The sequence below is a fragment of the Qipengyuania nanhaisediminis genome (genome assembly GCF_900115585.1).
In the GTDB taxonomy this organism is placed as follows: domain Bacteria; phylum Pseudomonadota; class Alphaproteobacteria; order Sphingomonadales; family Sphingomonadaceae; genus Qipengyuania; species Qipengyuania nanhaisediminis.
The window spans coordinates 1-57,671 of the sequence record NZ_FOWZ01000002.1 but is presented as its reverse complement, the minus strand read 5'-3'; the positions used below and the strand labels follow the sequence as shown (position 1 = coordinate 57,671).

The 57,671-nt window shown below is 61.7% G+C and carries 50 protein-coding genes (1 of these 50 running past the window's edge); 26 read left to right on the top strand and 24 right to left on the bottom strand.

The window, feature by feature from the left end:
• The 5 genes in view from BM173_RS05900 to BM173_RS05880 are tightly spaced (at most 17 nt apart) and all read left to right on the top strand, a layout consistent with a single transcriptional unit that may run on beyond the window.
• Positions 1-603, top strand: the 3' end of a protein-coding gene (locus BM173_RS05900; RefSeq protein ID WP_245755794.1) for a TonB-dependent receptor plug domain-containing protein. Its footprint begins 1,344 nt before the window's first position; the window shows 603 of its 1,947 coding nt (coding positions 1,345-1,947); its start codon lies off the left edge, out of view; its stop codon occupies positions 601-603.
• Positions 600-1,412, top strand: a complete 813-nt coding sequence (locus BM173_RS05895; protein WP_090478715.1) for an ABC transporter substrate-binding protein — start codon at positions 600-602, stop codon at positions 1,410-1,412. The genes BM173_RS05900 and BM173_RS05895 overlap by 4 nt, the downstream gene beginning before the upstream one ends.
• A 17-nt stretch (positions 1,413-1,429) precedes the next feature.
• Positions 1,430-2,362 (top strand): FecCD family ABC transporter permease, encoded by a 933-nt coding sequence (locus BM173_RS05890; RefSeq protein ID WP_090480172.1) that lies wholly within the window; start codon positions 1,430-1,432, stop codon positions 2,360-2,362.
• Positions 2,359-3,087 (top strand): ABC transporter ATP-binding protein, encoded by a 729-nt coding sequence (locus tag BM173_RS05885; RefSeq protein ID WP_342741970.1) that lies wholly within the window; start codon positions 2,359-2,361, stop codon positions 3,085-3,087. Before BM173_RS05890 ends, BM173_RS05885 begins: the two co-directional genes overlap by 4 nt.
• A gap of 14 nt (positions 3,088-3,101) precedes the next feature.
• Positions 3,102-3,422: a GCN5-related N-acetyltransferase gene (locus BM173_RS05880; RefSeq protein ID WP_090478712.1), complete on the top strand. Its 321-nt coding sequence runs from the start codon at positions 3,102-3,104 to the stop codon at positions 3,420-3,422.
• Between the two features lie 19 nt (positions 3,423-3,441).
• Here the strand turns inward: BM173_RS05880 and BM173_RS05875 are convergent, their stop codons facing one another.
• From BM173_RS05875 to BM173_RS05850, 6 genes are all read right to left on the bottom strand, one after another.
• The gene (locus BM173_RS05875) at positions 3,442-5,694 is read right to left on the bottom strand and encodes a M3 family metallopeptidase (protein WP_090478708.1); all 2,253 of its coding nucleotides are present in this window, start codon (positions 5,692-5,694) and stop codon (positions 3,442-3,444) included.
• Positions 5,695-5,839: 145 nt separating this feature from the next.
• Positions 5,840-6,487, bottom strand: coding sequence for a hypothetical protein (locus BM173_RS05870; protein WP_245755793.1), 648 nt, complete (start codon positions 6,485-6,487; stop codon positions 5,840-5,842).
• Positions 6,484-7,023 carry an RNA 2',3'-cyclic phosphodiesterase gene (gene thpR, locus BM173_RS05865; RefSeq protein ID WP_090478705.1) on the bottom strand — a complete coding sequence of 180 codons (540 nt, stop codon included), beginning with the start codon at positions 7,021-7,023 and terminating at the stop codon, positions 6,484-6,486. Before thpR ends, BM173_RS05870 begins: the two co-directional genes overlap by 4 nt.
• A gap of 24 nt (positions 7,024-7,047) precedes the next feature.
• Positions 7,048-8,217 carry a GGDEF domain-containing protein gene (locus BM173_RS05860; protein WP_143089577.1) on the bottom strand — a complete coding sequence of 390 codons (1,170 nt, stop codon included), beginning with the start codon at positions 8,215-8,217 and terminating at the stop codon, positions 7,048-7,050.
• A 126-nt stretch (positions 8,218-8,343) separates the two neighbouring features.
• Complete coding sequence (locus BM173_RS05855; protein ID WP_245755792.1) at positions 8,344-9,258, bottom strand: lysozyme; 915 nt, start codon at positions 9,256-9,258, stop codon at positions 8,344-8,346.
• 187 nt (positions 9,259-9,445) lie between these two features.
• The gene (locus BM173_RS05850) at positions 9,446-10,426 is read right to left on the bottom strand and encodes a hypothetical protein (RefSeq protein ID WP_090478700.1); all 981 of its coding nucleotides are present in this window, start codon (positions 10,424-10,426) and stop codon (positions 9,446-9,448) included.
• Between the two features lie 172 nt (positions 10,427-10,598).
• Between BM173_RS05850 and uvrA the strand changes: the two genes are divergently transcribed.
• The gene (uvrA, locus tag BM173_RS05845; RefSeq protein ID WP_090478697.1) at positions 10,599-13,523 is read left to right on the top strand and encodes an excinuclease ABC subunit UvrA; all 2,925 of its coding nucleotides are present in this window, start codon (positions 10,599-10,601) and stop codon (positions 13,521-13,523) included.
• 275 nt (positions 13,524-13,798) lie between these two features.
• A complete protein-coding gene (locus BM173_RS05840) occupies positions 13,799-14,092 on the top strand; it encodes a hypothetical protein (protein WP_090478694.1) in 294 nt (97 codons plus the stop codon).
• A 168-nt stretch (positions 14,093-14,260) separates the two neighbouring features.
• Here BM173_RS05840 and BM173_RS05835 read toward each other — a convergent pair whose 3' ends face one another.
• Positions 14,261-14,971, bottom strand: a complete 711-nt coding sequence (locus tag BM173_RS05835; protein ID WP_090478691.1) for a helix-turn-helix transcriptional regulator — start codon at positions 14,969-14,971, stop codon at positions 14,261-14,263.
• Positions 14,972-15,275: 304 nt separating this feature from the next.
• Between BM173_RS05835 and BM173_RS05830 the strand changes: the two genes are divergently transcribed.
• Together BM173_RS05830 and BM173_RS05825 are read left to right on the top strand one after the other, a co-directional pair.
• Positions 15,276-15,824 (top strand): response regulator transcription factor, encoded by a 549-nt coding sequence (locus BM173_RS05830; RefSeq protein WP_177201823.1) that lies wholly within the window; start codon positions 15,276-15,278, stop codon positions 15,822-15,824.
• A gap of 203 nt (positions 15,825-16,027) precedes the next feature.
• Entirely contained in the window at positions 16,028-16,789 is a 762-nt protein-coding gene (locus BM173_RS05825; protein ID WP_090478686.1) for a hypothetical protein, read from the top strand.
• A gap of 30 nt (positions 16,790-16,819) precedes the next feature.
• On the opposite strand, the gene BM173_RS05820 is transcribed toward BM173_RS05825, so the two are convergent.
• Both BM173_RS05820 and BM173_RS05815 read right to left on the bottom strand, forming a co-directional pair.
• A complete protein-coding gene (locus BM173_RS05820) occupies positions 16,820-17,332 on the bottom strand; it encodes a septal ring lytic transglycosylase RlpA family protein (RefSeq protein WP_090478684.1) in 513 nt (170 codons plus the stop codon).
• 944 nt (positions 17,333-18,276) lie between these two features.
• Entirely contained in the window at positions 18,277-19,491 is a 1,215-nt protein-coding gene (locus BM173_RS05815; protein WP_090478681.1) for an argininosuccinate synthase, read from the bottom strand.
• Between the two features lie 155 nt (positions 19,492-19,646).
• Between BM173_RS05815 and BM173_RS05810 the strand changes: the two genes are divergently transcribed.
• Positions 19,647-20,084, top strand: coding sequence for a DUF1801 domain-containing protein (locus tag BM173_RS05810; RefSeq protein ID WP_090478677.1), 438 nt, complete (start codon positions 19,647-19,649; stop codon positions 20,082-20,084).
• Here BM173_RS05810 and BM173_RS05805 read toward each other — a convergent pair whose 3' ends face one another.
• The 7 genes from BM173_RS05805 to rlmN form a co-directional block, all read right to left on the bottom strand.
• Positions 20,085-20,825, bottom strand: coding sequence for a molybdopterin-binding protein (locus BM173_RS05805; protein WP_090478674.1), 741 nt, complete (start codon positions 20,823-20,825; stop codon positions 20,085-20,087).
• Positions 20,815-21,486, bottom strand: a complete 672-nt coding sequence (locus tag BM173_RS05800; protein WP_090478670.1) for a cytochrome b/b6 domain-containing protein — start codon at positions 21,484-21,486, stop codon at positions 20,815-20,817. Before BM173_RS05800 ends, BM173_RS05805 begins: the two co-directional genes overlap by 11 nt.
• Positions 21,483-22,250 carry an SDR family oxidoreductase gene (locus BM173_RS05795; protein ID WP_090478668.1) on the bottom strand — a complete coding sequence of 256 codons (768 nt, stop codon included), beginning with the start codon at positions 22,248-22,250 and terminating at the stop codon, positions 21,483-21,485. The genes BM173_RS05800 and BM173_RS05795 overlap by 4 nt, the downstream gene beginning before the upstream one ends.
• Positions 22,251-22,393: 143 nt before the next feature.
• Positions 22,394-22,777 (bottom strand): glycine zipper 2TM domain-containing protein, encoded by a 384-nt coding sequence (locus BM173_RS05790; protein ID WP_090478665.1) that lies wholly within the window; start codon positions 22,775-22,777, stop codon positions 22,394-22,396.
• Positions 22,778-22,895: 118 nt separating this feature from the next.
• Positions 22,896-23,543 carry an MOSC domain-containing protein gene (locus BM173_RS05785; RefSeq protein ID WP_090478662.1) on the bottom strand — a complete coding sequence of 216 codons (648 nt, stop codon included), beginning with the start codon at positions 23,541-23,543 and terminating at the stop codon, positions 22,896-22,898.
• A gap of 169 nt (positions 23,544-23,712) precedes the next feature.
• The gene (locus BM173_RS05780) at positions 23,713-24,324 is read right to left on the bottom strand and encodes a class I SAM-dependent methyltransferase (protein WP_090478659.1); all 612 of its coding nucleotides are present in this window, start codon (positions 24,322-24,324) and stop codon (positions 23,713-23,715) included.
• Entirely contained in the window at positions 24,321-25,565 is a 1,245-nt protein-coding gene (gene rlmN, locus BM173_RS05775) for a dual-specificity RNA methyltransferase RlmN (RefSeq protein ID WP_090478657.1), read from the bottom strand. The genes BM173_RS05780 and rlmN overlap by 4 nt, the downstream gene beginning before the upstream one ends.
• 281 nt (positions 25,566-25,846) lie before the next feature.
• Between rlmN and BM173_RS05770 the strand changes: the two genes are divergently transcribed.
• Positions 25,847-26,509 (top strand): outer membrane protein, encoded by a 663-nt coding sequence (locus tag BM173_RS05770; protein ID WP_090478655.1) that lies wholly within the window; start codon positions 25,847-25,849, stop codon positions 26,507-26,509.
• Positions 26,510-26,562: 53 nt separating this feature from the next.
• Here BM173_RS05770 and BM173_RS05765 read toward each other — a convergent pair whose 3' ends face one another.
• Genes BM173_RS05765 through BM173_RS05755 form a run of 3 tightly spaced genes read right to left on the bottom strand, consistent with a single transcriptional unit; the run spans position 26,563 to position 29,487 of the window.
• A complete protein-coding gene (locus BM173_RS05765; RefSeq protein WP_090478652.1) occupies positions 26,563-27,051 on the bottom strand; it encodes an invasion associated locus B family protein in 489 nt (162 codons plus the stop codon).
• On the bottom strand, positions 27,044-27,523 hold the full coding sequence (locus BM173_RS05760; RefSeq protein WP_090478649.1) for a GreA/GreB family elongation factor: 480 nt from the start codon (positions 27,521-27,523) through the stop codon (positions 27,044-27,046). The genes BM173_RS05765 and BM173_RS05760 overlap by 8 nt, the downstream gene beginning before the upstream one ends.
• A 23-nt stretch (positions 27,524-27,546) precedes the next feature.
• On the bottom strand, positions 27,547-29,487 hold the full coding sequence (locus BM173_RS05755; RefSeq protein ID WP_245755791.1) for a lytic transglycosylase domain-containing protein: 1,941 nt from the start codon (positions 29,485-29,487) through the stop codon (positions 27,547-27,549).
• Positions 29,488-29,592: 105 nt separating this feature from the next.
• Here BM173_RS05755 and dapA point away from each other — a divergent pair, with 105 nt between their 5' ends.
• The 12 genes from dapA to alaS all read left to right on the top strand — a co-directional run bounded on the left by dapA (position 29,593) and on the right by alaS (position 45,272).
• Positions 29,593-30,474, top strand: a complete 882-nt coding sequence (dapA, locus tag BM173_RS05750; protein ID WP_090478643.1) for a 4-hydroxy-tetrahydrodipicolinate synthase — start codon at positions 29,593-29,595, stop codon at positions 30,472-30,474.
• Between the two features lie 72 nt (positions 30,475-30,546).
• A complete protein-coding gene (gene smpB, locus BM173_RS05745; RefSeq protein ID WP_090478640.1) occupies positions 30,547-31,029 on the top strand; it encodes an SsrA-binding protein SmpB in 483 nt (160 codons plus the stop codon).
• A gap of 124 nt (positions 31,030-31,153) precedes the next feature.
• Complete coding sequence (locus tag BM173_RS05740; protein ID WP_090480160.1) at positions 31,154-31,738, top strand: DUF2062 domain-containing protein; 585 nt, start codon at positions 31,154-31,156, stop codon at positions 31,736-31,738.
• Positions 31,735-34,218 (top strand): hybrid sensor histidine kinase/response regulator, encoded by a 2,484-nt coding sequence (locus BM173_RS05735; protein ID WP_090478638.1) that lies wholly within the window; start codon positions 31,735-31,737, stop codon positions 34,216-34,218. The genes BM173_RS05740 and BM173_RS05735 overlap by 4 nt, the downstream gene beginning before the upstream one ends.
• 37 nt (positions 34,219-34,255) lie before the next feature.
• On the top strand, positions 34,256-35,779 hold the full coding sequence (locus BM173_RS05730) for a DUF4139 domain-containing protein (RefSeq protein ID WP_090478634.1): 1,524 nt from the start codon (positions 34,256-34,258) through the stop codon (positions 35,777-35,779).
• Between the two features lie 13 nt (positions 35,780-35,792).
• Complete coding sequence (locus BM173_RS05725) at positions 35,793-37,418, top strand: DUF4139 domain-containing protein (protein ID WP_090478631.1); 1,626 nt, start codon at positions 35,793-35,795, stop codon at positions 37,416-37,418.
• 110 nt (positions 37,419-37,528) lie between these two features.
• On the top strand, positions 37,529-38,590 hold the full coding sequence (gene recA / locus BM173_RS05720; protein WP_090478629.1) for a recombinase RecA: 1,062 nt from the start codon (positions 37,529-37,531) through the stop codon (positions 38,588-38,590).
• Positions 38,591-38,794: 204 nt separating this feature from the next.
• Complete coding sequence (locus tag BM173_RS05715; protein ID WP_090478625.1) at positions 38,795-39,421, top strand: glutathione S-transferase family protein; 627 nt, start codon at positions 38,795-38,797, stop codon at positions 39,419-39,421.
• 96 nt (positions 39,422-39,517) lie between these two features.
• A complete protein-coding gene (locus tag BM173_RS05710) occupies positions 39,518-40,684 on the top strand; it encodes a nucleotide sugar dehydrogenase (protein ID WP_090478622.1) in 1,167 nt (388 codons plus the stop codon).
• Complete coding sequence (locus tag BM173_RS05705; RefSeq protein ID WP_090478619.1) at positions 40,684-41,706, top strand: NAD-dependent epimerase/dehydratase family protein; 1,023 nt, start codon at positions 40,684-40,686, stop codon at positions 41,704-41,706. The genes BM173_RS05710 and BM173_RS05705 overlap by 1 nt, the downstream gene beginning before the upstream one ends.
• Positions 41,699-42,535 (top strand): class I SAM-dependent methyltransferase, encoded by an 837-nt coding sequence (locus tag BM173_RS05700; RefSeq protein WP_177201822.1) that lies wholly within the window; start codon positions 41,699-41,701, stop codon positions 42,533-42,535. Before BM173_RS05705 ends, BM173_RS05700 begins: the two co-directional genes overlap by 8 nt.
• Before the next feature lie 73 nt (positions 42,536-42,608).
• On the top strand, positions 42,609-45,272 hold the full coding sequence (gene alaS, locus BM173_RS05695) for an alanine--tRNA ligase (RefSeq protein ID WP_090478614.1): 2,664 nt from the start codon (positions 42,609-42,611) through the stop codon (positions 45,270-45,272).
• Between the two features lie 41 nt (positions 45,273-45,313).
• Here alaS and BM173_RS05690 read toward each other — a convergent pair whose 3' ends face one another.
• Positions 45,314-45,493: a hypothetical protein gene (locus BM173_RS05690; RefSeq protein ID WP_090478612.1), complete on the bottom strand. Its 180-nt coding sequence runs from the start codon at positions 45,491-45,493 to the stop codon at positions 45,314-45,316.
• Between the two features lie 53 nt (positions 45,494-45,546).
• Positions 45,547-47,307 carry a cation:proton antiporter domain-containing protein gene (locus BM173_RS05685; RefSeq protein ID WP_090478609.1) on the bottom strand — a complete coding sequence of 587 codons (1,761 nt, stop codon included), beginning with the start codon at positions 47,305-47,307 and terminating at the stop codon, positions 45,547-45,549.
• A 106-nt stretch (positions 47,308-47,413) separates the two neighbouring features.
• On the opposite strand from BM173_RS05685, the gene BM173_RS05680 reads away from it, so the two are divergent.
• Positions 47,414-49,843, top strand: coding sequence for a S8 family serine peptidase (locus BM173_RS05680; protein ID WP_090478606.1), 2,430 nt, complete (start codon positions 47,414-47,416; stop codon positions 49,841-49,843).
• A gap of 3 nt (positions 49,844-49,846) precedes the next feature.
• Here the strand turns inward: BM173_RS05680 and BM173_RS05675 are convergent, their stop codons facing one another.
• Positions 49,847-51,502 carry a bifunctional GNAT family N-acetyltransferase/carbon-nitrogen hydrolase family protein gene (locus BM173_RS05675; RefSeq protein ID WP_090480159.1) on the bottom strand — a complete coding sequence of 552 codons (1,656 nt, stop codon included), beginning with the start codon at positions 51,500-51,502 and terminating at the stop codon, positions 49,847-49,849.
• A 430-nt stretch (positions 51,503-51,932) separates the two neighbouring features.
• Here BM173_RS05675 and BM173_RS05670 point away from each other — a divergent pair, with 430 nt between their 5' ends.
• Positions 51,933-53,156 carry a sugar transferase gene (locus BM173_RS05670; RefSeq protein WP_218152630.1) on the top strand — a complete coding sequence of 408 codons (1,224 nt, stop codon included), beginning with the start codon at positions 51,933-51,935 and terminating at the stop codon, positions 53,154-53,156.
• 59 nt (positions 53,157-53,215) lie between these two features.
• Here BM173_RS05670 and BM173_RS05665 read toward each other — a convergent pair whose 3' ends face one another.
• Complete coding sequence (locus tag BM173_RS05665; RefSeq protein ID WP_090478600.1) at positions 53,216-54,436, bottom strand: NADP-dependent isocitrate dehydrogenase; 1,221 nt, start codon at positions 54,434-54,436, stop codon at positions 53,216-53,218.
• A gap of 442 nt (positions 54,437-54,878) precedes the next feature.
• On the opposite strand from BM173_RS05665, the gene BM173_RS05660 reads away from it, so the two are divergent.
• A complete protein-coding gene (locus BM173_RS05660) occupies positions 54,879-56,078 on the top strand; it encodes a sugar transferase (RefSeq protein WP_177201819.1) in 1,200 nt (399 codons plus the stop codon).
• A gap of 543 nt (positions 56,079-56,621) precedes the next feature.
• Here BM173_RS05660 and BM173_RS05655 read toward each other — a convergent pair.
• A complete protein-coding gene (locus BM173_RS05655; protein WP_090478593.1) occupies positions 56,622-57,449 on the bottom strand; it encodes an O-methyltransferase in 828 nt (275 codons plus the stop codon).
• Between the last annotated feature and the right edge of the window lie 222 nt (positions 57,450-57,671).

Genomic DNA, 57,671 nt, shown 5'->3' with positions numbered 1-57,671 from the left:
CTCTACCAATTGCTGTCCTTCTACGGGAATACCGGGCTCGAACCGGAGGAAAGCACCAGTTTCGACATCGGCCTCGAGCGCGGGCGCCGCGATCGCGGCCTGTACTTCGCGCTGACGGGCTTTCGGCGCGACAGCGATAATCTGATCGGCTTTGCCTTCACTCCCGACCGGCCCTTCGGCGTCTATCAGAACACCGATCGCGCCCGCGCGCAGGGCGTAGAGGCGGAAGCGGGTTTCGATGTGACGAACTCGCTCCGCCTGTCGGGTGTGTACGCGCTGGTGGATGCGGAGGATCGCTCAAGCGGTCTCGATCTCGCGCGCAGGCCGCAGCATTTCGGCACCCTGTTCGCCGATTGGGAAAGCGGTTTCGGGCTGAAGCTGGGCGCCGACCTGCGATTCTCCGGCTCGTCCTTTGACAACGCGGCGAATACCGTGGAACTCGACGGGTACGAAATGCTGGATATCAGGGCTGCGTTCGACGTGGGCGATAGCCTGGAAGTGTTCGGGCGGGTCGAGAACGTGTTCGATACCGATTACCGCCTCGTATCCGGATATCGGACGCCCGGCAGAGGAGCCTTCGTCGGGCTGAGGGCGCAGATGTGAAGCGCCTTGCGCCCGCCTTGCTCCTGTTCCTGGCCGCCTGTTCGGGTGGCCGGGAGCTATCGGGTGAGGGCGGCGAAAGGCCCACGATCGTCAGTCTCAATCCCTGCACGGACGCGATCCTTGCGGAGGTCGCCGATCCGGGGCAGCTGCTGGCGATCTCTCACTATAGCAAGGACCCGCGCGCCAGCTCCATGGAGCCGGAGGTCGCGGCGCGATATGCCTCGACGGGCGGCACGGTTGAGGAGATCCTCGCGCTTGAGCCTGACATCGTCGTCGCCTCGACTTTCATCGCCCCTGCAACGCGGGCGGCGCTCGAGGATCTCGGAGTGAGGGTCGAAACTTTCGGCAGCGTTGCGAGCGTGGAGGACAGCAAGGAACAGGTGCGCCAGATCGCGCGCCTGACGGGCGATCCCGCGAGCGGTGAAGCCCTGGTCGCTTCGATCGAGCGCGCGCTTGCGGATGCAGGAGCTGTCGGCAGGCCGGTCGAAGCCGCCCTGTGGCAACCCTCGGGGATTGTCCCGGGGCAAGGCGCACTCATCAGCGACCTGCTGCGGCGGACGGGCTTTGAAAGCTATAGCGCTGTCAGGGGAATGGCGCAGGCGGACTACCTCGCGCTGGAACAAGTCGTCGCCGATCCTCCCCAAGTCTTGCTGATAGCTGGAAGCGAGGCGGGGCAGCGTCATCCTGTCCTGTCCGACCTGCCGGAGATGCGCCGCGAGAGTTTCGACACTAGCCTCCTCTATTGCGGCGGGCCGACGATCATCCGTGCGGCAGAACGGCTGGCGCAAATCCGGCAGGACGTGTCGTGAACCGCGCCGTCCTCGTCATGGCCGCTCTTCTGGCGATTGCCTTGCCGCTATCGCTGCTTGCGGGAAGGGTGTGGATCGACCCTGCCACAACACCCAATGCCGCGCTCATCCTTGGCGAGCTCCGCCTGCCGCGTGCCGTGCTGGCAATCGTCGTTGGAGCGGGTCTAGGGGCGGCCGGGGCGGCCATGCAGGGCTACCTTCGCAACCCGCTGGCCGATCCGGGGCTATTCGGCATCGCGCCGGGCGCCGCGCTGGGTGCGGTCACCGCTCTCTTCTTCGGCTTCACCGCGAGCGCATGGCTGCTGCCGCTCTTCGCGCTGGTCGGTGCTGGCGGGGCTATGGCGCTTCTCGCCGTGATTGCCGGGCGCACCGGGGGCATCGCCCTGTTCACGCTGGCTGGCCTCATGGTGGCGAGCCTCGCGGGCGCGCTGACTGCACTGGCCATTTCCATGGCGCCCAATGCCTTTGCGATGAGCGAGATCGTGCTGTGGCTGAACGGCGCGCTGACCGACCGCAGCTGGCGCGAGGTGTGGCTTGCCGGGCCGATGGTCTTGCTAGGCATAGTATTCCTGATGCGCGCAGGTGCGGGCCTCGATGCGCTGACTTTGGGAGAGCCGGTCGCACGCTCGCTTGGTGTCGATACGAACCGGCTACTCTGGTTGCTGATCCTTGGCGTTGGCCTGACTATAGGAGCGGGTGTCGCCGTTGCCGGCATCATCGGCTTCGTCGGGCTGATCGTCCCGCACCTGGTGCGCCCCCTGACCGATCGGCGGCCGTCGCAGCTGATTGTGCCGAGCGCGCTGGCGGGCGCCTTGCTGGTGCTTGTCGCGGATAGCGTGGTGCGCATCCTGCCGCTGGTCACCGAACTGCGGCTGGGCATTGCATTGAGCCTGCTCGGTGCGCCCTTCTTCCTGTGGCTGTTGCTGCGCATGCGGAAGGGGCTGGCATGATGCTGGAAGCACGCGACCTCGTGCTCGAGGACAGGCTCGCCCATGTCGGCCTGAGCCTGCGCCCCGGGGCAATCACCGCGATCTGCGGTCCCAACGGGGCGGGCAAATCGAGCCTCCTGGAAGCGCTGGCGGGACTTCTCGACGTCGATTCCGGCTCTATCGTGCTCGGCGACAGGGACCTTGCGTCCTACCAGCCGCGCGAGCGTGCACAGGCAATCGGCTATCTGCCGCAGGAGCATACCGTATCCTGGGACGTGCCGGTCCGCCGTCTCGTCGAACTGGGCCGGATGCCGCATGGCGACAAGCGCACCGAGCCCGTGGAGGCCGCGTTGCAGGCACTCGACGTAGAGCATCTGGCCGACCGGCGCGCGCAATCGCTGTCCGGCGGCGAGACGGCGCGTGTCCTCTTGGCCCGAGTACTTGCGGGAGAGCCGCAGTGGATCCTCGCCGACGAACCGCTGGCTGCGCTCGACATCGGGCACCAGCTGGCCCTGCTCAAGCACCTTCGCCGGGCCGCCGATAGCGGCATCGGCGTGGTTCTGGTGCTGCACGACCTGTCCCATGCCATGAACCATGCGGACCGCGTTGTCGTGCTCGACGGAGGGACACTGGCAGCGGACGATGAGCCGCACCGCGCGCTGGCCGCCGAGGTGGTAGAGCGCGTATGGCAAACGCAGGTCGAATGGATCGAGCGCGGCGACCGCATGGCACTCATGCCGCTGTGATCCGTTGACCGGCCATGGCTGCCGATCATCTAGTCCAGCGCTGGTTCGCCCTGACGAGGGAGGAACTGCCTGCACTTGCCGGCGCGCGCGGGTGGCCGGTACATCTCGACCACTGCTTCCAGCGCATCCTGCTAGACCATGCCACGGGCGGCCCCTGGCGTGATACCATCGCTTCGCCTGCCTATCGCAACGCAAGCGACGAACAATTGCAGCAGGCGATTGCCCTTGGCGAACAGGCCATTGCCGGGGAGCAGGACATGGACCGGCTCAACGACAAGTCACTCGCATGGCGGGGCAAAAGAAAAGGCCGGACCAAACGGCCCGGCCTTTCCTGATTTGCGCTGACTGGCAGCCTTAGTTGACGGCAGTATCCGGGAGCTTGCCGTCCGACACTTCACTGTCTGCCGCTTCGTCACCGGCGACAAGGCCGCGCGCTTCGAGCATCGGGGTCACATCGGGTGCCCGGCCAGCGAAGTTCTGGAACATCTGGAAGTAATCCATCGTCCCGCCACGGCTAAGCACGGTTGCGCGATAGTGATCGCCGTTCTCACGCGTGAGGCCGCCGTTCTCGATGAACCACTTGCGGCTGTCGCGGTCGAGCATTTCGGTCCACAGGTAGCTGTAATAGCCGGCGGAATAACCCGCGGGCGAGCTAAAGATGTGGCTGAAATAGGTGCTGCGATAACGCGGCGGCACGAGGTCGATCTCGAGGCCGAGTTCTTCGAGCGAGCGACGCTCGAACGCGTCGACCTTTTCCGGCGTATCGATAGCGGCTGCTTCGGCAGGCGACAGCGCGCTCCACTTCATGTCGAGCAGGGCGGCTTCGACGACTTCGCCGAAATCATAGCCCTGGTTGAACTTCGCCGCGGCTTCGATCTTCTCGATCATCTCGTCGGGAATGGTCTCGCCGGTTTCGTAGTGCTTGGCGTAGTTCGACAGCACGCTCGGCCAGGTGGCCCACATTTCGTGGACCTGGCTGGGATATTCCACGAAGTCGCGCGCCGTGGCGGTGCCCGACAGGCTTTCATAGCGCTGGTCGGCGAAGAAGCCGTGCAGCGCGTGGCCGAATTCGTGGAAGGTGGTGTTCACCCAGTCGAAGCTGACCAGCTGGACTTCGCCTGCCGGTGCCTTCGGGATGTTGAGCACGTTGTAGATCACCGGCTTGGTGCCATACAGATGGCTCTGCTCCACGAAGTTGCTCATCCATGCACCGCCACGCTTGGACGGGCGCTGGAACGGGTCGAAATAGAAGATGCCCAGTTCGCTGCCGTCGCGGTCGAAGACGGTGTAGGTCGTCACATCCGGGTGATAGACCGGCAGGTCCGTGCGCTTCTGGAAGGTAAGGCCGTAAAGCTTTTCGGCCATGTAGAACACGCCGTCCTCGAGCACCTTGTCGAGCACGAAATATTCCATCACCGCATCTTCATCGAGGTCGAACTGTTCGGCCTTGATGCGGTTGGCATAGCGATACCAGTCCCACGGTTTCACTTCGTAGTCGCCGCCATCGGCAGCGATTGCGGCGGTCAGCAGGGCAGCTTCACGGCGCTGGGTCGCGGCGAGGGCAGGAACCATCTGTTCCATGAAATCGAGCGCGGTCTTGGGCTTTTCGGCCATGCGATCCCACATGGCGTAGCTGGCCCAGTCGGCTTCACCGAACAGCGCCGCCTTGTCGGCGCGCAGCTTGGCGATCTTGGCGATCAGCATGCGCGTGTCGACATCGGTCGTGCCGTCGGCACGGTGATAGCTAGCCATGAACAGCTTTTCGCGGGCAGCGCGGTTTTCCATGCTCGGCAGCAACGGCTGCTGCGTCGTGTTCTGGAGCGCGATGGCATACTTGCCGTCGAAGCCCTTTTCGGTCGCCAGATCGGCAGCGGACTTGATATCGTTGTCCGACAGACCGGCCAGCTCTTCGCGAGTGTCGAAGATAACCGGCTGGTCGCTCATCGCGGCGCGGGCGGCCTGGCTGAATTCGGTCGTCAACGTCGAGAGCTGCGAGTTGATCGCCTTGACCTGCTCGCGTTCGGCATCGCTCAGCAGCGCGCCGGCATGGACCATGGCGTCGTAGGTGGTTTCGAGCAGCTTGGCGTCTTCCACCGTCATCGTCATCGCGGCGCGGTTGTCATAGACCGCCTTGACGCGGGCGAAGAGCGCGGGGTCGAGCGTGATCGAGTCATAATGCTCGGTCAGCTTGGGGCTGATCTCGGTGTTGATCTCGTCGAGGCGATCGGTCGTGTTCGAACCGGTGAGGGCGAAGAAGACCGTGTTGATGCGGCCCAGCATGCTGCCGGCCTTTTCGATCGCGACGATGGTGTTTTCGAAATTCGGGGCGGCCGGATTGTTCTTGATCGCCTCGATCTCGGCCTTGTGGATCATCATCGCCTGCTCGTAAGCGGGCAGGTAATCGTCTTCGGAAATCTTGGTGAAGTCCGGCGCGTAAAGGGGCAGGTCGCTGCGCTCGGCGAAATAGCCGGTGCCAGCGGGAATATCGGGATTGTATGCCTGGGCTTCTTGCAGGTCTGCCAAGGGGTCACCTTCTTCGGTGTTGATGGTTGCGCACCCGCCAAGCAGGGCTGCGGCGGCGGTGGTGGCCAAAATCTGGGCCTTCATGGTCTCTCCAATAATTGGCGAAAAGCGAATGGACGGTTGTGCATCCGCAATATGGTTTCGTTTGCGACAATGGAGCATGAACAGGAATTGCAGGCGAAGTGCAAGTTTCGCGCGTCGAACCGTCGACGGTGGTCTGCAAAGGCGATCAGTCGAGCGTTTTGCCCTGACCGCGTTCGGCCTGCTCCTTCGCAGCCTCTGCCGCTTCGTCCAGCGCCTGGCGGTTTACCGTGACGATCCGCGGCTTGCCCCCGGTATCGTCGACTACCAGCCATAGCGAGCCGAGTTTGAAATAGGCGCCCTGGTCCTTGTCGACCGTCATTTGCGACAGATCGAGATCGCGCAGGACCGCGACCATGCGCTGGTCGAACACCTCATCGAACAGCGCGTCGATCTGGTCTTCGGTCAGCTCGCGCCGCTCGCCCTCGGCGTCGATATAGAGAAGGGGCAGGCCTACCTGTTCGAGCAGGCGCGCCTTGTCGCCGCTTTGCGCGGCTTCGCGAAGGGTCTCGATGGCAGCCTCGAACTGGCTCGGACTGGTGCCGGTGGCGCAGGAAATCGCACCGCCGTTGACGGCATCGTGAGCGCGGTCGAATTCGACATCGGGATCTTCCTGCTCGGACCATACCAGCAGGAGGCAGTTTTCTGCTGGGTCGTTACGGGCTTCCTCTTGGACGACCTGCATCAGCGGCTCGCGCTGGTCGTCCGGCACCAGGATGTCGGAAGGCGCGGGGGAGCAGGCTGCCAGGGCCGTCGTCAGGCCGAGAGCGGGCAAGAAGTGGGCTTTCAGGTTCATTTGCGTGCAGGATAGCGGACAATGGGGGTGTAGATCGACCCCTCCGGGTGCAATTCGCTCTCGTACAGGACGAATTCCTGCACGGTCCACGGCTCGAGCCGTAGGCGGCTGGTGGCGGAGAGGAATGCCTCGGCAGGACCACTCGCGCTATTCAGGCGGGCGAGGGTGATGTGGGGAAGGAACTTGCGCCCTTCCGCTTCAAGGCCGACTGCCTGGCAGGCCCTCTCGACCCTGCGCTGCAGACGGATGAGCGCCTCGCACTGTTCGACTCCTGCCCACAGGGCGCGGATGTGGCCTTTTCTTTCGAAAAAACCTGTACTTGCGATCACAATATCGAAAGGCTCGAAGTCGATAGAGCCCAGCCTGTCGGCAAGGTCGTCGGCCTGGTGGGTCTCGACATCGCCAACATAGCGGAGCGTCAGGTGCAGTTGGTCGTCATCTTGCCAGCGCGCGTCATCCACGCCCTGCATAAGGTCGATGAGGTGATCCCGCTGTGCGGGCGGCGGACGCAATCCGACGAACAGGCGATGGCTCATAAGGCAGTCCTGTTTCGCGCGATCTCAGCGATCAACCTGGCGCACGCGGTTACGGCCTTCGGTCTTGGCATCGTACATCGCGGCATCGGCGCGCCTGAGGCTTTCATCGATGGTGCTGCCGCGATCATGCGGGCCCATTCCGATCGAGGCGCTGGTCGCACCGCTGGGCAATCCGATGACCTCGTGAAGCATCGCGAGGCCTTCGCGCAAATCCTCTGCAAAGACCAAGGCGCGCTCCGCATCGGGTTCGTCGAGGAAGACGCAGAACTCTTCGCCACCCAGGCGGGCGGCGAAATGATAGCCCTCGCCATAGGCCCGCAAGGCATCGCGCATAAGCTTGCTCGCCTCGATCAGAGCCTTGTCGCCCATGTCGTGGCCATAGGTGTCGTTGATATTCTTGAAGTGATCGAGATCGACAAGAAGCAGATGCGCTATGTCCTGCGTCTGCCCATCCACGAGCCCGTATTCGAAAAGCGCGCGGCGGTTGTAGAGACCCGTGAGCGGATCGTGCTTGGCAAGAAATTCCGCCTGTGCGAGCGCGTCGGCCAGGTCCTCATTAAGACGGCGGTTCTCCACCAGCATATCGGCGGAGACACTGCGCTGCTGGGCGGTGGCGAAGGCGAACATCGATACGCCGATCACCAGTGCAGTTGTCCCGATGGCATAGGGCAGCAGCGCATCCCCGGCGTAGAGGTACAGGGCTACGAAAAGCGTGAGCAGGAAACCGATCATGAAGGCGAAGGTCTGCTCGCGCAAAGGCGCGGTCATCGTCACGATGAGGCCGACACCGGTTATCGTCCCGGCGGCAATGAGCAGGCGTAACGGCTCATTCAGAGGCTGGGCAAGTGAGGGAAGCAGGAGGTAGGCCCAGCTCATCCCGCCGAAAAACAGCATGATCGACAGGATCCGCAGCGCCGGTTCGAGCGATCGTCCCGTGTCGATCTGTCGGCGCAGGTGGTTGTAGGACATGTGAGCGCCGACAAGCGCAAGCACGCGCATGATCAACGGGAGGACGTAAGCTTCCGGATTGGCGAGAAAGAGTACCGCTGCCGCTATCGCGAGGACGCTGAGTACATTCGCAGAGAATGCACGTTGTTCGGTAATGAGAACGGAACGGACCGTCTCACGCCAGCTTGCGCGTAGCCAGTCTGCGTCCCGTTCGGGTGCGACCGAAAACCCATTGGCCGTCTTCACGCGGCTTTCCCCTTCTTGCCCCACCGACAACCTCCCGAGGGTGAGGCTCAATTATGCCCTATGAGATTTGGCAGAGACTTACAATCTTGCGCGGAAGCACATGACCTTTGTCATGATTGGAAAGGTTTAGGTCTCTCTGGGATCTTCGTAACTCGCGTCCATGAACATCATGGCCCTTCGCTCCGACCTGAATTCCAGCCCGCGCGCAACCTGACCGGCTGCATGCGTGTAGTCGAGTTCCGCCGCGATTTTCTCGTAATCGCCGGCCTTGATCGCCGCGTTCAGGCGAGGACTTTCCGCTTCCGAAACGTTTCCGAGCCCGACGTTGTAGACCAGGTCCAGAAGTGCATCGAACTCATGCTGGTACAACGGCAAATCGCCAACCAGAATGCGGACGCCGCGTTCCGCAGTCGCCAGGTCCCCTTCCAGGAAGGACAGTACCTGTTCTTCGGAAATGCGGTCTCCTACGCGCAGATTATCTCCCGGCGTTATCAGGTGACCGACGCCGACAGTCGGATAGCCTGCGACGTCGCGATAGACGGTATAACGGACGCCCTCTTCCTCGATGAGCGCCTGCTTGAACTGTTCGCTGGCCTTCATGAGCGCTGCAGGTTTACGGATGTCCTGTTCTTCCGCACTCATTATGTAAGTAGCTGCCGATTGCTGTTCGGCGCGGTTCTTTTGCGTCGGGGGGCCGGTAAAGGCAGCAAGTCCCACAGCGCCAGCGCCCATCATCAACGTAGCCCTCTTTCGCGTAGAGAACTTCGGTTTGACATTGAACACTTGCTGGGCGGCCATGCGGGCCCGCTTGAGGTCACTTCGGTGGCGGCGATGCTGCTTTATGCGCTTGAGTAGCTTGCGTGCGCGCTTCTGCTCACCCGCATGGGGCGTAGCGGTCCAGTTTTCGCTGTCGAGGGGGCGATCGAGTTCGCGCATGATCGCACGAATGCGTTCGTCCTGGAGCGAACCGGATATAGGCGCAGGTCGCAAGCGGTCGGGTGACGGAGCGACCCGATCCTTTTGCTCGACTTCCTGCTTCATTTTTATTTCTATTCCCGTGAATTCTGTATATGAAATCCTCTGCCCGAAGGCTGAGGGTATGGCCGATCTTCGGCCTGTCTTACCCAATCAACGGATCGACCCGCCGATTGGGTCCACGCTTCACCGCGCCTGGCACTCGCTTGGAAGAGTGGCACCTGTTGGGCAGGCGAAAGGCAATTGCCATTTTTCAGTTAGTTACGGACAAAGGCGGTGGGGGAGGTGGTTCGACTTCTCCGGGCGGGGGTGGGGGCAGTTCAGGCGGGTTCATGACGCTTTCCAGCGTCTGCAAGTCCAGCCTACGGCCCTTTTGCCCTGTCCCGACGAGCAAGGTCATGTGGTCTTTCCCGGTTCTGATCACCGCGGGGCTGGCCGACAGAAGACCCATGACGAGGCTTCTGCCGTTGTCGGTGTTGCGAGTCAGGGTCTCGCATCGGATGCTTGAGCCATTCCTGTTTTCCAGGCGACCGTCTTGGGTCCATTCGATGTCGATTGAGGTGCCAGGGCATTCCGACCAATCGATGCTGCTCGCACCGATGGTAATAACACCTGCATTCTCGCCGATGCCGAAACCCGAATGACCCCATCCTTCGTAGTTGGAGGCCATCCTCGGCACCCATTTGCCGGTCACGAAGTCGCGCTCCGGGATGTTGGCGAGGCGCCAGGCTTCGGGTTCGACAAGGACGAGTTCGGTCTCCCCGCTCTTCAAAACCAAGCGGGCGTCGCCAAGCCGGTTTACCGTCGGGTTCGAACCGAAGAAGCCGAAGAACCTGCCGTCACGGCCTTCCCAGTCCGGGGGGCACCCGATCAGTGTCTGCATGCGCGACCCATTGCCGGTATCGCGCAGGGTTCCATCTCTATCCAGCGAGGCCGGATTGCCGGAATGGTTGCAACCGATAGAGTAGGCAAGCCCATCGCTCCCCACCTGTACATAGGCGCGCCGCCAACTGATGTTTTCGCGCCAGCTCGGGGAAAACTCGTTGAACCGCTCGACCAGCCAGAAGCCCTCGATCTCGTCGAGCGAGGTCACGGCAGGCCCGATTTCGAGGGTTGGCGTAGCAGTTTCGGATGCGACAACTTCGCTTTTCGAAGACGACGGATCGCTACACCCGGTGAGGCAAGTGACTGAAAGCAAAGCGCCGATTGCGATGAGCGGGTTGGTTGTGACCATGCAAAGCAAACTCGCTTGGCGGCAATCCGGGTCCCCGCTTGTATTCGCCGAGGGCAAAACCCACATTCGCGGAACCCCCGCGCTTCTCGTCCGCTGCCCTCAGTGAAGGGCTGGACCTCCCATAATCGCGGCCCCTTGACCAAAGCGAACAATTCGGGAACACGCTTCCTTCATGGCACTTACGAAAATCTCCGTACGCGGCGCGCGCGAACACAATTTGAAGGGCGTGGATATCGACCTGCCGCGCGACAGCCTGATCGTGATCACGGGCCTGTCCGGCTCGGGCAAATCGAGCCTGGCGTTCGATACGATCTACGCTGAAGGGCAGCGGCGTTATGTTGAATCGCTGAGCGCCTATGCGCGCCAGTTCCTGGAGATGATGCAGAAGCCGGACGTCGAGCACATCGACGGGCTTTCGCCTGCCATCTCGATCGAGCAGAAGACCACCAGCCGCAACCCGCGCTCGACCGTGGCGACGGTTACCGAGATATACGACTACATGCGCCTGCTGTGGGCGAGGGTGGGCGTGCCTTACTCTCCGACCACCGGCCTGCCGATCGAGGCGCAGACCGTCTCCAACATGGTCGACCGGGTAATGGAATTGCCCGAAGGCACGCGGCTCTACCTGCTCGCGCCGGTGGTGCGCGGGCGCAAGGGCGAATACCGCAAGGAACTTGCCGAATGGCAGAAGGCGGGCTTCACCCGCGTGCGCATCGATGGCGAGATGTATGCGATCGAGGAAGCGCCCGCGCTCGATAAGAAGTTCAAGCACGACATCGAAGTGGTGGTCGATCGCCTTGCGGTGAAGGAGGGGCTGGAAACGCGCCTCGCCGACAGTTTCGAGACTGCGCTCAAGCTCGCCGATGGGCTTGCCTATGTCGACCTTGCCGATGGCGTCGTGCCGGGGCGCGAGGGCGAGGCCGAGGGTGGCGGCGCGATGAAGGGCGCTGGCCTGCCTGCTAACCGCATCGTGTTCTCCGAGCGTTTCTCCTGCCCGGTTTCGGGCTTCACCATCGAGGAAGTCGAGCCGCGCCTGTTCTCCTTCAACGCCCCCCAGGGCGCCTGCCCGACCTGTGACGGCATCGGCGAGAAGCAGCTGTTCGACCCGCAGCTAGTCGTGCCGAACGAGGCTCTGAGCCTCAAGAAGGGCGCTGTGGTGCCGTGGGCGAAGAGCAACCCGCCGAGCCCCTATTACATGCAGGTGCTGGCCAGCCTCGCGAAGGAATACGAGTTCGATCTCACCACCCCGTGGGAGGAGTTCGACAAGGAAATCCGCGACATCATCCTCTACGGCACCCGCGGCCGGGCCATCCCGCTGACCTTCAAGGACGGGCGCAAGCAGTACACGGTGAAGAAGCCGTTCGAGGGTGTCATCGGCAACCTCAACCGTCGCATGCTCCAGACAGAGAGCGCGTGGATGCGCGAGGAGCTGTCCAAGTTCCAGACCGCGCAGCCGTGCGAGACCTGCCACGGCAAGCGTCTCAACGAGAAGGCGCTGGCGGTGAAGATCGCAGGGACCGACATCGCCACCCCCACCAAGATGAGCGTGGCGGATGCGAAGGACTATTTCCTCAAGCTGCCCGAGGATCTCAACGACACGCAAAGCCAGATCGCCAAAGCCATCCTCAAGGAAATCAACGAGCGGCTGGGCTTCCTCGACAATGTCGGCCTCGACTATCTCAACCTCGACCGCACCTCTGGAACACTGAGCGGCGGGGAGAGCCAGCGCATCCGCCTCGCATCGCAGATCGGCTCGGGCCTTTCGGGCGTGCTCTACGTGCTGGACGAGCCCAGCATCGGCCTCCACCAGCGCGACAACGACCGGCTGCTCGAAACCCTCAAGCGCCTGCGCGATCTCGGCAACACGGTGATCGTGGTCGAGCATGACGAGGACGCCATCCGCCAGGCGGACCATGTGGTCGACCTCGGCCCCGGCGCCGGTGTGCGCGGGGGCGAAGTCGTCGCGCAGGGCACGCTGAAGCAGGTGCTGCGGAGCAAGAAGTCGCTCACCGCAGACTATCTCACCGGGCGCCGCGAGATCAGCGTCCCGGCCACCCGCCGCAATGGCAACGGGCACGAGCTTACCGTCCATGGCGCGCGGGCGAACAACCTCAACGACGTGACCGCCTCCATCCCGCTCGGCACCTTTACCTGCATCACCGGCGTATCGGGCTCTGGCAAGTCGTCCTTCACCATCGACACGCTCTACGCCTCCGCTGCGCGCCAGCTCAATGGCGCACGGGTGGTCGCGGGCGCGCACGACAAGGTCACCGGCCTCGAATATTGCGACAAGGTGATCGAGATCGACCAGTCGCCCATCGGCCGCACCCCGCGCTCCAACCCGGCAACCTACACCGGCGCCTTCACCCAGATCCGCGACTGGTTCGCGGGCCTCCCCGAAGCGCAGGCGCGCGGCTACAAGCCCGGCCGCTTCAGCTTTAACGTCAAGGGCGGCCGCTGCGAGGCGTGCCAAGGCGACGGCCTGATCAAGATCGAGATGCACTTCCTGCCCGACGTCTACGTCACCTGCGAGGAATGCGGCGGCAAGCGCTACAACCGCGAAACGCTGGAGGTGAAGTTCAAGGGCCACTCCATCGCCGACGTGCTCGACATGACGATCGAGGATGCGGAGGTCTTCTTTAAGGCCGTCCCACCGATCCGCGACAAGATGCACATGCTGAACGAGGTGGGGCTGGGCTACGTCAAGGTCGGCCAGCAGGCGACCACGCTTTCCGGAGGGGAGGCGCAGCGCGTGAAGCTGGCCAAGGAACTGTCGAAGCGCAGCACCGGCCAGACGCTCTACATCCTCGACGAGCCCACCACGGGCCTCCATTTCGAGGATGTGAGGAAGCTTCTCGAAGTGCTCCACCGGCTGGTGGACCAGGGCAATTCGGTAGTGGTGATCGAGCACAATCTCGACGTCATCAAGACCGCCGACCACATCCTGGACCTGGGCCCGGGCGGCGGCGTACGCGGCGGCGAGATCGTCGCGCAAGGCACCCCGGAAGACGTGGCCGAGGTGCCGGAGAGCTATACGGGCCAGTACCTCAAGCCGATGCTGGAGCGGCAGGCAGCCGCGAAGGAGGCGGCGGAGTAGTCCCAAAGCGCAAACCGCTCGGTATAGTACCCGCGACGCGCTAGCGTCGCCAAAGCGCGGAAGCGTAGTCGAAGACGCAGCTGGCCAAAGGCCACCTGCAAGCGCGTCGCGGCTTATGCCGCGAAGCCAAGCGGCCCGGACGGGCCGCGCCCGGCGTTTGAGGGCGCAAACAAAAAACTCCGCGCCCGAACGAGCCACCTCGCTCGAGGCAGTGTCCTTATCCACCCTGTGCTATAGCCAAGCCTTCACACCCGTCAGCTCAGGGAGTGTGGGTTATGAAATGGCTTGCCTTTCTCGTCGCCGCAGTGGTCGGCTTCCTGATCGCCTTCGGCTGGTCGAACAGCGAGGAGATCGGGGCGGAGGTGGACCGCAAGCTGGACGAGGACTTCGTCGAGCAATGCGTCGCCCGCGCGCGCTTCCCGGCAGAATTCCAGTCCAAGGCCCCGCAAATCTGCGGCTGCATGCAACGCGAATTCGACCGCCGCGGCTTCAAACTGACCGACGCTTTTGGCGAGGACAATGCGGAGATGCGGACCGTCGTGCAGGGCTGCGCGCGAAACGCTATGTAGCGGGGTGCGGAATTTGTCGCCTGATGAGCCAAACAAGTAGTGGCGAATTTGCAGAAGATTGGATTGGTCAGCGCTTCAAAGCTGACGGTCACCAGCAGCGCCTTGTGTCAGTCTGGCGCCAGGTGAGCCGTCGAGTAGCCGGAATGCTATTCTTTCATGCCGGTCGCATCACGCGTCCGTGAGGAAGCCGAGCTTATATCCCTTAAGAGCGGCCGACACGCGGTCGTTTACTTCGAGCTTTGCAAATAATCGCTTGAGGTGAGTGGCAACGGTTGGAGCGCTGATCCCGAGGATCACTGCTATCTCGGGATTTGACTTGCCGGCGCCGATCCATCGAAGGATCTCGATCTCCCTCGGGGAAAGCTTTTTGCTTGGCTCTTCTCGACCGATACTGAAATGATCGAACCTCCAATGCGTATGTTGCGCAATAGCATGCATCAACGACCTGTCAGCAGCCGCTAGATCTTCGTCGCTCACTTGGGTTGCACCGAAGAAACCTTGCACACGTTTTCTTCCCACTGTGGGCATGAGAAGGCCATCTGTAACCGGGGAATCGGCAAACTCGACTAAATAGGCCGCTTCCTCTTTAGTGGGTTCGAGCTCAGCTAAAGCTTCTCTTATCGACATGACCTTTTCTTGGGACATTACATGTGCCGGGAGTGGGTCGATGTCTCGGTATTTCAAAGCCGTATAGCGATCCATCCATCGGCGCGGCATTCCGCGCTCGAATAGCTGATAGTCGTTAAGATCGTTCGTTTTGGGAAGGACATAGCAGACGGCCTGAAATCCACACGACCGGAAGAATTGACTCACGACCTCAAGCAGCTCGTCAGCATCAGAGGCATGGTCGATTGACTTGAATATTTGGAAACCTGGCATCGGTTCTCCAGATATGATGAACTGTTTCCTGAAAACGCTCAATATCGATGGTTGGCGTAGAAACACGGTTAAAATATTCCAACCTATATGTTTAGTATCATTCAGTTAGATGACATTAGGTTGTGTGACTACTCAGAGTACAAGTAAATACGTACGTAGTTCCCACTTAGGGATCGCTTTCCAACATGAATTTCAAACGGAAAATCTGCGATCCGACTGTCAAATGAGGGGCTGCGAGATGTCAAAATCTCAGTATATTGTAGTAGACCGAGACCCATTGACCGCGAATGCTCTCGTTAGGGCATTGGGCGAGTTCGGCTATGCCTACCCCGTAGCCACGTTAAGTGAAGTGGGTGCGGAGTGGCCGGAATTTTGCATGATTTTCGTGGCGGATCGGGCCGATCAACTGAACGACGCGATCGAGTTTGTTCGGGAACGAGGGGTCTTTTACCCGATAATCCCTTATAGCGATGAGGTCGTACCGCAGCGTGTCGTCGAAACGATCCGATGCGGAGCGATGAGTTATTTGAGTTGGCCATCTCCCAAAGCCCAGTTGGTTGAAGTGCTATCCTCGATTGAAGAGAGTTCTGAAGCCTTGCTGCGTGAGAAAGCGGCGCGTGAACGGGCATTCTTCCTCCTGAAAACCCTGACACGCAAAGAGACGGAGGTCCTCAATGAAATTGCCACCGGGGCGTCTTCGCGACAGATATCCAAGGTCCTTGGCATCAGTCACCGGACAGTAGAAGCTCACCGTTCGAACATAATCGCCAAACTCAAGGTGCCTAATGCGATCGCTGCGGTACGAATGGCACTAGAACCGCGATTGCCAAGGATGACCCCCAGTCGTCGTTAAGGCCAATGGACACTGGAATCTTAATCAGCGCCACATAGCTATCTCCTGGGCAGGACTTGAAGTTCCGTCCAATATCGAGGGGTCCGAGCCGGCAGGTTCGGACCCCTACTTTTTCACAGTCGCGTAGCGCAGTATCTACTGCTGTCCTACTCCCCAATCCCAGTATAACTAAACCGGTTCACTCCACTCCACACAGGTGAACCATGAACGCCATCGTCCCAATCGAACCCGCTCCCACTCACGGTCCGCATGGGGAGGGGCGGACGGTGTTGACGCCTTCGCTCCAGGCGGAGTTTCTCAAGAGCCTCCAGCTGTTCGGCAATGTCCGGCTCGCGTGCCGGGCGGCCTCGTGCTCGGCGCAGACGGCCTATCGGGCGCGGCGGCGCTCCTCCGGCTTTGCGCGGGCGTGGGATGCGGCGCTGCTCGCGGCGCGGGCCTCGGCAGAGGCCACGCTCGCCGATCGCGCGATCAACGGGGTGGAGGAGGCGGTCTTCTATCACGGCGAGGAGGTGGCGCGGCGCAGGCGCTATTCCGACCGCCTGCTGCTCGCGCACCTGGCGCGGCTCGACCGGCTCGAGGAAAAGCCCGAAGTCGCGGCCGAGCTGGATGTGCTCGACGAGCGGATCGAAGCGCTGGAGCGGGGCGAGGAACTGGCGGCGGCGCGCTCGCCCGGAGAATTGGCCCAGGAGTGTGTTCCACCCGTTCCACTCTGTAGGGAATGCGGGGAGCAATCCGACACGCTGGACGAGGAGGACTTGTGCGCGTGCTGCGTCACCTGGGTCGAGCGGGTGCTGGCGATGCACGATGCGCGGCCTGCCGATGCGCCGAGCATCGAGGAACAGGCACAGGCGATGGGGATGGAGCCTCTCGCGCTGGAGGAGCTGCAGCTATCCGCCTACGAGGGGCGCAGGCAGGAGTGGTGGCTCTTCACCGGAGAGGACGGGAAGGGCGCGTTCGTCTGGTAGCCGTGCCGGGGCGGCGCGGAGGCGTGGTGCCTACTTCAGCAGTTCCAGTTCTACCGAGCCGTGACCGCGCTGGACCAGCCCGATCTGCTGGGCGGCGGCGCGGCTGAGGTCGATGGTGCGGCCGTGTGCGTAGGGGCCGCGGTCGTTGATGCGAACGATGACCGAAGCCCCCGTGCGCGGGTTGGTGACCTGGACCAGGCTTCCGAAGGGCAGCGTCTTGTGCGCAGCTGTCATGGCGTTCATGTCGAACCGCTCGCCATTGGCGGTGCGGCGGCCGTGGAACCGGCGGCCGTAATAGGAGGCTACCCCGCTGCCGAGCGAGGTCGTGGCAGGCTCCACCTCGATCGGGGGATCGAAGGTGTCGAGATCCACCGCTTCCGGACCCGGCGCAGGTGCATCGGGCAGGGGGGCGTACTCGGCGAAGCTCGCCTGGAAATGGGTGTCGGTTACTGGGGTAAGCTCGCGCTCTTCCGAATGACCGGCAGTGCCGGGCAGCACCAGTGCTGCAACGAAGAGTGCGCTGCGTAGCGCGCGTTTGGCCATGAATGGACCTCCCGTTCGGTTCGGGAGGATATAGGCGATGCGCTGCGCGGAGTCGTTAACGTGGACGGAAACTGCCTCGTTTTGGCCACGTTTCGGCGCGCGGATACGGAGGTGGCCGTGCTTTCCTACTGCATCTGGGGTGTGCCAGGTGGCGTGCATACCACAGAGCGATTCGGTGGATTTGAAGGCTGTGGCTGCCGCATCGCGAAGGAAGGGTGCCGCATAGCAAATGGGGCCGGCATTGCTGCCGACCCCACTCTCACCGATGCGTGGCCGTGTTCCTTCAACCGAAGTTCAAGGGACGCAGACTTGGCATCCGATGTTTTCCCTTCCGTTCCGTCCGAAGACTTCCCTTCCGGTTCTGTCACCGGCGCTCGCACCGGCATCCGGCTCCACCCTCCAATCAGCCCGGTCCAGTCGCGTCGCGGCCGAAGCCGTTCGCTTACTTTCCCCAGCCGACCTTCAACAGGCAGCTCCGCAGCCCGACCTTCCGTTGATGGCCGGAGCCTCAAACGGTTGCATCGCCATCCGGTCCGAAGACCTTGTTGCGACGCCTCCTTCGGCATCCGACCGGGTTGGCCCGGCTCGTAATGGAACGTTACGCGTCTTCGTCATCGACCCGCCTTGCGCCCGGCGTGAGCCTTCGGCACGAGGGTCTCTTAAGTCGCGCGGACAGGTTCCGCTACGTCTTTCCGGTTCCGAATTTCCTAAGTCTTTCAGGTCGTTAGACCGTCGAGACCGGAAGCTTTCTTCGCCGTTCCGATGACTTGAAGCTGCGCCCGATCGCCTGATTCTTCAAGCGCACAAGAGGCGAGTTATCCACTTTCCACACAATTCGCTGTGGAGGGAGGTGGATAAGTCAACCGTTCGTCGCAAAGATTCGAACCCTACCGCCGCTATGAGCGCAATTTTACGCGCCTACGGAATAGCTGTCCGGTAATTCTCTACCGGTCACGCTTGGCCAGCAGGCGAAGTCGCAAGGCGTTCAACTTGATGAAGCCCTCGGCATCCTTCTGATCATAAGCGCCTGCGTCATCTTCGAATGTGACATGGGCTTCGGAATAGAGCGACTGATCGGACTTCCGCCCGACGACCATCGCGTTGCCCTTGTAGAGCTTCAGCCTGACGGTCCCGCTGACCTTTTCCTGGCTGAGATCGATGGCCGCCTGCAGCATTTCGCGCTCGGGGCTGAACCACAGGCCGTTGTAAACCAGTTCCGCATAGCGCGGCATGAGCTCGTCCTTGAGATGCGCCGCGCCCCGGTCGAGCGTGATCTGCTCGATACCGCGGTGCGCACGGGCGTAAATCTCGCCGCCCGGAGTTTCATACATCCCGCGGCTCTTCATCCCGACGAAGCGGTTTTCGACCAGGTCGAGGCGCCCGATGCCGTGCTTGCGTCCCAATTCGTTGAGGGCGGTCAGCAGGGTCGCGGGGCTCATCGTCTCGCCGTTCAGCGAAACACCGTCGCCCTTCTCGAAGCCGATCTCGATGTATTCAGGCGTGTCCGGCGCGTCTTCCGGGTGATTGGTGCGAGAATAGACGTAGTCGGGTGTCTCTTGCCACGGATCTTCCAGCACCTTGCCCTCACTGGAGGTGTGCAGGAGGTTGGCATCGGTCGAGAAGGGGCTTTCCCCGCGCTTGTCTTTCGGAACGGCGATCTGGTGCTCCTCGGCCCATGCGATGAGTGCCGTGCGGCTCGTGAGGTCCCATTCCCGCCAGGGGGCGATGACCTTGATATCGGGATCAAGCGCATAGGCGGACAATTCGAAGCGCACCTGGTCGTTGCCCTTGCCGGTCGCTCCGTGCGCGATCGCATCTGCGCCGGTTTCGTGAGCGATCTCCACAAGGCGTTTGGAAATGAGCGGCCGGGCAATCGAGGTGCCAAGGAGATAATCGCCTTCGTACCGCGCGTTGGCCCGCATCATCGGGAAGACGAAATCGCGCACGAATTCCTCGCGCAGATCTTCGATGAAGATGTGCTTGTCGGGAATGCCCATCGCACGCGCTTTCTCGCGAGCAGGCTCGATCTCCTCGCCCTGACCAAGGTCGGCCGTAAAGGTGACGACTTCCAGCCCACGCTCGACTTCGAGCCATTTGGCGATGACGGAGGTATCGAGACCACCGGAATAGGCGAGGACGACGCGTTTGATTTCGGACATGGAGTGCACCTTGGTTATCTTGGCGCGCGGCTAGCAGGAGCGCGAGGCAGTAGGCAATCAAGAAGCGCTAAGTGGGCCGAAAGCGGCGGGTTCTAGTGAAAGGCCGAAGTCGCCCGAATTTTGGTCGGAAAGGTCAGGCGTGTTAATCGTCAGCCATGGCAGAAGCTAAGACGCAAATCACCGATCGCGATCCCGCCGACTTCATTGCTGCAGTCGAGCCGCAAAGCAAACGCGAGGAAGCCGGACGTCTCGACGAGCTGTTCCGCAAGGTGACAGGTGAAGCACCGAAGATGTGGGGGCCATCCATTATCGGCTACGGCGAATACCGCACGACCTACGAAAGTGGGCGGGAGGTACACTGGATGCGCAGCGGCTTTAGCCCCCGTAAGGCCAAGCATTCGCTCTATCTCATGGGTGGATATTGCGACCCGGAAGCCGGCAAGCGGCGTGACAAATTGCTGGCCAAACTCGGCAAGTATGCGACGGGGAAGAGCTGCCTCTACATAAACAAGCTTGGCGACGTCGACATGGACGTGCTCGAGCAATTGGTGCGCAACGACTGGGACGCAATGGCGCGCAAATACCCCGATTGATCAGATACCGGCGTACCACTGGTAGCCGGCGCGATCTTCCCAATAGCCGCCTTTACCGCCTTCAATATCATCGAGGCTCGCGACCGCTTCGATGGCAGTGAGATACTTGGCGTGCTTGTAGCCCAGCTGGCGTTCGATGCGCATTCGTAGCGGGGCACCGTTGCGAATGGGGAGCGGTTCGCCGTTCAGCTCGTGCGCGACGATCGTTTGGGGGTGATAAGCGTCGATTAGGTCGACGCTCTCGTAATAGTCCTGCCCGTTGAGGTTATCTGCGCAGCGGAATACGATGTACTTCGCCTCGGGCCTCAGCTTTGCCGCGTCGAGCAGCAGGGAAAGCTGCGGACCGGTCCATTCGCCGATCGCACTCCAGCCCTCGACGCAGTCATGGCGCGTCACTTGCGTGCGCTGGGGCAGCTTGCGGATATTCTCGAGACTGAGCGAGAGCGGGTGTTCGACGAGGCCGCGGACTTCCAGCCGCCAGTCGGCAAACCCTGCGTCGGCCTGGGCCGGGTAGTCGCCGTTTTGCGGATCGACCGAACCGTTGCCCCGAAAGAAGGGGGAGATGGCGCTGCGCGGGAACTCGGGGGCGAGCGCTTTCCTGTCCATCAGCAAGTCGTGCGCATTCTTGTGCCACTTTTCCGCGGCGCCCAGCAGTTTCGAGCCAGCGTCACTGTCGGCAAACTTGTTGCACCCGGCGACGAAGCCGGCCCCGAGCACTGCGAGAAAACCCCTACGCTTCATCGATGCGTCCTCCGGTGATCATGTCCCGGATTTGCCGGTAGGGGCCTGCGAGAATGACCAGGGCCAGATGCACGATGAAGAAGCCTAAGATAGCGAAAGCGAAGATGAAGTGCAGGCTGCGTGCCGATTGCCTGCCGCCAAGGAGGTCGACCATCCATCCGAGCAGCGGCTCAAGCCCCGGGCTGATCGCCATTCCGGTGAAGACCATCATAGGCAGGAGTACTCCCAGCACCAGCCCGTACGCCAGCTTCTGGAGGAAGTTGTACTTGCCGTCCCCGTGGTCGAAATCGAGCTTCAGGTGCTGGATGATATCGCGCTTGATGTTGGACCAGCTCCATTCGCGCTTGCTGGTGGCGATGTCGCGCTTGAAATGCCTGTTGAGGAGCATCGCAGCCCACATGAAAAGCAGGCCTAGCGCAAACGGCCAGGCGACGAGGATATGCCAGTCGCGTGCGACCGCTAGGCTGTAATAGCCGGGGATCGTCATCCAGTCGGGGAAACGGGGAACTTCGAGCCAGGCCTGCTGGCGCGAGAAACCCCAGTCGCCCCAGTAGAGCAGGCGGTGGGCGTTGGAGATTGTCAGCCCCGACATGAACAGGATGACTACGCAGAACAGGTTCAGCCAGTGCCACAAGCGCGTAGAAAGGGCGTGACGTTTCAAGCCCCGGCTCCCTCTTCCCGGGCCAGATAAATGACATCCCTGTCCTGTTGCAGCAGGTGCTGGCCGCTGTCGATGAAGAGCGTCTGGCCGCTGGCGAGGTCGCCTTGCGCCAAGAACACGGCGGCGTCGGCAATCTCGTCCACCCCGGTGCGACGCCGGAGCAAGTTCATCCGGTGCGAGCGCTCGGCCTCCTCTTCCGTCTGATCGTGGCTCGGCAGTATCGCTCCGGGAGCGAGGCCGTAGACCCGGTCGCCATCGCGGGTTGCGCCCATGGAAAGCATTGCGATGGTGGCGTCGAGCGCGTGCTTGCTCATCGTGTAGCTGAAGAAGTCGGGATTGGGGTTCCGCAGCTTCTGGTCGGTGACCTGGATGACGCAGCGCCCGTCCTCTGACTTGGCGCCCTTAAGGAAGGCCTGTGCCATGCGGGCGGGGGAGCGGGCGTTGATCTGCATCGCCCTCTGGTTCGTATCGGGATCGAGCCCGGTTACATCGTCGGGCGAGAAAGCGGAGGCGGAGTTTACCAGCACCCGCCAATCCTCGTGGCGCTGCGCAAGCTCTTCGATCATTTGAACCGCTGCCTCGCCATCGCGCAGATCGCAGCAGACCGTCTCCGCGCTCGGCAGGCTGCCGGCCAGTTCCTGCGCCGCGCCATCGGAGCTGTGGTAGTGGATGATGGCGTGCCAGCCCTTCGCGGCGAAGGCCTTCACGATAGCGGCCCCGAGCCGCTTTGCGCCACCGGTCACCAGTACGGCGGGCCGGGTCATCGGGAAAGCTCGTCGGATCGATCCATGGCGCCGGTCTGGACCAGCAATGCGTGTGCGATCAAGCCCTTTGCGCCGATGAGGTGCGGACAAGCAAAACGCCGCAGGCCCATCGGCCCGCGGCGCTTGCTGTCATCTCAGGTCTATCAGCGGCAGCGCAGGCTGCCCCGGTCAATCTCGCGTCCGACGATTGCGCCCACGGCGCCGCCGAGGATAGCGCCAAGCGTGCGGTCGCCGCGACCGGCCAGCTCGTGGCCTGCCAAAGCACCGACACCTGCACCGATGACGAGACCGGTCGTGCCGTTGTCACGCTTGCAGTAATAACGGCCGTCGCGGCCACGCCACATGTAGCTGTCGCGCGTGATGCGGCGCGGCGTGACGTAATAGCCCTGGTTGTTGTACATCCGGTCCTTGGCGCGCTTGCCGTGAGCCGGAGCCCAGCTGGGCGGGTCGGCGGCTGCCGGAGCGGCGGTTCCAATGCCGGTCACGGCCATGGTGCCGGCGGCGAATGCGAGTGCGATCTTCTTCATTGTGCGTCCCCTAATGAGTGATTTGTCGCCAGTTTGCGGCGGGGATTACAACCGCGGATGAACAAACGCCTTTAACTCGAAATTAGCGATAAACCGACCGGCGGCCTGCGACGAAATGCTATGATTTCAATCTGCCACGTGCCTTCTCGCGCCATTTTCCGGTGAGCCGGTCGAGCCCGGCAATCGCACGCAACTCGTCCTGATTCGGGTTTGCCGCCGGGTCGTAGAGAGCCGCGAAAACGCGGGCGACGCTCCAGTCAGCATGGCCGTCCTCGACCTTGCGCAATTCGTCGCCCGCCTCGGCCTCGCCTTCCTCGACGACGCGGTAGTACCAGCCGCAATTGTGCGCGCCGAGGATGTGCGCCACCATGCCCTTGCGGCCGAAGCGATGCTCTATCTTCCAGCATGGCTGGCGAGGCTGGCTGACTTCCAGCAAGGCAGTCCCGAGACGGAAACGATCGCCGATAAGGACCCCGTCCTCTCTCAGGCCCGCGACCATCAGGTTCTCGCCGAAAGGGGCAGGGCCTGTCAGAAGGGGATGTCCTCCCAGCACCTCGTACCACTTGCGATAATGGTCGGTCGGATACTGGTGCACCGCCATGTCGATCCCGCCGTGGTGCTTCGTATCGGCGACCATATCCCCTTCGATGCCGAAACTGCGAAAGGTCGCCTTTCCTTCAAGCGGGCGTTTGTCGATGGCGCTGAGTTCCGCGCCGTTGAAGGGCTTTGGCAGGCCGATGCAGATGGCGTCGATGCGAATGGTCATGACAGGCCTGGCAATCCTACAGAATGGAACGGGTGGAACACGGTCCAGGGGAGTAAATCCTGCCAACCTTGCAAGTGGCGGCTTCCGGTCGTTCTACAGGGCGTCAGCACAGTCATCCGCCCCTTTCCAGCACAAGGCGCCAAAGTAGGAAAGGGTTGGGCCGCCGCGGTCAATCGCCAGCGCGCCCGACAGTCAGGGCATACCAGTCGCGCTGCACGCCGTCGGCCCCTTCTCCGCGATAGCGTATGGCATCGAGGATGGTGAATCCCGCTTCGCAGTACCGCTCCTCCAGCCATTCGGGCGAGGGGAGATTGGTCCAGCGTCCCAGCGGATCGCGGCCTTCGTCCGGATGCACCTCGTCGCCGAGTTTGTAATTGGCAAAGTGCAGGCCGCCGGGACGCAGGGCGGCGTGGATGGATCGCAGGACGGGGGGAAGAGCGACGCGGGGCAGGTGCAGCAGGCATGCGTGTGCCCAGATCGCATCATAGGCACTTTGCGCGTCGAGCTCGGAGAACAGCAGCTTGCGTGCCGGCAGGTCGAAGCGTTCGCGGGCCTTGCGGGCCATGGCCTCGGTCCCGTCGGTCGGATCGACCGCAAACCCGCGTTCGACCATGCGCGCGGAATCCCGGCCACTCCCGCAGCCGAGTTCAAGGATTTCCGCACCGGCATCAAGCCGGTCGAGGAATGCGTCGAGAAAGCGGCTCGGCCCTTGGCCGAATGACAGGGTGTAGCGCGGCGCGTTCGCCTCGTAATAGGCGATCGTGTCCGCGTCCGCGCTCACTCCTGCGCGGCTCCGGCCTCTGCCGCTTCGCGATCACGCTGGGCGCGCGATTTCTTTTCGGCAGTGGTCTTCAGCTGGCCGCAAGCCGCATCGATATCGCGGCCGCGCGGGGTACGAACCGGCGCGGAAATGCCGTTTTCGAAGACGATGTTCGAAAAAGCGCGCACGCGCTCGGGCGTGGAGCATTCATAGGGTGCGCCGGGCCAGGGGTTGAACGGGATCAGGTTCACCTTGGCGGGAAGGTCGTATTCCTTGATGAGGCGCACCAGTTCGCGCGCATCGTCGTCGGAATCGTTCTTGTCCTTCAGCATCACGTATTCGAAGGTGATGCGACGGGCGTTGCTGGCACCCGGATAGGCGGCGCACGCCGCAAGCAGTTCCTCGATGCCGTACTTCTTGTTGATCGGGACGATCTCGTCGCGGACTTCCTTGGTCACCGCGTGGAGCGACACGGCGAGGTTCACGCCGATTTCTTCGCCGCAGCGTTCCATTGCCGGTACCACGCCGCTGGTCGACAGCGTGATGCGGCGCTTGGAGAGGGCCAGGCCTTCGCCATCCATCACCAGCTTCAGTGCGTCGCGCACGTTCTCGAAATTGTAGAGCGGTTCGCCCATGCCCATCATGACGATATTCGTCAGCAGGCGGCCGTCTGCGCGGTATTCGGTTTCGTCCGCTTCCTCGGCGAAATCCATCTTGCCCTTGGGCCATTCGCCCAGCGCATCGCGCGCCAGCATGACCTGACCCACGATTTCGCCCGGCGTCAGGTTACGCACGAGGCGCATGGTGCCGGTGTGGCAGAAGCGGCAGTTGAGTGTGCAGCCCACCTGGCTCGACACGCACAGCGTTCCGCGATCGGCATCGGGGATGAAGACCATTTCGAACTCGTGCCCGTCAGCGGTCTTCAACAGCCATTTGCGGGTGCCGTCGTTCGAATGCTGGGCCTCTACCACCTCGGGACGGCCGATGACAAAACGCTCGGTCAGCCAGGGGCGCATCGTCTTGGCGATGTCCGTCATCGCTTCGAAATCGGTGACGCCGCGATGATAGAGCCAGTGAAACACCTGCTTGGAGCGCAGCTTCGCCTGCTTCGCTTCCAGTCCTGCGGTTTCGAACAGTTCGCGGATACGCGCCTTGGGCAGGCCCATCAGATCCACGCGCCCGTCGGGACGCGGCGTGATGTCACGCGCGACAGGAACCGGGTCAACCTGCCCGGGGATGCTCATCAAAGTCGTATCGGCCATGGGAGCGGCGCATATAGGCGCGCGAAGGGCGAAAGGAAAGGGGCGTGCACAATGCGGGACCATGCATTCGGTTTCCGGCAATTCGCCGGTTTCCCGCACCGTTCGTCGAAATTCTCGCCTGCTGCATTTGGTCGACGGCAGGATGCATTTCGTCGCTAATTTTGTTGCGCACCTGCAACACTTTCTTGTTGTGCGAGGTTAATGAAACGCAAGTGGGAAACTGCCGTTGATTGGGTCCACGCGCCGCACATGGCGCGTCGAAAACAACAATGGAGTTTACTATGAAAAAGGTCGCAACACTTCTGGTCGCCGGTTCGGCAATCGCCATGGCAGCCCCTGCCGCCGCCCAGGACAACTCGCCGTTCACCGGCCCGCGCGTCGAAGTCGTCGGCGGTTACGACGTCAGCAAGGCGGGCAGCTCGATCGATGACGATGTGAACGAAGACAACGACCAGTCGATCGAAGGCGTCGTTTATGGCGTCGGCCTCGGTTACGATTTCAATGCCGGCGGCGTGGTCCTCGGCCTTGAAGGTGAACTGACCGATTCCACCGCAGACGTCGAATTCGATAACGGCGATTTTGAAGGCTTCGGTCTCGGCGATGTGAACGCTGGCCGCGACATCTATGTCGGCGCCCGTGTCGGTGTGCTCGCACAGCCGGACCTGCTCATCTACGCCAAGGGCGGCTACACGAACGGTCGTTACAACATCAACAGCTCGTTCGACGGTGAAGAATACGCCGCCAAGCTCGACACCGATGGCTATCGCCTGGGTGCCGGCGTCGAATACGCGCTGGATGCGAACACCTTCGCCAAGGTCGAGTATCGCTATTCGAACTACAGCGATGCGGAACTCGACTTCGAAGGCGACATTGCCGACGTCGATGTCGGTGAAATCGACACCGACCGTCACCAGGTCATGGTCGGCTTCGGCTACCGTTTCTAATCGAACCTGAGTGAAGTGAAGGGCCGGTGGCAGCGATGCCATCGGCCCTTTCTTTATCTGAAGCGTCGACAGCCCAGGGTGGCCGCGTCGATCGCCGTTGCGGCGCCTGCAAGTTCGTAAGTGTCGGTGAAGCGGCGGCCATTCGTACCGATCGCCGTGATGCGCATCGACGGTGCCGACCGCATGGCGGCGACGATCGCGGCGTCCATGGCCTTGTCCCGCGCCCAGGCCTTGTTCCCGTCGACTGTGACGGAAAAGCTCTGGCGGCCGATGCGCAAACTGGCCTGTTTGGCGCGCAGGGGTTGCGACAGGCGCAGGTGGACCTGACCGCGAATGCTCCGTTTCGGCCAGTGTCCTATCGTAGCGTAGCCGCTCGATGCGGTGCCGTCGCGCGTAGGTTCGGCAGCGGCGATTGCATAGCAACGTGGCACATTGGCGTCGCGAAAGGCGGCCCAGCCGGAAAACACGCCGAGGCTATCCTTGGCCGCAAGCGGAGTGGCTGCGGCGATCATCACGGCGAGGGCGGCGGCGATCCTAGTCATAGTCGATGGCGACGACTTCCCATTCCTTCACGCCGGATGGAAGCCTGACCGTGCGCAAATCCCCGACGCTTGCACCCCTCAATGCGCGGGCGAGGGGGCTGGACCAGCCGATCCGGCCCTTGCCTGCGTCCTGCTCATCGTCGCCGACGAGAGTGACGGTTTTCTCGTTGTCGTTCTCGTCGGCCATCGTGACGCGCGCGCCGAAGAAGGCCTTGCTCTTGTCCGGCTGGTCGGTCGGGGCGATGACCTGTGCGGCCTTCATGCGCCGGGCGAGATGGGCGAGCTCGCGGTCGATCTCGCGCATTTTCTTGCGGCCATACAGGTAATCGCCGTTCTCGCTCCGGTCGCCATTGCCCGCAGCCCAGCTCACGATTTCGACGATCTCCGGGCGTTCCTTGCCCAGGAGATGGTCGTATCGCGCTTTCATGGCGGCATAGCCTGCCGGTGTAATCGGGTTGCTGCGGGTCTGCATAAGGCGGCGAGCCCTAGCGCAGATCAGCGCCCGACGTAATGGCGGATATCTCGCTCGTAAGAGGCGGATTTGTCAGGGTGCAGATTGGCATAGGTCACCGCATTCCCGATCACGCGCATGACGTAATAGCGCGTTTCGAAATTGGCGGGGATCTGCTCGATCCAGGACACCCAGTCGACCGCGCCGGTGCGCGGGTCGCCGTTCAGGCGCAGCCACTGGTTCACCCGGCCCGGGCCCGCGTTATAGGCCGCAATGGCCAGCGGATAGGCGCCGTTATAGCGATCCATGAGGCGTGCGAAATGCGCGTCGCCGAGGCGGATGTTGTAGCCGGGATCGCCCGTCAGGCTGGCGGACATGTACTGGACGCCGATCTTGCCGGCTTCCTCGCGCGCGGTGCCGGGCATCAGCTGCATCATGCCGCGGGCCCCTGCATGGCTGACGCGTGTGCGGTCGAACTCGCTTTCCTGCCGCGCGATGGCATGGACCATGGTCCAGTTCGCGCCCGAATGCGTCGGCACGGTCGGGAAGCCCAGCCATTCGAAGTCCGCGAAATCGCGCTCTCCGGCGACCATTCCGGCAACGACCGCCATTTCCTCGAGCCCGGTGTCGCGGGCTAGTTCGGCGACAAGAGCCATTTCGGCAGGCGTTTCGGCATTCTCGGCGATAGCTTCGAAGAAGGCACGCTCGGTCTGCCACGCGCGGCGATTGCGAGCCATTTCGCGCAGGGCGAGCGTCAGCGGCTCGGCATTGAATGCGGCGCGCTGTTCAGCGGTGGGCTGTACGGGAGCGGCCTTGGCGAAATTCTTCACCGGACGGCCAAGCTCGCTGAGCGCCAGCTGGCCATAATAATACTCGGGGTGGCTCGAGGCCATTTCCCAGTAACGGCGCGCTTCATCGCGGTCGCCCGCCTTTGCCGCTGCTCGACCCGCCCAGTAAAAGCCCTTCGCGCGGGTGAGCTGCGTCTTGGCAGCAGCGCCATAGCGATAGAACAGCGGGGCGGCTTTCGCCCCGTCACCCATCGACCAAAGCGCCTTCGTCCCGCCAAGCCACATCAGGTCGGTGTACTTGTCGCGCAGCTGGAAGGAGCCTTCGGAGATATCAGTCCCGGGCGCGAAGAGGTCGTCTACCTTGCTGGCGATGGCGACCGCCTGGGCAGTTCCGGCGCCCTGCGCGACGCGCAATGCCTCGGTAACGAAGTCGGCCCCGTCGAACGCCGGGCTGGATGCGGGTGCACGCGTTGCCAGCAGGTTGATCGCCTGCGGCAGGCGGCCATTGCTGCGGTAATAGCGCGCGAGATTATATACGTAGCCGCTATCGTTCATCGCGCCAGACGGCACGGTGAGGCCGATGCTGACCGGATCGGTGCCCTGGAGAAGCGCAAGCCGCGCCTGGGCCATGTCGCGATAGGCGGGCGAGACGCGCACGATCTGGCGTGCAGCCGCTTCCTGCTGGCCCTGCCACAGGAGCGCGTCCATGCGCGCATCGTGATCTTCGGGCGACAGGCGCTGGCCGAACAGTCCCTGCATATAGGCTTCTGCCGGTCCGCTCATCGAACCGCCACGCCATGCTTCACGCGCAAGGTCGAATGCCTCGGGACGGTTCATCGCCGCCAGCGCCAATGCATAACGCGCCTTGGCACCATTGGAGAGGGGAGGGTTCTTCTCGAAAAAGGCGACCAGCGATTGCGGCGAGATCGCCTCGTTATCGAGAGCGGCCTCGGCCCTGCGCTGGATCAGCGCGGCCTTGGGAAATTCCGGATAGGTCGAGAGGAAGCCCGCGTATTGCGAGAAGGAGAGATCGTCTTCCTTCGTCAGATATTCCCACTGCGACAGCGCCTGCGTCATGCGGGTGGGTTGCTGTGCCACCATGCTGCGTTCGGGTACGGCGATCGTCTGTGCGATTGCGGGGCTCGCCAGTGCAGTACCGGAGAGAAATGCGAACGAAGCGAAAGTTTTAATGGCCATGCTGGACATAGTGCCCGGCCCCTCCTTATCAGGCGTTGAATGAATTGCGGCACGGGTCGCCACAAAGCGTCCCGTTTTCATACCTCTAACGCAGGACTCGCGTAAATGTTCTCTGGCTCAATTCCCGCTCTTGCGACTCCTTTTCGCGACGGATCGTTCGATGAGGCTGCGTTTCGCAAGCTGGTCGACTGGCAGATCGAGAATGGCAGCAAGGGGCTGGTCCCCTGCGGCACGACCGGAGAAGCCTCGACGATCTCCAATGCAGAGCACCACCGCGTCATCGAAGTCTGCATCGAACAGGCCGCCGGACGCGTGCCCGTGATCGCCGGTTGCGGGTCGAACGACACGCGCAACGCTTTGCTCCACATGCAATTTGCCAAGAAGGCAGGGGCTGCAGCGGGCCTGTGCGTCGCGCCCTATTACAACCGGCCGAGCCAGGCGGGCCTGATCGCCCATTTCAGCTTCCTTGCGGAGAACAGCGACCTGCCGATCGTGCTCTACAACGTGCCCGGTCGAACGGTTACGGATATCGAGGATGATACGGTCTGCGAACTGGTGAACAAATATCCCGATCGCATCGTCGCCATCAAGGATGCGAGCGGCGATTTGTCGCGCGTGGCCGATCACCGCATGGGTATCGGTCGCGATTTCTGCCAGCTTTCCGGAAACGACGAACTGTGGCTTCCGCATAGCGCCGCGGGCGGATCGGGCTGCATTTCGGTAACGGCGAATGTCGCGCCTGCCCTATGCGCCGAGTTCCACGAGGCCATTGCCGCAGCCGACCTGATCAAGGCGCGCGAGATCAACGACCGCCTCTTCCCGTTGCACTACGCGATGTTCTCGGACGCCAGCCCGGCACCGGTGAAATATGCCCTCAGCCGCGTGCACGACTGGTTCCCCGACGATGTGCGCCTGCCGATCTGCAAGGCCAGCGATGCCAGCCGCAAGGCGGTCGACGAAGCCCTGGAGCACGCCGGGCTAATCTAAGTTAGATGGGACAGCCAAAGGCCGAGCTTTCCCTTCACCTTTCGATCCCAAGCGCCTACATGCACCGCCGATATGGCACGACCCAAACCCGCTACCTTCGACAAGCAGAAAACCGTCGCCGACAACCGGCGTGTGCGGTTCGACTATCATGTCGAGGAAACTTTCGAGGCCGGACTTGCGCTGCAGGGGACCGAGGTAAAGGCGTTGCGCGCGGGCGAGGCCAGCATCAAGGAAAGCTATGCCGAGGTGCGCGACGGGCAGGTCTGGCTCATCAACGCCAATATCCCGGAATATTCGCACGGCAATCGCCTGAATCACGAACCGCGCCGCCCACGCAAGCTGCTGCTGCATGAGCGCGAGATCGAGAAGCTGTTCGGTGCGGTGGAGCGCAAGGGCATGACGCTTGTTCCCCTGTCGATCTATTTCAACTCTACCGGGCGGGCGAAGGTCGAGTTGGCGCTGGCCAAGGGCAAGCAGGCGCATGACAAGCGCCAGACCATCAAGGACCGCGATTGGAAGCGCGACAAGGCTCGCCTGATGCGCGAGAAGGGATGACGCTTCACAGGACGGAAACGTCGAATGTGCTAGGCATATCTCTCGTCATGGCCTCTTCATCGCAGAAAACTGGTTCCAGCCGCTTGTGCAGTGCACGGGCCGACGCCATGTCGGGTGGATGGCGATGAGCGATAAGAGGTCGAAGACTTGGGCGGCGGATCTGATCCGCAAATACATGCCCACGCGCGAAGAAATGGCGCGCAACAAGTACCTCAAGCCCATCGCGCACCGCTTCCTGACGCCCGAGCTCTGGCGCTTTACCCGCCGCAGCGTGCCGCGCGGGGTGGCGCTTGGTCTTTTTGCGGCATTTATCGTGCCGATCGGGCAGATTTTCCTGGCGGCTTTCCTGGCGCTGCCGGCGCGGGCGAATGTGCCGCTTTCGGCGCTCGTCACTTTCGTGACCAACCCGTTCACCCTGCCGTTCTGGCTGCTTGTCGCCAACAAGACCGGCAAGACCATGCTGAATATCGATGCCAGCCTCGGTGGTAGCGCAGGTACGCTTGCCGAGGATGGCGGCGCGCTCGCCCGGTGGCTCGAGGTCGGCGGCGTGACGGCTTTCGGGTTCCTCGTACTCGCGCTCTTCAGTGCCGGCATCGGATATCTGATCGCCAGTTTCAGCTGGCGCTACATCGTTGCCCGCAAGCGCCGGAAGCGGTTGATCCGCATGGAGCAGCGGCTGAGCGAGCGCCTGAAGGAACGCGGCCAGTGACCGGGTCCGATCAGGTCGAGGCGCAGGCCCTCCCGCCAATTCCGCTGCTGTTTGGTATCGCCTTCGCCCTCGTGACGTCGGTGGTGCTGGTGTGGCTGGTTGCCGGATCGTCTCTGGTGGCGCTGGCTTATGGCGGCGGCTTGCTGACGGTTCTCCTGACGCTATTGCTCGCTGCGCGGTTGAAGGCGCCCGAGGAAGCGGGCCAGCTGGCGCAACCCGATTGGGCGGTGACAGCAGCCGCAATCGAGAACCGCCGCAGGGCTGTGGCGATCATCGACCGAGCCAACCGTCTTGTTTGTGCCAATGCAACTTACGAGGACTGGTTCGGCGGTCAGGTTTCCCCTCACGAAATCACCTTGTCCGAACAGGGCAGGAAGCGGCTCGCCGACGCCGCCCGCCAGGCCTGGCGCGAAGGCGAGGCGCAGAGCGAGGAACTCGAGACGCCGTCCGCCGAGCGCAAATTCAGCCTGCATATCGAGCGCGTAGGGCGGGGCGAGGATTACCTCGTCTGGCGCTTCGGTGAGCGGGTCGAGGAAGACGGTCACGACACGCTGGCGGAACGCGTTTCCGGACCTTTCGGCGCTATCCTGTCCAGCGCGGGCATCGAACTGGCGCTGGTCGCGCCCGACGGCATAGTCCAGTCGGCGACGCCCGGCCTGGCGGAACGCGCAGCCGGCAACCCCAATGACAGCCTTGCAGGGCAGGAATTCGTCCAGCTGCTGCGATCCGACGACCGCGATCGCATCTTCTTCGCTCAGGAAGGGCAGCAGGGCACCCCGCAGACGCTGGTGCACATTCCGCTGACCCAGCCGCAGGCGGACAAGAAGAAGGCCGCCGACCAGTCGCCATCGTTGATGCTGCTGGTCGATAGCAATGTCGGTATCGGTGGTGGCTGGCAGGGAAGCGGCAAGGCTGCCGTCCCGCAGCTCGAAGCCCTGTTATCCGCACTGCCGCTTGGCCTTGCGCTGACCGACCGCGACGGGCGTTTCCTCTATGCCAACAAGGCGTTCCTGCGCGCGGTGGAGCGCGAGGAGAAGGGGCTGCCGCAATTCCCCTCAGACCTCGTGGTGCGCGAAGACAAGCCGGCCATTTCCGACACCGTGCGCCGCTTTGCCAGAGGCGCAACGTCGAGCGGGGACATGGCGGTCCGCCTGTCTGGCGACAAGGAAGAGCCGGTCTCCATCGGCCTTGCCGGTGTGCGCGGCCTCGGCGATGCGGCTGTGCTCCTGTCGATCTCCGATTCCACCGAGGAAAAGCGCCTGCGCCGCCAGGTTGCCCAGGCGACCAAGATGCAGGCCGTGGGCCAGCTGGCAGGCGGTGTCGCGCATGATTTCAACAACGTGCTGACCGCGATCATCGGCTATTGCGATCTCATGCTGCTGCGCCACACGCCGGGCGATAGCGACTATGACGATATCCAGCAGATCAAGGCAAACTCCAACCGCGCGGCCAGCCTGACGCGGCAATTGCTCGCCTTCAGCCGCCAGCAGACGCTGCGTCCCGTGGTTCTCCAGCTTCCCGACGTGGTCAGCGAGGTTAGCCAGCTCCTGAAGCGCCTGATGGGCGACAAGATCGAGTTCGCCGTGCGCCACGACCGCGAGTTGGGCCCCGTCCGCGCCGACCCCCAGCAGCTGGAGCAGGTCATCATCAACCTCGCGGTGAATGCGCGCGATGCGATGCAGGCCCATGCGGCCAAGTCCGGCAAGGAAAACTGGAAGGGTCGCCTGACGCTCGCCACGCGCCGCGTATCGGCGCGCGACGTGCGCAAGATGGGCATCGATATCATGCCCGCCGACGATTACACCGTCCTCATCGTGCAGGACACGGGCGGCGGCATCCCGGGCGAACACCTCAGCAAGATTTTCGAGCCGTTCTTCACGACCAAGGAGCAGGGGAAGGGCACCGGCCTCGGCCTCTCTACCGTCTACGGTATCGTGAAGCAGTCGAACGGGTTCATCTTCGCCGACAATATCGGCGGCCCCGACGGACGACCTGCCGGTGCCCGGTTCACGATCTACCTGCCGGTCCACAAAGGTGAGATGCCCGCCGTGACCCGTCCGGAGGATACGGAAGAGACCAAGGCCAGCGAATGGTCGGGCGGCGGCAAGCTGCTGCTTGTGGAAGACGAGGACATGGTGCGTGCAGTCGCCGAACGTGCGCTTACCCGCGCCGGCTACCAGGTGACCACCGCACGCGATGGCGAGGAAGGCCTTGCCGCGATCGCCAATGGCAAGACCGAATTCGATCTCATCGTGTCCGACGTGGTCATGCCCGCGATGGACGGTCCGGCAATGGCGCGCGCCATTCGCAAGGTTAAACCGAAAATCCCCATCCTTTTCATGTCGGGATATGCCGAAGAGCAGTTGCGTAACGATATCGACATCGACAACATGCACTTTATTCCCAAGCCGTTCAGCGTACAGCAAATAAACGGCAAGGTATCAGAGGTACTTGGAGAACAGGCCAAGACGGACGCCTAAGTAATCGGGCGCCCCTGGCTGCGGTAAGGGGACTGCGATGAAGGCGTATTCGATTTCGGCACTGGCGGGACTGGCAATTCTCGGCGGCGCTCCGCTGCTGGCCCAGACCGCGGAACAGGCGCTGGCGGACCCCGATGCGACCGCACAGGGCGATGTTTCGGTCACCATCTACAACAACGGACAGGCGCTGGTTCAGGATGTGCGCCAGCTGTCGATCGCTGCCGGACGCAGCCGGATCGAGTTTCCCGACGTCTCCGCCCGCATCCGGCCGGAAACGCTCAGCTTCGCCGCTGCCGGAGCAGGGATCGTCGAGCAGAATTTCGACTTCGACCTGCTGACCCCCACCAAGCTGATGGAAAAGGCCATAGGCCAGACCATCACCCTTATCCGCACCAATCCGGCAACGGGCGCCGAAACGCGCGAGCGAGCGACAGTCCTCTCCACATCGGGCGGCGTCGTGGTCAAGATCGGCGATCGTATCGAAGTGCTGCGCGACGACGGGCTTCCGGTGAGGGCGATCTTCGACCGCGTGCCGACCAATTTGCGCGCGCGGCCGACCTTGTCGGTGACCGTGGACAGCACCCGCGCCGGAACGCGGCCCGCGTCGATCCGCTATCTCACGCCGAGCCTCGGCTGGAGCGCCGATTATGTCGCCCTGTTCGATGAGGAGAAGGGGACGGTCGACATGCAGGGTTGGGTGACGCTGACCAACCAGACCGGCACAACCTTCCATAATGCGGACACGCTGCTCGTCGCCGGATCTCCCGGTTCGAACGGCTATGATCGCGGGCGTCGTTCCCCGCCTCCGCCTCCGGGGCGCAACAGCTCGATGGTGCCGGGTACTCAAACCGCAGATCGTGAGCGTCTCGGCGATTTCTATCTATACCCCCTTTCCGAACGCACCACGATTGCCAACAACCAGACCAAGCAGGTCAGCTTCCTCGATGTGCAGAGCGTTCCTGCGCGCAGGCGGTATCAGCGCACCGTCGACTGGCTGACGAATGACGACCGGTCGATCAACGTCGCCAGCCAGGTGCAGTTCGGCACCAGCCGCGAGCAGGGCCTTGGCGATGCCCTGCCTGCCGGGGCGGTCCGCTTCTACCAGCGCGATGCCGAAGGAACTCCGCAGTTCATCGGCGAAAACAGCATCGGCCACACCCCGATGGGCAGCGAACTGACGCTGCGCACGGGCGACGCCTTCGACGTGCTGGTCCTTGCAGAAGTCGTCGACCGCGAAAAGATCACCGCCAGCGAATACGAGAAGAGCGCCCGCTATCGCGTCATCGAGAACGGCGAAGTCACTCGCGAGATCGAGGTGGAGGAGGCCAAGACCTTCTGGCGCACCACGATGCGCTACACCATCACCAATGCGAAGCCGACGCCGGTAGAGGTCGAGCTGGTCCAGGGCGGCCTCTACCGCGGCTGGTGGTCGCGCGATTATCGCGTGATCAGCGAAGACGTCACCGGGCGCAGCGTGGGCCTCGACCGGCGCGAATGGACGGTGCCCGTGGCTGCGAACAGCAAGCGCGAAGTCACCGTGACTTTCGAAACGCGCTACTGATTTCCGCATCGGCGTGATCCGTCCTCTTCTCCTCATTGCGGCACTCGCAGCCATCGTCCCGGCTGGCGGCCTGCTGGCACGCGAAACCGTCGATGCGTCCGCTCCGAACGAGCTTGCGGTGACGGTCTATCGCGATCCGCAGCGGGGCGAGGGCGAGCGGATGGACCGCCGCTGGCCCGAAGGCTTCGCCATGATCAGCGAGGTCAGGACCGTCACCCTTCCTCCGGGCGAGTCGAAGATCCGCTTTACCGGGGTGGCAGAGGGCATGGTCGCAGTGAGCGCCATCGTCACCGGCCTGCCAGGCGGCACGATTGAAAAGAACCGCAACGCCGATTTGCTCAGCCCTGCAGCGCTCGTCGATCGTACGCTCGGCAATCGCGTCACGATAACGCGCACCGACCCGGCAAGCGGTGCGGCCCGTTCGGAACAGGCAATTGTCAGGACCCGTGCCGACGGCGGGCTTGTGCTGGAAACGCAGGATGGCTTTGAAGCCGTGCGGTGCTCGGGCCTGCCTGAAAAGCTGACCTTCGACCAAGTGCCCTCGGGCCTGTCGCCCCAGCCCGTATTCTCGATCGATACGCGCAGCGATACTGGCGGGACGTACACCGCCACGCTGTCCTACCTCGCATGGGGTTTCGACTGGGAAGCGAATTACGTCGCCCGTTTGCACGAGGCGAGGGCGGATGGCAGCTTGCGGATGGAGCTGTTGTCCTGGCTCACCATCCTCAACGACAACAACCAGAGCTTTCCGGATGCCACCCTAATGGCAGTGGCCGGCACACTCAGCGTGGAATCCGATTTCGAGGAGCTGGCGGACGAGCCCGAGGCGCGCCCGCTTCGCCTAACCTGCTATCCCTTCGGCAGCACGGCTGCCGGTTCGCCGCTCCTGTATCCTCCGCCGCCACCGCCTCCTCCGCCGCCTCCTGCCATGGCCGCGATGGCGATGGACGCCGAATCGATCGTGGTGACCGGCAGCAGGATCCAGAAAGTCATGGCGGAAGCCGCCGCGCCGCTCTCCGTGATCGCGGCCGAGGAGGCGCTTGGCGACCTGAAGCTTTATCGCATTCCCGAACCTGTCACCGTCGCCGCACAAGGACAGAAGCAGGTTGCCTTCCTCGACAAGGATGAGGTCGAGGCGCGGTTCATCTATATCGTCGGTTGCGACTACGGCGAGGTCGATGAGGCGGACGAGGTCGAGTACTTCGAACCCGCCCGCCTGATCCTCGCGACCGCGAACGAGAAATCCAAGGGCCTGGGGCAGTCTCTGCCGATGGGCGGTATCGCCATTTACGAACCGACTTCGTTTGGCGAATTGCTGGTGGCCGAAACGCGGCTGCGGGATTTCGCGCTGTCGGAAGACATCGAACTCGACCTTCCGCAAAGCACGCAGGTTTTCGCCCAATGCGGACACGTGGATGAGGAGGACCTCGAGAAAGAGCGCCGCTGGGTCCGCAAGCGTGCGCAAATTTCCAATGCCAATGATAGCGCGATCACGGTTCGGCTCGACCTTGGAACGGCAGGATATACCAAGACTCGCGGCCTGAAAGGAACGCGGATCAAGGACGGCCGGCTGATCTACGAGACTGAAATCCCCGCCAATTCCCGCCGAATCCTGCGGTTCCGGGAACGGAACGACTAGCTTTCCAACAAAAAATTCGTTCCACTCTTGTTCTTGTGGAACAAACGCGGTACACCCTGTTGTGTTGAAGAGTCGAAAACGGCTCTGGAAAAGCGAAAGGGGTATGTGTCATGGCGGCCAGTCTGAAGCTCGTGAAGGATAAAGAAATGTCTGCAGACCGTCAGAAGGCGCTCGATGCCGCTCTCGCACAGATTGACCGCGCGTTCGGTAAAGGCTCGGCCATGAAGCTGGGCAGCAAGGAAGCGATGAACGTGGAATCGATTTCCACCGGATCGCTTGGCCTCGATATCGCGCTGGGAATTGGCGGCCTGCCCAAGGGCCGCGTGATCGAAGTTTACGGCCCGGAAAGCTCGGGTAAGACCACGCTGGCGCTGCACTGCATCGCCGAAGCGCAGAAGGCCGGCGGCACTGCCGCGTTCGTCGATGCGGAACACGCGCTCGACCCGGTCTATGCCAAGAAGCTGGGCGTCGATATCGACGAACTGATCGTGTCGCAGCCTGACACGGGTGAACAGGCGCTGGAAATCACCGATACGCTGGTGCGTTCGAACGCGATCGACATCCTCGTGGTCGACTCCGTCGCCGCGCTGGTTCCGCGCGCTGAAATCGAAGGCGAGATGGGCGACAGCCACGTCGGCCTCCAGGCACGCCTGATGTCGCAGTCGCTGCGCAAGCTGACCGGATCGATCAACCGTTCGAAGTGCATGGTGATCTTCATCAACCAGCTGCGCATGAAGATCGGCGTGATGTACGGTAACCCCGAAACCACGACCGGCGGTAACGCGCTCAAGTTCTATGCTTCGGTCCGCCTCGACATCCGCCGCACCGGCCAGATCAAGGACCGTGACGAAGTGGTCGGTAACTCGACCCGCGTGAAGGTGGTGAAGAACAAGGTCGCTCCGCCGTTCAAGCAGGTCGAATTCGATATCATGTACGGCGAAGGCATCTCCAAGATCGGCGAAATCCTCGATCTTGGCGTGAAGGCCGGCATCGTCGAAAAATCGGGCAGCTGGTTCAGCTACGACAGCGTCCGCATCGGCCAGGGCCGCGAGAATGCGAAGACCTTCCTGAAAGAAAATCCAGAGATGTGTGCCAAGTTGGAAGCCGCCATCCGCGGCAAAACCGACGAGGTCGCCGAGGAGATGATGACCGGTCCGGACGCGGACGACTGATCACAGACCCTCGAAGCGGGAGCGTGGGTGGCACTTCAACCCCTGCCACTTGCAAGCCGGACTGTCCCCCGGTGCTCCCGATGAAACGGAAAGCCGGTGCGCGCACTCCCTTTGGATGTTGCCGCACCGGCTTTTCCGTATCTGCTACTGGCAATACGTTTCCGGTGCGACTAGGCAGTTCCGGCTATCAATCGGGAGCCCGGAATGACCGTAATCGTCCATCATCTGAACAACAGTCGTTCGCAGCGTATCCTCTGGCTGCTCGAAGAGCTGGGGGCCGATTACGAGATCCGTTCCTATCAGCGTGACGCCGAAAGTAATCTTGCACCGCCGGAACTCAAGCAGGTGCACCCCCTCGGCAAGTCCCCGGTCATCGAAGATGACGGACGCATGATCAGCGAAAGTGGCGCGATCATCGAATATCTGTGCGAACGGCACGGCGGCAAGGACTGGCTGCCCGATCGCGCCAGCGATGCCTGGATCGACCATCTCGAATGGATGCAGTTCGGGGAGAGTTCCTTTTTCGTCCCGGTCATGCTCAAGATCTATGCTGGCCGGCTCGGCGATGCCGCCGCCCCATTGATGCCGCGGGTGGACGAGCAGATGGCCGCTCACATCGCCTTTGCCGAAGAGAAGATCGGCGATGATCTTCATTTCGTCGGAAACGACTGGAGTGCCGCAGACGTCATGATGAGCTTTCCGGCGGAGATTGCGGTCATGCAGGGTTACGTTGAGAAGGCACCCAAGCTCGCCCGCTTCGTCGAAGCCATTCATGCACGACCCGCGTGGCAGCGCGCGCGAGAGAAGGGTGGAGCCTATTTCGTTTGGTAGGTCCGCCATTGCGGTTGGCCGGCGCGCCAACCATCTATCAGGCGGCGCGCCTTCGCGTGCAGACGCCCACACACACGAGGCAAGACAGGTAATTCCATGAAGATTGCTGTTTTCGGGCTTGGATATGTCGGATTGTCCAATGCCATCATGCTGTCGCAGCATAATAGCGTCGTCGGTGTGGACGTTTCCGCAGAGCGGATTGCCATGCTTCGCGAACGCAAATCGCCCATCCAGGACGAACTGGTCGAAGAATACCTGCTGAGGGACGATCTCGACCTCGAGTTCACGACCGATTTCGACGCAGCGGTAGAGGGCGCGAAATTTGCTGTTGTCGCAGTGCCGACCAATTACGACCCCGAGACCAATTTCTTCGACACCTCGGCCGTCGATTCCGTCACGCAGAAGGTTCTGTCCGCAAATTCGGACGTCACCGTCGTCATAAAGTCGACGATCCCGGTCGGATATGTCGCGTCGGCGCGGGAGCGCCTTGGCAGCGATCGCATAATTTTCAGCCCCGAGTTCCTGCGCGAAGGCAAGGCGCTCTACGACAATCTCCACCCTTCGCGCATCATCGTCGGAGAACGTTCGGACAGGGCCCGGACATTTGCCGATCTGTTGCTCGAACCGGCGCTGGATGATGACGTACCGGTCCTACTGACCGATGCCGACGAGGCGGAAGCGATCAAGCTTTTCGCCAATACCTACCTCGCCATGAGAGTGGCTTTCTTCAACGAACTGGACAGCTACGCCCTGTCGCGCGGCCTCGATACGCGGCAGATAATCGAGGGCATCGGGCACGATCCGCGCATCGGCTCTCACTATAACAACCCATCATTCGGATATGGCGGGTACTGCCTGCCGAAAGATACCAAGCAGCTACTCGCGAATTACAGCGAGGTGCCGCAGAACCTGATCCGCGCGATCGTCGATGCCAATAGGACCCGCAAGGACTATCTGGCCGACCGCATCATCGCGAAAGAGCCCAAGACTGTGGGCGTGTTTCGCCTCGTGATGAAAGCCGGGTCGGACAATTTCCGCCAATCCTCGATCCAGGGGATCATGAAGCGGATCAAGGCCAAGGGCATCGAGGTCATCGTCTATGAACCCGTCATGGAGGACGACAGCTTCTTCGGTTCGCGGGTCGAGCGCGACCTCGAGGCGTTCAAGCGTTCTTCCGATGTCATCGTGGCGAACCGTTTGACCGAGGAGCTTGCCGACGTGCGCGACAAGGTCTTCACGCGCGATCTCTTCGGGGCGGATTGATGCAGGAAAACCGCACGGCGCTCGTCACCGGGGCGGCCGGTTTTATCGGGTATTTCACGTGCAAGCGCCTGCTGGCAGACGGCTTTCGGGTCATCGGCGTCGACTCGCTCAGCGATTATTACGATCCGGGGCTGAAGCGGCGTCGGCAAGCCGATTTGCTGCAGAATCCCGGCTTCCGCATCGTCAACGAGCCGATCGAACAGTCCGGCCTGCTGATGGACTTTTTCGAGGCCGAGCAGCCCGACATTGTCGTGCACCTCGCTGCTCAGGCGGGTGTGCGTTACTCCATCGAGAACCCGCGCTCTTACCTGGAGAGCAATCTCGTCGGGACCTTCGAGTTGCTCGAAGCGGCGCGGGCACATCCGCCAGAGCATATGCTGCTGGCCTCCACGTCCTCCGCCTACGGCGCCAACACTGAAATGCCGTATCGCGAGACGATGAAGACCGACCACCAGATGTCGTTTTATGCGGCAACGAAAAAGGCGAACGAGGCGATGGCGCATTCCTACGCGCACCTCTTCGACCTGCCGATCACGATGTTCCGCTTTTTCACGGTCTATGGCCCGTGGGGGCGGCCTGACATGGCCCTCTTCAAGTTCACCCGCGCCATGCTCTCGGGCGAGCCGATCGATGTGTACAATCACGGCGAGATGTCGCGCGATTTCACTTACGTGGAAGATCTCGTCGAAGCTGTTCGCCGCTTGATCGATGTGCCGCCGGTACGACCCGACGGACCGGAGGACGTGGCAGAGGGTGACAGCCTGTCACCCGTCGCGCCGTGGAGGATCGTCAATATCGGCAACTCCAAACCCGTGCAGCTGGGCGACATGATCGCGGCCATCGAGGCGGCGCTTGGCGTGACAGCCAAACGCAACCTGATGCCCATGCAACCTGGCGACGTGCCCGCGACCTGGGCGGATGCAGAGCTTCTGCGAAGTCTCACCGGATACGTACCCGCTACCGATATCAAGGACGGGGTCGCTCGCTTCACGCAGTGGTACAGGGATTATTACGATGTCTGATGCGAGCGTTTCGGGATCCGAATGGACCGGAAAGACCGGCAAGAGCTGGGCGCATGAATGGCAACGGACCGATCGCAGCTTCGGACCGCTGACAGAGCGGCTCGTGGCCGCGGCGACTGCCGAACCCTTCGACCATGCGCTGGACATCGGATGCGGGGCCGGGGAAATTTCGATAAGCCTCGCCCGAATGTCTCCCGCTTCGCAGGTGTCCGGTGTCGATATCAGCGAGGAATTGCTCGCGGTGGCGAGGGAGCGCGCCGCCGACCTTCCCAATGCCCACTTCACACTGGCAGATGCCTCGCAATGGATTGCATCGGATAGACGGCCGGACCTCGTCGTCTCGCGGCACGGGGTGATGTTCTTCGATGATCCGGTCGCCGCATTTTCACACGTTTCCCGCCAGGTTTCACCCGACGCGCGTATGGTGTTTTCCTGTTTTCGCGAACGCTCCGAAAACCTCTGGGCGCAGGAATTGTCATCGGTCCTCGACGTCTTGCCTGCACCTGCCGATCCGCGCACGCCCGGGCCGTTTGCCTTCGGCGAACGTGACTACGTGACGGCAATTCTCGAGGAGGCCGGTTGGGGCGCGCTTCGGTTCGACGCCATCGATTACGGTATGGTGGCGGGCGAGGGGCCGGATGCGCTCGACGATGCGACTTCCTATTTCCTGAGGATTGGTCCGGCCGCCCGGGCAATCGCGGCGATGTCGGGTGAAGAGCGCGACAGGGCGATCTCGAGATTGCGCACGATGCTCGAAAGCCATCGCAAGGGCGATCGCATCGAATTGCCCGCCAGCTGCTGGATCGTAAGCGCCACTTTGGCCCGATAATCGGGGAATCTGCACACTTTCAGCGGTCTTTCGCGCTTGTCGGCTGCGCGTCGATTGCTTACGTGCGCAAGCCATGACGTCGACCAACGAAATCCGCCGCTCCTTCCTCGATTACTTCGCCGCCAACGGGCACGAGGAAGTGCCGAGCGCACCCCTGGTGCCTTTCAGCGATCCCACGCTGATGTTCGTCAATGCGGGCATGGTGCCGTTCAAGAACGCGTTCACGGGCCTTGAAACGCCGCCGGCGCCCCGCGCGACGAGCTCGCAGAAATGCGTACGCGCAGGTGGCAAGCACAACGATCTCGACAATGTCGGCTACACGGCGCGCCACCATACGTTCTTCGAAATGCTCGGCAATTTCAGCTTTGGCGACTATTTCAAGGAACGGGCGATCGACCATGCGTGGACGCTGCTGACCAAGGAGTGGGGGCTCGATCCCGAAAAGCTGCTGGTCACCGTGTACCACACGGACGATGAAGCTTTCGACCTGTGGAAGAAGCGCACCGGATTTGCCGACGACAAGATCATCCGCATCCCGACCAAGGACAATTTCTGGGCCATGGGCTCGGACGGTCCGTGTGGCCCTTGTTCGGAAATCTTCTACGACCACGGCGATCACATCTGGGGCGGCCCTCCGGGTAGCCCAGAGGAAGACGGCGACCGCTTCGTCGAAATCTGGAACCTCGTCTTCATGCAGTTCACGCAGGAAGCGGACGAGATCGTCGGCGACCTGCCCAAGCCCAGCATCGACACCGGCATGGGCATCGAACGTGTCGCAGCGGTCATGCAGGGCGTGCACGACAATTACGACACCGATACCTTCAAGGCCCTGATCGGCGCCAGCGAAGCGCTGACCGGCGTTAAGGCCGAAGGCGACCAGACCGCCAGCCACCGCGTCATCGCCGACCACTTGCGTTCGACCAGCTTCCTGCTGGCCGACGGCGTTTTGCCGAGCAACGAAGGCCGCGGCTACGTCCTTCGCCGCATCATGCGCCGCGCAATGCGCCATGCGCACCTGCTGGGTGCAAGCGAACCGCTGATGCATCGCCTGGTGCCCGAACTCGTTAGCGAAATGGGCGCTGCCTATCCGGAGCTGGTGCGCGGCCAGCCGCTGATCCAGGAAGTGCTGGAGCGCGAGGAAACCCAGTTCCGGCGCACGCTCGACAAGGGCCTCAAGCTCCTCGACGAAGCCACCGGCGACATGGGCGAGGGCGGCACGCTGGACGGCGAGACCGCGTTCAAGCTCTACGACACTTATGGCTTTCCTTACGACCTTACCGAAGACGCGCTGCGCAATCGCGGTATCGGCGTCGACAAGGATGGCTTCGATGCAGCCATGGCGCAGCAGAAGGCAGCCGCGCGCGCAGCGTGGAAAGGGTCGGGCGAGGCAGCCAGTGAGGAAGTCTGGTTCGACATTGCCGAACGCGAAGGTTCGACCGAGTTTACCGGCTACAGCTCCGACACGGGCGAGGCCGAAGTCGTCGCACTGGTAAAGGACGGCAAGGAAATCGATAGCGCGTCCGAAGGCGACGACGTGATCGTGCTGACCAACCAAACGCCCTTCTACGGTGAAAGCGGCGGCCAGACCGGCGATGCCGGGCGCATCTGGACACCCGAGGGGCTGGAGATCGCCGTTTCCACGACGAACAAGCCGCTTGGGCGTTTGCACACGCATGTCGCCAAGGTTGCCAAGGGGACGATCAAGGTCGGCGATGCGGTGCATCTCGAAATCGATGCCGGCCGCCGCGATCGCATTCGTGCGAATCACTCCGCGACGCACCTTGTTCACGCAGCGCTGCGCAACCGCCTTGGCGACCACGTGACCCAGAAGGGCTCGCTGGTTTCCGACGATCGCTTCCGCTTCGACTTCTCGCACCCCAAGCCGCTATCCGACGAGGATATCGCGGCGATCGAAGCAGAGGTGAACGAGGAAATCCGCGCCAACGAAACGGTCGGCACGCGCCTCATGACGCCCGACGATGCAGTGGCTGCAGGCGCGCTGGCGTTGTTCGGCGAGAAATATGGCGACGAAGTCCGCGTCCTGTCGATGGGTCGTAAGGGCGACGAGGGCAAGAATTACTCGGTCGAACTGTGCGGCGGCACCCATGTCGAAGCGACGGGCGATATAGGCCTGTTCAAGATCGTCAGCGAGAGCGCGGTCAGTTCCGGCGTGCGCCGAATCGAAGCGCTCACGGGCGAAGCGGCACGCCAGTGGCTCCTGTCACGCGACGAAGCCGTGCGGGCAATCGCAGGTGCGTTGAAGACCTCTCCGGACGAAGCGGCTGCGCGGGTTTCGGCGCTGGTGGAAGAGCGCAAGCGCCTCGAAAAGGAACTCGCCGAAGCCAAGCGCGCGCTCGCGCTCGGTGGTGGCGGTTCGGGCGATGCTGCGGGTGCGGATGAAGAGATCGGTGGGATCACCTTCTCCGGCCAGGTGATCGAGGGCCTTAATCCGAAGGAACTGCGTCCGCTTCTCGACGAGGCGAAAAAGCGTATGGGATCGGGTGTTGCCGCGATTTGCGCGGTCAATGACGGGAAGGGCGCCTTTGCCGTTGCCGTGACGGACGACCTTACCGATCGCGTGAGCGCGGTCGACCTCGTCCGCGCCGGCGTCGAAGCGCTTGGCGGAAAGGGCGGCGGCGGCCGTCCCGACATGGCGCAGGGTGGCGGTCCGGACGGGGCCAAGGCGGACGACGCGCTTGCCGCGGTCCGCACCGCGCTCGAACGCGAAAACGCCTGACGAACCGGGGTCCGTCAGGCGCTTTCAATTCTTGCCGTGGATCAGGCGCTGGGCGTTTTCTTCGTCACGCCGCTGGAGCCCTGCTCGATATCGTAGCCCTCGGTGTCACCGGGCTTGCCGCGCAGCTGATCGGGGGCCTGGTCCTTCAACGGATCGGCCACGTTCTGCGGCTTGAACTTTTCGTCGTTCGGGATCGGCTTGGTCGGATCTATGTCGCTCATTTGTGTCTCCTTTGCTTAACCAACGCATCGGAAACGCAAGAGTTCACATAAAATCAGCCGTCTACCGTGCCTGAGCGTAGCTTCGGCTTGTAGGCGAGCGCGCCTTCCTCCTCGATGCGGGCGCGAAACTCGTCACGCTTCTCGTGGATGGAGGCGATGACCGGCCCCATGGCGACGCCAATGTCGACCAGTACCGCTTCGGACAATTGCAGGGTGGCTTCCAGCGTTTCGGGGACGGCGTGGCTGGCGCCGGCGCGATAGAGCGCGGATGCATGTGCAATGTCGCGTGCGCGCGCCACGATCAGGAGATCGGGATAGCTGGCGCGCAATTTGGCGACCAGCCGCTGTGCCAGGATCGGCTCGTCCATAGTGAGCACGACCGCCAGCGCATCCTCGATGCCGAGGTGTTGTAGCGCATCGCCCCGGGCGGCATCGCCGAATACCGCGCGATAGCCCTTGCGCTTGGCGCTCTCGATCATGTCCGCATCGGAATCGATCGCGACATAGGGCTTGTCGTGCTCGTCGAGCATTTGCGCGATCAACCTGCCGACGCGGCCCGCCCCGATGATGATGACGCGCGGTTCGCCTTCGTCCTCTTCCGGGAGCTCGGGAGCAGGCTCGACGCGGCGGCCGACCACGCGCCCCAGGCGGGCCAGCAGCGGCGTGAAGGTAAGGCCGATGGCAGTGACGATCTGCCAGAACTGTGCCGTGCCCGGCTGGATCAGCATCGCGCTGCTGGCGGCAGCGAGGACGATCAGCGTCGTTTCCGACGGGCTGGCCATCAATATGCCCGTTTCGGCTGCGGTACTCCTGCGCGCTCCCATGAGGCGCAGAAGCGTTCCGGTGAGCAAGGCCTTGAAGACCAGCACTCCAAGGACTGCGACGGCGATGGTGCCGAGATTGTCCCAGATCGTGCGCAGATCGATGCTCATGCCTACCGTGATCAGGAAGATACCGAGGGCGAGGCCCTTGAACGGCTCCATGATGCTTTCGACTTCGCCGTGATATTCGGTTTCGGCGATCAGCAGGCCAGCGATCAGCGCGCCGACGATCGGCGACAGGCCGACGGCGGCCGTTGCAAGGCTGGCGCCGATGACAACGAGCAGGGCGGCGGCGAGGAACAATTCCGGGCTCTTGGTCCGCGCGGCCTGGGCGAACAGGCGGGGAAGGGCGATCCTGCCGGCGATCATCATGACCGCAATGACCAGCGCGCCCTGCCAGAGCGTGTCGAGGAGGCCGCTCCAGCCCTCGGCCTGAGCATTGGGTGCCATTGCGCCAAGGATGAAGATGATCGGGACGATCATGATATCTTCGAACAGCAGCATGGATAGCGCTGCGCGCCCGACTGGGCTGGTGCTGCCCGAAATCGGCAGGACGATGGCTGTGGATGAGAAGGCGAGGGCAAAGCCCAGCGCCAATGCGCCGGTCCAGTACTGCCCCATCATTGCGAGCACTGCGGCCAGGCACAGGCCGCCAATCATCAGCTCCATCGCGCCCAGTCCGAACACTAGCCTGCGCAGCTGCCACAGGCGGTTGAAAGACAATTCGAGGCCGATGGCGAAGAGGAGCAGGATGATCCCGAACTCCGCAAAGGGTTCGAGCGCCTCGGGATCGGATATGGTTATATGTTCCAGCAGCGGTCTCTCGTAGACAAGCTGCCCGAGGCCATAAGGGCCCACGAGGATGCCGATCAGGATGAACCCGATGACAGGCGTGATACGGAACCGCGTAAAGACAGGGATGACCAGACCCGCCGCACCAAGGATGACGAGCGCGTCGGAGATTGCGGGGGATGCGAGGTCGCCAGATGCCATGGGAATTCCTTATGGTCTTCGAGACACCTTGTCATCCGGCTTTGGACGCTGAATGCACGGTTGGATTCCATGGTTCAGGAATCGCTAACTCGGGAAAGATAAACGGGTGAGGAAAGGTCGCGCTTTGAAAAACCAGTCCATCCGTTCGAACCTGCTTCGTGCTTGTGCCGCTTTGAGCCTGGTGCCGCTTGTCTATGCCTGCGGAGGTGGGGGGAGCAGCGATCGCCCTATATCGACGCCGCGACCGGCCCCTTCGCCGACGCCGAGCCCGTCGCCGACTCCCAGCCCATCGCCAACCCCGAGCCCGACGCCTACCCCTTCCAGCTTCCAGACAAGCGAACTCAGGGAGTCCGACGGCCCTGAATTTCACGGTGCCATCACCGCTTGGGAAAACGGCGCGACGGGTTCCGGTTCGATCATCGCGGTGATCGATTCCGGTATCGATCTCGACAGTCCCGAGTTCGCCAACCGTATTCATCCCCAATCGCAGGACGTGGCGGGCAACCGTTCGGTCGAGGGCGAGGACGATCATGGTACCAACGTCAGCCTCGTCGCGGCGGCCGCGCGTAACGACAGCGGTATTCTCGGCATGGCTTTCGACGCCGAGATCCTGGCCCTTCGAGCAGACGCTCCGGGCAGTTGCGCCACCGATACGCCCGACGATCCGTCGCTGGGGTGCAGTTTCTTCGACCGGGATATCGCCCGTGGCATCGACGTGGCGGTCGATGCGGGGGCGACCGTCGTCAATCTGAGCCTCGGAGGCCAGTCACCGGGAAGGGCCGTGCTCGATGCGGTCAGACGCGCATCGGCGGCGGGCGTGGTGATTGTCGTGTCCTCGGGCAATTACGGCGACGGCAGCGATCCCGATTTCGACCAATTCCAGCCGACCCCCTTCGCCAGCGACATCAGGGCCGCAGGCGGCGACAATGTGATCATCGTGGGTTCGGTCGACGCGAACGGCCAGTTCTCCGACTTCGCCAATCCCGCAGGTGACGATTCTCAATTTTATCTCGCCGCCCGCGGCGAGCGGATTTGCTGCGTCTACGAGAATGGCGAGATTTACGTCGAAGAGACCCCGCAGGGGCAGTTCGTGATCCTGTTCTCCGGTACCAGCTTTGCCGCTCCCCAGGTTGCAGGCGCTGTGGCCCTGATCCGGCAGGCTTTTCCGAACCTCACCGGTGCTGAAATCGTCTCGCTCCTTCTCGAAAGCGCAAGGGATGGCGGTGCAGCCGGAACGGATGCTATTTTCGGCCGCGGTATTCTTGATGTCGCCCAAGCCTTTCGACCCGCCGGAGCGATGTCGATCCCCGGCACGTCCGCTCCCCTGGCGGGCAGCCAGCCGACCGCGATCGGGTCCCCGGCAATGGGCGATGCGCTTACTACGCAGGGCACTTTGGCCGTTGTCGCCACCGACAAGTACGACCGCGCCTTCGCGGTCGATCTCGGTGCCGGATTGAAGGACGCAAGGCCCGACAACGACAGGCTCAGAGCAGCGCTCGCACCCGGTTCTCGGCGGCATTCGGTCCAGCAAGGGCCGCTGTCGATGGCATTCAGCGTGACGGACAGGTTTGCGACCCGTGGCGGAGTAGAAGAACCGCAGGAACTGCTTCTCTCCAACCGGGAGACCGACACCGCAAGACTGCTGGCCGGCAGGGTCATCGCGCGCCTCTCTCCCAAGCTCGACTTCGCATTCTCCGTGAACGAAGGGGCTCACGGCCTTTCTGCGCAATTGGCAGGGGCGGCAGAACCGGCATTCCTGATTGCCGTATCCGGCGCCAGCGCCTCGGCCTTCCAGAGTAGGGACCAACGCGCCTTCGCCGCGGGATACGACCTTGCTCCCGGCGTCCGTGCTGTGGCGACTTTCGAGCGGGGACGCGTCGGCTTTGTGGGCGACACATTCCTCCTCGATCGTCAGCCGCAACTCTTCGACCGCCTCGGCTTCACCCGGTCCGGTATCGAATTCTCCGCCCAGGGGTTGCCGATCGACAGTTCGATATCTTTCGACTGGATGCGGGAGGACAAGACGCTGCTCGGCGGCTGGTTCGGGGGCGCCCTCGGCGGCTCCGGTTCGCACAGCCTGAGCATGACCGCCCGGTTTGCGCGATCTTTTGCCAATCACTGGAGGCTGGCAGGCGCATGGCAAAGCGGCTGGTCGTTTGCAGACGAAGCAGGCCTTGTCGCGGATTCCAACGGATTGACGACATCGGGATGGTCAGTCGACCTCCAGAGACAACGTGTCCTTGGCCGCGCGGATAGCGTGGCGTTCCGTCTTTCCCAGCCGCTGCGTGTGGAGCGGGGCGGCCTCAATCTCCGGGTCCCGACGAGCTACGACTATCTGACGGAAACTGCGAGTTTCTCGAACCGGCGCCTGTCGCTCACGCCGACAGGACGGGAGTTGGTCGGAGAATTGAGATGGGCCGGACCGGTATCCTTCGGGTGGGGCGGCGCATCGCTGTTCTACCGACACGAGCCGGACCATATCGCCGATAACCCGGCCGAGGTCGGGGCGGCGGCGAGTTTCAACGCCCGCTTCTAAGCCTCAGCCGCCTCCGGGTCCGGTCGGACCAAGCGGTTCGCGGCGCGGCCGCGGCTTGCCTGGGTGCTTCCCGTCCTCGTCCCACTCGATGCGGTAGAGATCGAAACGCCGGTCGGCGAGGTTGCGCACGGTGCCTTCGGCGCGCGCCCATTGCAGGTCGGCAAGGTTCACGTCGCTGATGGTGAGCGTTTCGACATTCTCTGTGGATTCGGCGGCGATACCGTCGCGGGCAAAGGGGAAGTCGCAGGGCGTCAGGATGCAGCTCTGCGCATACTGGATATCCATATTGCCGACGTTGGGCAGGTTCCCGACATTGCCCGAGAGGACGACGAAGCACTGGTTCTCGATCGCCCGTGCCTGTCCGCAATAGCGCACACGCAGGTAACCCTGGCGGCTGTCGGTGCAGAAGGGCACGAAGATGATGCGCGCGCCTTCATCGGCGAGGCGGCGGCTGAGCTCGGGGAATTCGCTGTCGTAGCAGATCTGCACGCCGATCGGGCCACAGTCGGTCTGGATCACCTCGACCTTGTCGCCACCTTTGATGTTCCACCAGTACCGCTCGTTCGGGGTGGGGTGGATCTTCTCCTGCGCATGGACCGAACCATCGCGTAGGCAGACATAGGCGACATTGTGAATGTCGCCATCATCCATCCGCGTGGGATGGCTGCCGGCGATGATGTTGATGTTGTAGCGCATCGCCATTTCGGAAATGTCGTCGCGCAGGCGAGGGGTGTATTCAGACAGCCGCTCGATCGCCTCGACGGGCGAGAGTTCCTTCTCCTCGAAACTCAACAGCATCAGCGTGAAGAGCTCTGGAAATACGATGAAGTCTGCCTCGTAATCGCTTGCCACGTCTACGAAATATGTGACGTGACGCATGAACTCGTCATAGTCCGCAACCTGTCGCGCCTGCAGCTGGCAGGTGGCGACGCGGACCGCCTCCACACCGCGCGGGATCCGCTTTTTGACCGGCTGGTCGCGCTCCACATACGGATTGCGCCAGACCATCATCACGGCATTCGCCATGCTGGCATTGTCCTCTGGCAAATAGCCCTCGATGATCCGTTCCGGCTCGAAGCCGTTGGCGAGCTGGAAGCGCAGGACTGGATCGTGCAGCTTACCTTCGACGACCTTCTCGAGGTAATCCTTCGGCCCTTCGACCTTGCGGCGCAGGCGGCGGTAATTCGGCATGCGGCCGGCAAAGACGATGCCGGTGAGATCATTCTCCTCGGCGAGAGCGCGGCGTTCTTCGTAGAGGCGGCGTCCGATGCGTACACCGCGGACCTTGGGGTCCACGCACATCTCGTAACCGTAGAGCCAGTCGCCCGTCGGATCGTGGCGGCTGCCGTAGCCGTTACCGGTAATCTCGTCCCAGTCGTGGTCCTGGAAGGCGAGGGCTTCAGCAACCTGCATGGTGGCGCAATAGCCCACGACCTCGTCATCAAGCAGGGCGACGAAGCAGCCTTCCTTGAAGTTGTTGATCTGGCCGCGGATTTCGCCGTGCGTATAGGCGGGCATGTCCTCGTATACCCGGCGCACGAGGTTCGCGATGCCGGGAATATCCTTGATCATCGCATTGCGGACGTCGAGCCGCTTCTGCCCGAACTTTTCCGAACCCTTGCGGCGAGTGGTGCGCTTTTTTGCTGATTGCTTGACCATCATGCTCCCGATTGGTTGGCCCGACCCCCAATGACAGTCGGCTTTAATGCGCAATGTGCTAATCCTCTTTAGGTTTCCAACCTTGGTGACGGCAACCACATCCGGCAGGTTGGCCTCGCGTGAAATGCGTGCAAAGCTGGCGCAGCGCAGTTTTTGCAGCGGTAGTTTGTTTGTATCTGCTTCGTGTTCGAAGCGCCTACTCGCCTGACTTGAGGGGAAGAAAGTCCCTTTCCTCTAGCGTAATAGAGAATGTTGATTGGGCCGGGCTCACGTGGAGCGTTAAGTGACAATGCAACCAGACGATCTCGTCTCAGGAGTCAGGCTGCTCTCGATGGAGTCCCGCCGGGTTCGTCTCTATATTATCACTTTCGTAGCAGATCTCTTCCTGTTGACGGGGATATTTCAGCTTGCGGGCCAGATCCAAGTCGGAATGTCAGCTGCAGGCTCCGAGGCGGGCCTTATGCAAGCCATGGTCCCGATCTTTGCCGTAATCGCGATCTATAACCGAGTATATTCCATCCGGGGACTGATAGAATTTCGCTACGCGGCAACCCGCCTTCTTTTCGCACTGCTTGTCTCGGCGTTTCTGTTTATCTTCCTACTGTTCTATCTGAAGCCGGACATCGGTCCTCTGCGCGGTGAATACTCGCTCGCTGTAATGGCAGTATTTCTGAGCATGCTCGGCGTGCGCGGTATTATCGCTCTTTATGTGGCGAAAGTGCTTGGCGGGCGTGTTCAGAATAGGCTCGTTATCGATGACGGCGGCCCAGAGATCGTGCTGGAGAAGGCGTTTCGGATCGAGGTCGATCCAGACTTCGCCATACAGGCTTCGAGCGATCCGGAGCGACTAGATGCGCTGGGCCGTAATATGCGCAGCATGGACCGCGTTATCGTAAGCTGCCTCAATGGCCGGCGCGCTGCCTGGACGAAGATCCTGCGCGCTGCAGGCGTCGAAGGCGAGATTCTGTCGGAGACATTGAATGAACTGGGTGTTCTCGATCTCGTGCGTGAAAACAACATGGCCTTTCTGGTGGTGTCCTCAGGCCCTCTGGGACTTCGCTCGCGCCTCATCAAGCGGAGCATGGACCTGTTGATCGGAGTCATGACACTGACCATCCTTGCGCCAGTCATGATGATCGTCGCACTGGCGATCAAGCTCGAGGATGGCGGTCCGTTCTTGTTCGTCCAGCCACGGATCGGACACGGAAACCGGATCTTCAAAATGCTCAAGTTCAGGTCGATGAAGGTCGAGACGAGCGACATTGACGGCTCGCGATCAACTACGCCCAACGATGCGCGGGTCACCAAAGTTGGGAAGATCATCCGGGCCACCAGCATCGATGAATTGCCGCAGCTGTTCAATGTGCTCCTGGGAGAAATGAGCCTTGTGGGCCCGCGCCCGCATGCGCTCGGCTCGCTGGCCAGCGACAAGCTGTTCTGGGAAATCGACGGGGAGTACTGGCAGCGTCATGCTCTGAAACCCGGCATGACGGGACTTGCGCAGATCCGCGGGCATCGCGGCCCCACGGATACAGAGTCGCAACTGACCAACCGGCTGCAGTTCGATCTGGAGTATATCCGCGACTGGTCCCCGTGGCTGGATCTCAAGATCCTCGTGGCGACACTCTGGGTGTTGGTGCCTGAACGGCCCTGATCAAGAAAAAGGGGCCGGCGAGAGCCGACCCCTTCAGACCTTCGGCGCTGTCGTTGGAATCAGCCCCAATGTGCCATTTCGGCTTCGAGGCCTTCGACGATGGCTTCGAAAAACTGTTCGGTGGTCATCCAGCTTTGTTCCGGGCCAATGAGAAGCGCGAGGTCTTTGGTCATCTTGCCGCTTTCGACGGTCTTGATGCACACCTGTTCCAGCGTCTCGGCGAACTTCACAACGTCGGGCGTGTTGTCGAACTTGCCGCGATACATGAGGCCGCGCGTCCAAGCGAAGATGCTGGCGATCGGGTTGGTCGAGGTCGCCTTGCCTTGCTGGTGCTGGCGATAGTGGCGGGTAACGGTGCCGTGGGCTGCTTCTGCTTCGACGGTCTTGCCATCGGGCGTCATCAGGACCGAGGTCATCAGTCCGAGCGAGCCGAAGCCCTGTGCAACGATGTCCGACTGCACGTCGCCGTCATAGTTCTTGCAGGCCCAGACAAACTTGCCGTTCCACTTAAGCGCGGCGGCGACCATGTCGTCGATCAGGCGGTGTTCGTAGGTGAGGCCGTGCTTTTCGAAGTCGGCCTTGTACTCCGCGTCGAACACTTCCTGAAACAGGTCCTTGAAGCGGCCATCGTACTTTTTCAGGATGGTGTTCTTGGTCGACAGGTACACCGGCCACTTGCGGTCGAGTCCGTAGGCAAAGCTGGCGCGCGCGAAGTCGCGGATACTGTCGTCGAGATTGTACATCGCCATGGCGACGCCCGGGCTCTGGAATTCGAATACGTCGAGATCGATTTTCTCTCCGTTTTCACCCTCGAAGACGAGGCGCAGCTTGCCGGCGCCCGGGATCAGCGTGTCGGTGGCGCGATACTGGTCACCGAAAGCGTGACGGCCGACCACGATGGGGTCGGTCCAGCCAGGGACGAGGCGCGGAACGTTGTCGATGACGATCGGCTCGCGGAAGACCACGCCGCCGAGAATGTTGCGGATCGTGCCGTTGGGCGACCGCCACATCTTCTTGAGGTCGAATTCTTCAACACGTGCTTCGTCGGGAGTAATGGTGGCGCACTTAACGCCGACACCGTGTTTTTTAATCGCATTGGCGGCGTCGACAGTGATCTGGTCGTCGGTCTCGTCGCGCTTCTCGATCGAGAGGTCGTAATATTTCAGGTCGACGTCGAGATAGGGAAGGATCAGCCTCTCGCGGATCCACTTCCAGATGATCTTCGTCATTTCATCGCCGTCGAGTTCGACGACTGGGTTGGCTACCTTGATCTTGGCCATGGGTTTCCTGTCAGTTCGAATTGAGTTGCGGGCGCTTTAGCAGAGCCTTCCAAGAGGGCAAGTTTGGGAAGATCGCCGGCCCAATGGTATGCCTCAAGAATGTTTCACCACACTATCCTAAACCTTGCTGCTCAGTGCTCCGAGTGGCGCGCCTTCCGCTGAAATCGCCCAAGCCCGACTAAGCGTGCGAACTACCCCTCTTATCAAATGAGGTTGGCAACGCAGAGGAAACGCTCCTAAGAGCGCGGAGACTGTTCAATAGGAGCAGGTAATCAAGCTAGTTTGATGATCGCGTCGCACGAGAACACTGCGGCGCGCAGGCGATTCGGAGCAAAAATTGTCAGCACCATTCCTTTCTCCAATTGTTCGGCGTGGTTTAGTACATTCCTTGTGTTTCGAGCTCGCGTTTGTGTTGCTCCTTGGAATTGCATTGCCGCTTGCGGTGCTCGCAATCGTCGATGGTGTTCGGCCCCTTGGGTTGGAAGAAACTTGGACCTGGCTAACTCAACCCGGCGTTGCCAATTCATTCGTTGGAAGCTGTGTTTGCGCGTTGTTTTCGATCGGCATTTTAAGGCGATTACGCTACCTTCCAGGTGTCGCGGTCGCTCGATCAATTTTGCCAATTGTGGCGCTCATGTTCGGTTTGATGATTGGCGCAATCGCTGGTCTGAGGTTGGAATATTACAACAAGCTAATTGTATCGTGTTTTTTTGGAGTTCTTCTGGCACGCTTCGCAATAACGGCTATGCGAAGCCGGGCGAAGGGACTGTTGTATTACGTCGTTCCCGGCGGCCGGTCGGATTTGATCCTCCAACTGAAATCCGCGCCCGCTTTCACTCTCAATTCCCCCTCGCTTGTAAGCTTGCCTGATTGCGCAATCGTCGCTGATCTTCATGCGGATCTTGGAGAGGAGTGGGAGCGGTTCTTGGCCGACGCTGCGATATCCGGTCGCCCGATTTACCATTACAAGCATGTGTGGGAGGCGGAGACCGGCAAAGTCCAGATAGACCACCTCTCGGAGAATAATTTCGGGGCACTTTTGCCCAGCTCTTCATATCAGAGATTGAAGCGAGCGATTGACTTGCTGTCGGCTATTACCGTGTTGCCGATAGCCATTGTGATAATTGGTATCTGTGTGATACTGATCAAGCGAGACAGTCAAGGATCTGTTATTTTTCGCCAGCGGCGGGTGGGCTTTCGCGGTGTGGAATTTGAAGTACTAAAGCTCCGAACCATGATCAATGGACATAATGGTGAGGACAGCCATCTTTCCATAACCCAATCAGCGGACGGGCGGGTCACGAAAGTTGGTCGTTTCCTGCGCCGCACCCGTCTAGATGAACTTCCTCAAATTTATAACGTCATTCGCGGCGAGATGAGTTGGGTCGGGCCACGACCCGAAGCGGTCAGTCTATCAAAATGGTATGAGAACGAAATCCCGTTCTATCGCTACCGCCACATGGTTCGGCCAGGTATCACTGGCTGGGCCCAGGTGAACCAAGGCCATGTCGTGGAGATCGGCGAAGCCGATGAGAAACTTCAATACGACTTCTACTACGTCAAAAATCTCTCGTATTGGCTTGATACTGTGATTGCTTTGCGTACGGTAAAAGTGATTTTCTCCGGCTTTGGGGCAAAGTAGTGAACTCAGATGGTTCAGATAGTTCAGATGAGGGATTGAGAACCAGAAAACGACAGACGCGTAGGATTTAGCGAGGAAGGTCTGTTTTCGTTGAGGCGATTTTCCCGATGTATGCTGGCGGTGCTAGCCCATCTTTGACATCTGGCTCGTCTTGCGATCATCAAGGAAACAGTCCTTGCCCCTCCAGGCCGCTAGGCGACAAATTTTTGCGGCGGCTGATATCGGGGCGGCATCCAAGTGAGAAAAATGCGCCATTCTTCACTTATGATCATTCAGGCTGTCCGATGCTTGTGTCGCTCCAGTTCTTGATGTTCCACATTAGACGGGACAGCTGCGGGCTTTAAGCGGCCATCGATACCGCCCCGTCGAGTCGCCTTCTACTACCTGATTCGGGACCTTTTTCTGAATGGAACGAGCCGCCGCTCGCTTTAATTATCTTGGTAGGCTTTTAGGCGTGGTTTGCAATTTTGGCCTACTCGACCCTTATCGAGTGTCTCGCCATTTGCGCTCAGTTGCATAACCATGGGAACATGGAGACCCGCTCTATTTTCGAATTGCCCAAGCGAATCCTCTTCCCGCCCTTATCCGATGCACAAAGTAATCTTCTCTCTGCTCTAATTCATCTACTGCGTCGCAAACCCCGGGAAACTGTTCGCGAGTTACATCGTCGAAAAATACGATGTCTCCTTTAAACTGTAATCGTTTTACGAATGCAAATTCATTTAGGACATCTTCACGAGAGTGTTGGGCGTCAAGGTAAGCAAAATTGACTCTATTGAGTCCGACCTTTCGAATTTGATTGAGAGTGTCACCCTGCAAAAAGGTTATCCGATCGCAGAGAGAGCGCCAAGGTTCAAGCAGCTCTCGGCGTGTCTTTTTTCCATCAAGGTCGTCGATACAATTCCAGAAAATCGGATTCAGGTGAGGAAGTCGATCGATAGTTATGACGTGGCCATTCACTCCAGCATCATCCAGCGCCTTGGCCATACATATCGCCGAAAAACCACGAGCCGTGCCAGTCTCCAGGATCGAAACAAAGCTTGGCCTATTGTCGCTGATATATCGCCTCAAAAGGCTGTAAAGGAGCCTTCCGTGAACGTAACTAAGTTGGCTTTGTTTCTTGACGATCTGGGTGTGAAGCGCGAGCTCATCAAGCCAATTTTTGTCAATGGCGAAACTGGTTTCAGATTCAAGTTTGTCAGCTTCCGCATAGGTGCGGCCAGCCGCCTCTCCGGCGAGGGAAAGGAATTCCTCGGCAGTTGCAGTTGGGCGGGCTGCCAAAGGATCCTTGTTCCAGCGTGAATCTAAACGATCACTAATGCCAGACCTCACCAGACGGGTAGCGTATTGTGCGTAGGCTTTCAGTTTCATTTCATTACCATAACTTTACATCTATTTTTCGCAACCTCAGAGCCCGCCAAGTCTGTGGGAGCTGATGCCTGCTTTCAAAGAAAGTGCCTCCGTCTCCTCCGATTGATTGCATTCACGTCCGGGCAGCGTGACGTGACCCCCAGCTTTCCCCCAGCTGGGATTAGAGCCGGACCGCGTTGTTGCGCATGAGCGCGGTTGAAGCAATGGGCTGCGTAGCGGAGC

Bases quoted from the DNA above. Each gene is read 5' to 3' on its own strand.
- BM173_RS05705 (WP_090478619.1), top strand. From the start codon at position 40,684: ATGCAGGAAAACCGCACGGCGCTCGTCACCGGGGCGGCCGGTTTTATC.
- BM173_RS05810 (WP_090478677.1), top strand. From the start codon at position 19,647: ATGGCAGAAGCTAAGACGCAAATCACCGATCGCGATCCCGCCGACTTC.
- BM173_RS05710 (WP_090478622.1), top strand. From the start codon at position 39,518: ATGAAGATTGCTGTTTTCGGGCTTGGATATGTCGGATTGTCCAATGCC.
- BM173_RS05685 (WP_090478609.1), bottom strand. From the start codon at position 47,307: ATGGCATCTGGCGACCTCGCATCCCCCGCAATCTCCGACGCGCTCGTC.
- BM173_RS05870 (WP_245755793.1), bottom strand. From the start codon at position 6,487: ATGAACCTGAAAGCCCACTTCTTGCCCGCTCTCGGCCTGACGACGGCC.
- BM173_RS05820 (WP_090478684.1), bottom strand. From the start codon at position 17,332: ATGGCCAAACGCGCGCTACGCAGCGCACTCTTCGTTGCAGCACTGGTG.
- BM173_RS05840 (WP_090478694.1), top strand. From the start codon at position 13,799: ATGAAATGGCTTGCCTTTCTCGTCGCCGCAGTGGTCGGCTTCCTGATC.
- BM173_RS05655 (WP_090478593.1), bottom strand. From the start codon at position 57,449: ATGAAACTGAAAGCCTACGCACAATACGCTACCCGTCTGGTGAGGTCT.
- BM173_RS05815 (WP_090478681.1), bottom strand. From the start codon at position 19,491: ATGTCCGAAATCAAACGCGTCGTCCTCGCCTATTCCGGTGGTCTCGAT.
- alaS (WP_090478614.1), top strand. From the start codon at position 42,609: ATGACGTCGACCAACGAAATCCGCCGCTCCTTCCTCGATTACTTCGCC.
- BM173_RS05765 (WP_090478652.1), bottom strand. From the start codon at position 27,051: ATGACTAGGATCGCCGCCGCCCTCGCCGTGATGATCGCCGCAGCCACT.
- BM173_RS05785 (WP_090478662.1), bottom strand. From the start codon at position 23,543: ATGACCATTCGCATCGACGCCATCTGCATCGGCCTGCCAAAGCCCTTC.
- recA (WP_090478629.1), top strand. From the start codon at position 37,529: ATGGCGGCCAGTCTGAAGCTCGTGAAGGATAAAGAAATGTCTGCAGAC.
- rlmN (WP_090478657.1), bottom strand. From the start codon at position 25,565: ATGGCCGATACGACTTTGATGAGCATCCCCGGGCAGGTTGACCCGGTT.
- BM173_RS05740 (WP_090480160.1), top strand. From the start codon at position 31,154: ATGAGCGATAAGAGGTCGAAGACTTGGGCGGCGGATCTGATCCGCAAA.
- BM173_RS05795 (WP_090478668.1), bottom strand. From the start codon at position 22,250: ATGACCCGGCCCGCCGTACTGGTGACCGGTGGCGCAAAGCGGCTCGGG.
- BM173_RS05805 (WP_090478674.1), bottom strand. From the start codon at position 20,825: ATGAAGCGTAGGGGTTTTCTCGCAGTGCTCGGGGCCGGCTTCGTCGCC.
- BM173_RS05790 (WP_090478665.1), bottom strand. From the start codon at position 22,777: ATGAAGAAGATCGCACTCGCATTCGCCGCCGGCACCATGGCCGTGACC.
- BM173_RS05825 (WP_090478686.1), top strand. From the start codon at position 16,028: ATGAACGCCATCGTCCCAATCGAACCCGCTCCCACTCACGGTCCGCAT.
- BM173_RS05665 (WP_090478600.1), bottom strand. From the start codon at position 54,436: ATGGCCAAGATCAAGGTAGCCAACCCAGTCGTCGAACTCGACGGCGAT.
- thpR (WP_090478705.1), bottom strand. From the start codon at position 7,023: ATGAGCCATCGCCTGTTCGTCGGATTGCGTCCGCCGCCCGCACAGCGG.
- BM173_RS05880 (WP_090478712.1), top strand. From the start codon at position 3,102: ATGGCTGCCGATCATCTAGTCCAGCGCTGGTTCGCCCTGACGAGGGAG.
- BM173_RS05770 (WP_090478655.1), top strand. From the start codon at position 25,847: ATGAAAAAGGTCGCAACACTTCTGGTCGCCGGTTCGGCAATCGCCATG.
- smpB (WP_090478640.1), top strand. From the start codon at position 30,547: ATGGCACGACCCAAACCCGCTACCTTCGACAAGCAGAAAACCGTCGCC.
- BM173_RS05850 (WP_090478700.1), bottom strand. From the start codon at position 10,426: ATGGTCACAACCAACCCGCTCATCGCAATCGGCGCTTTGCTTTCAGTC.
- BM173_RS05890 (WP_090480172.1), top strand. From the start codon at position 1,430: ATGGCCGCTCTTCTGGCGATTGCCTTGCCGCTATCGCTGCTTGCGGGA.
- uvrA (WP_090478697.1), top strand. From the start codon at position 10,599: ATGGCACTTACGAAAATCTCCGTACGCGGCGCGCGCGAACACAATTTG.
- BM173_RS05875 (WP_090478708.1), bottom strand. From the start codon at position 5,694: ATGAAGGCCCAGATTTTGGCCACCACCGCCGCCGCAGCCCTGCTTGGC.
- BM173_RS05755 (WP_245755791.1), bottom strand. From the start codon at position 29,487: ATGGCCATTAAAACTTTCGCTTCGTTCGCATTTCTCTCCGGTACTGCA.
- BM173_RS05835 (WP_090478691.1), bottom strand. From the start codon at position 14,971: ATGCCAGGTTTCCAAATATTCAAGTCAATCGACCATGCCTCTGATGCT.
- BM173_RS05715 (WP_090478625.1), top strand. From the start codon at position 38,795: ATGACCGTAATCGTCCATCATCTGAACAACAGTCGTTCGCAGCGTATC.
- dapA (WP_090478643.1), top strand. From the start codon at position 29,593: ATGTTCTCTGGCTCAATTCCCGCTCTTGCGACTCCTTTTCGCGACGGA.
- BM173_RS05855 (WP_245755792.1), bottom strand. From the start codon at position 9,258: ATGAAGCAGGAAGTCGAGCAAAAGGATCGGGTCGCTCCGTCACCCGAC.
- BM173_RS05690 (WP_090478612.1), bottom strand. From the start codon at position 45,493: ATGAGCGACATAGATCCGACCAAGCCGATCCCGAACGACGAAAAGTTC.
- BM173_RS05700 (WP_177201822.1), top strand. From the start codon at position 41,699: ATGTCTGATGCGAGCGTTTCGGGATCCGAATGGACCGGAAAGACCGGC.
- BM173_RS05675 (WP_090480159.1), bottom strand. From the start codon at position 51,502: ATGGTCAAGCAATCAGCAAAAAAGCGCACCACTCGCCGCAAGGGTTCG.
- BM173_RS05885 (WP_342741970.1), top strand. From the start codon at position 2,359: ATGATGCTGGAAGCACGCGACCTCGTGCTCGAGGACAGGCTCGCCCAT.
- BM173_RS05730 (WP_090478634.1), top strand. From the start codon at position 34,256: ATGAAGGCGTATTCGATTTCGGCACTGGCGGGACTGGCAATTCTCGGC.
- BM173_RS05760 (WP_090478649.1), bottom strand. From the start codon at position 27,523: ATGCAGACCCGCAGCAACCCGATTACACCGGCAGGCTATGCCGCCATG.
- BM173_RS05670 (WP_218152630.1), top strand. From the start codon at position 51,933: ATGTCAGCTGCAGGCTCCGAGGCGGGCCTTATGCAAGCCATGGTCCCG.